Origin of the sequence: Anoxybacillus flavithermus (genome assembly GCF_002742685.1) — a bacterium.
Classification (GTDB): Bacteria; Bacillota; Bacilli; order Bacillales; family Anoxybacillaceae; genus Anoxybacillus; species Anoxybacillus flavithermus_E.
The window spans coordinates 55,591-101,723 of record NZ_PEDM01000005.1 but is presented as its reverse complement, the minus strand read 5'-3'; the positions used below and the strand labels follow the sequence as shown (position 1 = coordinate 101,723).

The 46,133-nt window shown below is 40.2% G+C and carries 56 protein-coding genes, 1 pseudogene and 1 riboswitch (1 of these 58 running past the window's edge); of the genes and pseudogenes, 32 read left to right on the top strand and 25 right to left on the bottom strand.

What is annotated here, in order from left to right; all coding sequences use genetic code 11:
• Window positions 1-257 precede the first annotated feature (257 nt).
• On the bottom strand, window positions 258-1,238 hold the full coding sequence (locus CS060_RS04625; RefSeq protein WP_099668729.1) for a cation diffusion facilitator family transporter: 981 nt from the start codon (window positions 1,236-1,238) through the stop codon (window positions 258-260).
• Between the two features lie 272 nt (window positions 1,239-1,510).
• On the opposite strand from CS060_RS04625, the gene glgB reads away from it, so the two are divergent.
• The 5 genes from glgB to CS060_RS04600 are packed head-to-tail and all read left to right on the top strand — an operon-like array spanning window position 1,511 to window position 9,389.
• Window positions 1,511-3,436, top strand: coding sequence for a 1,4-alpha-glucan branching enzyme (gene glgB / locus CS060_RS04620; protein WP_052025581.1), 1,926 nt, complete (start codon window positions 1,511-1,513; stop codon window positions 3,434-3,436).
• Window positions 3,384-4,535 carry a glucose-1-phosphate adenylyltransferase gene (locus CS060_RS04615; RefSeq protein WP_099668728.1) on the top strand — a complete coding sequence of 384 codons (1,152 nt, stop codon included), beginning with the start codon at window positions 3,384-3,386 and terminating at the stop codon, window positions 4,533-4,535. The genes glgB and CS060_RS04615 overlap by 53 nt, the downstream gene beginning before the upstream one ends.
• 6 nt (window positions 4,536-4,541) lie before the next feature.
• Entirely contained in the window at window positions 4,542-5,564 is a 1,023-nt protein-coding gene (locus CS060_RS04610; RefSeq protein WP_035048649.1) for a GlgC family sugar phosphate nucleotidyltransferase, read from the top strand.
• Window positions 5,561-7,015 (top strand): glycogen synthase GlgA, encoded by a 1,455-nt coding sequence (gene glgA, locus CS060_RS04605; RefSeq protein ID WP_035048652.1) that lies wholly within the window; start codon window positions 5,561-5,563, stop codon window positions 7,013-7,015. Before CS060_RS04610 ends, glgA begins: the two co-directional genes overlap by 4 nt.
• Complete coding sequence (locus tag CS060_RS04600; protein ID WP_035048656.1) at window positions 7,002-9,389, top strand: glycogen/starch/alpha-glucan phosphorylase; 2,388 nt, start codon at window positions 7,002-7,004, stop codon at window positions 9,387-9,389. Before glgA ends, CS060_RS04600 begins: the two co-directional genes overlap by 14 nt.
• A gap of 40 nt (window positions 9,390-9,429) precedes the next feature.
• Here CS060_RS04600 and CS060_RS04595 read toward each other — a convergent pair whose 3' ends face one another.
• Both CS060_RS04595 and CS060_RS04590 read right to left on the bottom strand, forming a co-directional pair.
• Window positions 9,430-10,161 carry a yteA family sporulation protein gene (locus CS060_RS04595; RefSeq protein ID WP_035048658.1) on the bottom strand — a complete coding sequence of 244 codons (732 nt, stop codon included), beginning with the start codon at window positions 10,159-10,161 and terminating at the stop codon, window positions 9,430-9,432.
• Window positions 10,162-10,248: 87 nt separating this feature from the next.
• Window positions 10,249-11,184 carry a 1,4-dihydroxy-2-naphthoate polyprenyltransferase gene (locus CS060_RS04590; protein WP_035048663.1) on the bottom strand — a complete coding sequence of 312 codons (936 nt, stop codon included), beginning with the start codon at window positions 11,182-11,184 and terminating at the stop codon, window positions 10,249-10,251.
• A 157-nt stretch (window positions 11,185-11,341) separates the two neighbouring features.
• Between CS060_RS04590 and CS060_RS04585 the strand changes: the two genes are divergently transcribed.
• Genes CS060_RS04585 through CS060_RS04565 form a run of 5 tightly spaced genes read left to right on the top strand, consistent with a single transcriptional unit; the run spans window position 11,342 to window position 17,549 of the window.
• On the top strand, window positions 11,342-12,697 hold the full coding sequence (locus CS060_RS04585; protein WP_035048665.1) for an isochorismate synthase: 1,356 nt from the start codon (window positions 11,342-11,344) through the stop codon (window positions 12,695-12,697).
• Window positions 12,694-14,427, top strand: coding sequence for a 2-succinyl-5-enolpyruvyl-6-hydroxy-3-cyclohexene-1-carboxylic-acid synthase (gene menD / locus CS060_RS04580; RefSeq protein ID WP_035048668.1), 1,734 nt, complete (start codon window positions 12,694-12,696; stop codon window positions 14,425-14,427). The genes CS060_RS04585 and menD overlap by 4 nt, the downstream gene beginning before the upstream one ends.
• A gap of 2 nt (window positions 14,428-14,429) precedes the next feature.
• On the top strand, window positions 14,430-15,257 hold the full coding sequence (gene menH, locus CS060_RS04575; protein ID WP_035048669.1) for a 2-succinyl-6-hydroxy-2,4-cyclohexadiene-1-carboxylate synthase: 828 nt from the start codon (window positions 14,430-14,432) through the stop codon (window positions 15,255-15,257).
• Window positions 15,247-16,065, top strand: a complete 819-nt coding sequence (gene menB, locus CS060_RS04570; RefSeq protein WP_035048670.1) for a 1,4-dihydroxy-2-naphthoyl-CoA synthase — start codon at window positions 15,247-15,249, stop codon at window positions 16,063-16,065. Before menH ends, menB begins: the two co-directional genes overlap by 11 nt.
• 56 nt (window positions 16,066-16,121) lie before the next feature.
• Window positions 16,122-17,549, top strand: a complete 1,428-nt coding sequence (locus CS060_RS04565; protein WP_035048671.1) for an o-succinylbenzoate--CoA ligase — start codon at window positions 16,122-16,124, stop codon at window positions 17,547-17,549.
• Window positions 17,550-17,572: 23 nt separating this feature from the next.
• Here CS060_RS04565 and cydB read toward each other — a convergent pair whose 3' ends face one another.
• The 3 genes from cydB to CS060_RS04550 all read right to left on the bottom strand — a co-directional run bounded on the left by cydB (window position 17,573) and on the right by CS060_RS04550 (window position 20,274).
• Complete coding sequence (gene cydB / locus CS060_RS04560) at window positions 17,573-18,601, bottom strand: cytochrome d ubiquinol oxidase subunit II (RefSeq protein ID WP_035048673.1); 1,029 nt, start codon at window positions 18,599-18,601, stop codon at window positions 17,573-17,575.
• Window positions 18,591-19,940 carry a cytochrome ubiquinol oxidase subunit I gene (locus CS060_RS04555; RefSeq protein ID WP_099668727.1) on the bottom strand — a complete coding sequence of 450 codons (1,350 nt, stop codon included), beginning with the start codon at window positions 19,938-19,940 and terminating at the stop codon, window positions 18,591-18,593. The genes cydB and CS060_RS04555 overlap by 11 nt, the downstream gene beginning before the upstream one ends.
• Window positions 19,941-20,118: 178 nt before the next feature.
• On the bottom strand, window positions 20,119-20,274 hold the full coding sequence (locus CS060_RS04550) for a DUF1540 domain-containing protein (protein WP_069201719.1): 156 nt from the start codon (window positions 20,272-20,274) through the stop codon (window positions 20,119-20,121).
• A gap of 175 nt (window positions 20,275-20,449) precedes the next feature.
• Here CS060_RS04550 and CS060_RS04545 point away from each other — a divergent pair, with 175 nt between their 5' ends.
• Together CS060_RS04545 and CS060_RS04540 are read left to right on the top strand one after the other, a co-directional pair.
• Complete coding sequence (locus CS060_RS04545) at window positions 20,450-20,749, top strand: DUF2325 domain-containing protein (protein WP_035048676.1); 300 nt, start codon at window positions 20,450-20,452, stop codon at window positions 20,747-20,749.
• A 13-nt stretch (window positions 20,750-20,762) separates the two neighbouring features.
• Window positions 20,763-21,209, top strand: coding sequence for a hypothetical protein (locus CS060_RS04540; protein ID WP_035048677.1), 447 nt, complete (start codon window positions 20,763-20,765; stop codon window positions 21,207-21,209).
• Between the two features lie 13 nt (window positions 21,210-21,222).
• On the opposite strand, the gene CS060_RS04535 is transcribed toward CS060_RS04540, so the two are convergent.
• The 8 genes from CS060_RS04535 to yidD form a co-directional block, all read right to left on the bottom strand.
• Window positions 21,223-22,260 (bottom strand): ribonucleotide-diphosphate reductase subunit beta, encoded by a 1,038-nt coding sequence (locus CS060_RS04535; protein ID WP_099668726.1) that lies wholly within the window; start codon window positions 22,258-22,260, stop codon window positions 21,223-21,225.
• Window positions 22,214-22,705, bottom strand: coding sequence for a flavodoxin domain-containing protein (locus CS060_RS04530; RefSeq protein ID WP_035048678.1), 492 nt, complete (start codon window positions 22,703-22,705; stop codon window positions 22,214-22,216). The genes CS060_RS04535 and CS060_RS04530 overlap by 47 nt, the downstream gene beginning before the upstream one ends.
• 11 nt (window positions 22,706-22,716) lie before the next feature.
• A complete protein-coding gene (locus tag CS060_RS04525; RefSeq protein ID WP_369795731.1) occupies window positions 22,717-24,993 on the bottom strand; it encodes a ribonucleoside-diphosphate reductase subunit alpha in 2,277 nt (758 codons plus the stop codon).
• A gap of 114 nt (window positions 24,994-25,107) precedes the next feature.
• Window positions 25,108-25,308, bottom strand: a riboswitch (cobalamin riboswitch).
• 94 nt (window positions 25,309-25,402) lie between these two features.
• On the bottom strand, window positions 25,403-26,440 hold the full coding sequence (locus CS060_RS04520) for a cytochrome d ubiquinol oxidase subunit II (protein ID WP_035048683.1): 1,038 nt from the start codon (window positions 26,438-26,440) through the stop codon (window positions 25,403-25,405).
• Window positions 26,441-26,454: 14 nt separating this feature from the next.
• Window positions 26,455-27,783 carry a cytochrome ubiquinol oxidase subunit I gene (locus CS060_RS04515; protein ID WP_035048687.1) on the bottom strand — a complete coding sequence of 443 codons (1,329 nt, stop codon included), beginning with the start codon at window positions 27,781-27,783 and terminating at the stop codon, window positions 26,455-26,457.
• Window positions 27,784-27,878: 95 nt separating this feature from the next.
• The gene (locus CS060_RS04510) at window positions 27,879-28,856 is read right to left on the bottom strand and encodes a metal ABC transporter substrate-binding protein (protein WP_099668725.1); all 978 of its coding nucleotides are present in this window, start codon (window positions 28,854-28,856) and stop codon (window positions 27,879-27,881) included.
• A 98-nt stretch (window positions 28,857-28,954) separates the two neighbouring features.
• Window positions 28,955-30,136 carry a GTP-binding protein gene (locus CS060_RS04505; RefSeq protein WP_035048680.1) on the bottom strand — a complete coding sequence of 394 codons (1,182 nt, stop codon included), beginning with the start codon at window positions 30,134-30,136 and terminating at the stop codon, window positions 28,955-28,957.
• Between the two features lie 77 nt (window positions 30,137-30,213).
• The gene (yidD, locus tag CS060_RS04500; RefSeq protein ID WP_006320666.1) at window positions 30,214-30,438 is read right to left on the bottom strand and encodes a membrane protein insertion efficiency factor YidD; all 225 of its coding nucleotides are present in this window, start codon (window positions 30,436-30,438) and stop codon (window positions 30,214-30,216) included.
• Between the two features lie 129 nt (window positions 30,439-30,567).
• Between yidD and CS060_RS04495 the strand changes: the two genes are divergently transcribed.
• Window positions 30,568-31,041 (top strand): S-ribosylhomocysteine lyase, encoded by a 474-nt coding sequence (locus CS060_RS04495; RefSeq protein ID WP_035048681.1) that lies wholly within the window; start codon window positions 30,568-30,570, stop codon window positions 31,039-31,041.
• Window positions 31,042-31,059: 18 nt separating this feature from the next.
• On the opposite strand, the gene ytzI is transcribed toward CS060_RS04495, so the two are convergent.
• Window positions 31,060-31,200: a YtzI protein gene (ytzI, locus tag CS060_RS04490; protein ID WP_021095548.1), complete on the bottom strand. Its 141-nt coding sequence runs from the start codon at window positions 31,198-31,200 to the stop codon at window positions 31,060-31,062.
• A 108-nt stretch (window positions 31,201-31,308) separates the two neighbouring features.
• On the opposite strand from ytzI, the gene CS060_RS04485 reads away from it, so the two are divergent.
• The 3 genes from CS060_RS04485 (at window position 31,309) to ytkD (ending at window position 32,672) form a co-directional block, all read left to right on the top strand.
• The gene (locus CS060_RS04485; protein ID WP_035047911.1) at window positions 31,309-31,746 is read left to right on the top strand and encodes a Dps family protein; all 438 of its coding nucleotides are present in this window, start codon (window positions 31,309-31,311) and stop codon (window positions 31,744-31,746) included.
• A gap of 80 nt (window positions 31,747-31,826) precedes the next feature.
• Window positions 31,827-32,135 (top strand): hypothetical protein, encoded by a 309-nt coding sequence (locus CS060_RS04480; protein ID WP_035047908.1) that lies wholly within the window; start codon window positions 31,827-31,829, stop codon window positions 32,133-32,135.
• 63 nt (window positions 32,136-32,198) lie between these two features.
• Window positions 32,199-32,672 carry an RNA deprotection pyrophosphohydrolase gene (gene ytkD, locus CS060_RS04475; protein WP_035047905.1) on the top strand — a complete coding sequence of 158 codons (474 nt, stop codon included), beginning with the start codon at window positions 32,199-32,201 and terminating at the stop codon, window positions 32,670-32,672.
• A gap of 30 nt (window positions 32,673-32,702) precedes the next feature.
• On the opposite strand, the gene CS060_RS04470 is transcribed toward ytkD, so the two are convergent.
• The 9 genes and pseudogenes from CS060_RS04470 to CS060_RS04430 form a co-directional block, all read right to left on the bottom strand.
• Window positions 32,703-33,509, bottom strand: a complete 807-nt coding sequence (locus tag CS060_RS04470; RefSeq protein ID WP_035047902.1) for an ABC transporter permease — start codon at window positions 33,507-33,509, stop codon at window positions 32,703-32,705.
• Window positions 33,496-34,266: an ABC transporter ATP-binding protein gene (locus CS060_RS04465; RefSeq protein WP_035047919.1), complete on the bottom strand. Its 771-nt coding sequence runs from the start codon at window positions 34,264-34,266 to the stop codon at window positions 33,496-33,498. Before CS060_RS04465 ends, CS060_RS04470 begins: the two co-directional genes overlap by 14 nt.
• Window positions 34,267-34,275: 9 nt before the next feature.
• Window positions 34,276-34,959, bottom strand: a pseudogene (locus tag CS060_RS04460) (ABC transporter substrate-binding protein); the annotation flags it as partial.
• A 17-nt stretch (window positions 34,960-34,976) separates the two neighbouring features.
• Entirely contained in the window at window positions 34,977-36,368 is a 1,392-nt protein-coding gene (locus tag CS060_RS04455) for a recombinase family protein (protein ID WP_099668724.1), read from the bottom strand.
• A gap of 91 nt (window positions 36,369-36,459) precedes the next feature.
• Entirely contained in the window at window positions 36,460-36,702 is a 243-nt protein-coding gene (locus CS060_RS04450) for a DUF2283 domain-containing protein (protein WP_035047899.1), read from the bottom strand.
• On the bottom strand, window positions 36,674-37,057 hold the full coding sequence (locus CS060_RS04445; RefSeq protein WP_035047895.1) for a hypothetical protein: 384 nt from the start codon (window positions 37,055-37,057) through the stop codon (window positions 36,674-36,676). The genes CS060_RS04450 and CS060_RS04445 overlap by 29 nt, the downstream gene beginning before the upstream one ends.
• On the bottom strand, window positions 37,057-37,341 hold the full coding sequence (locus tag CS060_RS04440; RefSeq protein ID WP_035047892.1) for a DUF3467 domain-containing protein: 285 nt from the start codon (window positions 37,339-37,341) through the stop codon (window positions 37,057-37,059). Before CS060_RS04440 ends, CS060_RS04445 begins: the two co-directional genes overlap by 1 nt.
• A gap of 112 nt (window positions 37,342-37,453) precedes the next feature.
• Window positions 37,454-37,897: an ImmA/IrrE family metallo-endopeptidase gene (locus CS060_RS04435; RefSeq protein ID WP_035047889.1), complete on the bottom strand. Its 444-nt coding sequence runs from the start codon at window positions 37,895-37,897 to the stop codon at window positions 37,454-37,456.
• A gap of 21 nt (window positions 37,898-37,918) precedes the next feature.
• Complete coding sequence (locus CS060_RS04430) at window positions 37,919-38,383, bottom strand: helix-turn-helix domain-containing protein (protein WP_035047885.1); 465 nt, start codon at window positions 38,381-38,383, stop codon at window positions 37,919-37,921.
• 164 nt (window positions 38,384-38,547) lie between these two features.
• On the opposite strand from CS060_RS04430, the gene CS060_RS04425 reads away from it, so the two are divergent.
• The 7 genes from CS060_RS04425 (at window position 38,548) to CS060_RS14100 (ending at window position 41,329) form a co-directional block, all read left to right on the top strand.
• A complete protein-coding gene (locus CS060_RS04425) occupies window positions 38,548-38,820 on the top strand; it encodes a helix-turn-helix domain-containing protein (RefSeq protein WP_231563760.1) in 273 nt (90 codons plus the stop codon).
• A complete protein-coding gene (locus tag CS060_RS04420) occupies window positions 38,792-39,547 on the top strand; it encodes a phage antirepressor KilAC domain-containing protein (protein ID WP_099668722.1) in 756 nt (251 codons plus the stop codon). Before CS060_RS04425 ends, CS060_RS04420 begins: the two co-directional genes overlap by 29 nt.
• 12 nt (window positions 39,548-39,559) lie before the next feature.
• Complete coding sequence (locus CS060_RS04415) at window positions 39,560-40,342, top strand: Rha family transcriptional regulator (protein WP_035050452.1); 783 nt, start codon at window positions 39,560-39,562, stop codon at window positions 40,340-40,342.
• A 15-nt stretch (window positions 40,343-40,357) separates the two neighbouring features.
• Window positions 40,358-40,564, top strand: a complete 207-nt coding sequence (locus CS060_RS04410) for a hypothetical protein (protein WP_035050450.1) — start codon at window positions 40,358-40,360, stop codon at window positions 40,562-40,564.
• A gap of 311 nt (window positions 40,565-40,875) precedes the next feature.
• Window positions 40,876-41,004: a hypothetical protein gene (locus tag CS060_RS14285; protein WP_255350590.1), complete on the top strand. Its 129-nt coding sequence runs from the start codon at window positions 40,876-40,878 to the stop codon at window positions 41,002-41,004.
• Window positions 41,005-41,029: 25 nt separating this feature from the next.
• The gene (locus CS060_RS14105) at window positions 41,030-41,185 is read left to right on the top strand and encodes a hypothetical protein (protein WP_180271056.1); all 156 of its coding nucleotides are present in this window, start codon (window positions 41,030-41,032) and stop codon (window positions 41,183-41,185) included.
• Between the two features lie 6 nt (window positions 41,186-41,191).
• A complete protein-coding gene (locus tag CS060_RS14100) occupies window positions 41,192-41,329 on the top strand; it encodes a hypothetical protein (RefSeq protein WP_180271055.1) in 138 nt (45 codons plus the stop codon).
• A gap of 5 nt (window positions 41,330-41,334) precedes the next feature.
• Here CS060_RS14100 and CS060_RS04405 read toward each other — a convergent pair whose 3' ends face one another.
• Complete coding sequence (locus CS060_RS04405; RefSeq protein WP_035050448.1) at window positions 41,335-41,535, bottom strand: hypothetical protein; 201 nt, start codon at window positions 41,533-41,535, stop codon at window positions 41,335-41,337.
• Window positions 41,536-41,610: 75 nt separating this feature from the next.
• On the opposite strand from CS060_RS04405, the gene CS060_RS04400 reads away from it, so the two are divergent.
• The 9 genes from CS060_RS04400 to CS060_RS04365 all read left to right on the top strand — a co-directional run.
• On the top strand, window positions 41,611-41,865 hold the full coding sequence (locus CS060_RS04400; RefSeq protein ID WP_231563744.1) for a hypothetical protein: 255 nt from the start codon (window positions 41,611-41,613) through the stop codon (window positions 41,863-41,865).
• Window positions 41,855-42,151, top strand: a complete 297-nt coding sequence (locus tag CS060_RS04395; protein WP_033018278.1) for a hypothetical protein — start codon at window positions 41,855-41,857, stop codon at window positions 42,149-42,151. The genes CS060_RS04400 and CS060_RS04395 overlap by 11 nt, the downstream gene beginning before the upstream one ends.
• Complete coding sequence (locus tag CS060_RS04390) at window positions 42,148-42,411, top strand: hypothetical protein (protein WP_035050445.1); 264 nt, start codon at window positions 42,148-42,150, stop codon at window positions 42,409-42,411. Before CS060_RS04395 ends, CS060_RS04390 begins: the two co-directional genes overlap by 4 nt.
• Entirely contained in the window at window positions 42,411-42,575 is a 165-nt protein-coding gene (locus CS060_RS14095) for a hypothetical protein (protein ID WP_180271054.1), read from the top strand. The genes CS060_RS04390 and CS060_RS14095 overlap by 1 nt, the downstream gene beginning before the upstream one ends.
• Window positions 42,576-42,739: 164 nt before the next feature.
• Window positions 42,740-43,117, top strand: coding sequence for an SANT/Myb-like DNA-binding domain-containing protein (locus tag CS060_RS04385; protein WP_035050443.1), 378 nt, complete (start codon window positions 42,740-42,742; stop codon window positions 43,115-43,117).
• Complete coding sequence (locus CS060_RS04380; protein ID WP_035050441.1) at window positions 43,099-43,308, top strand: hypothetical protein; 210 nt, start codon at window positions 43,099-43,101, stop codon at window positions 43,306-43,308. The genes CS060_RS04385 and CS060_RS04380 overlap by 19 nt, the downstream gene beginning before the upstream one ends.
• A gap of 119 nt (window positions 43,309-43,427) precedes the next feature.
• Window positions 43,428-44,951, top strand: coding sequence for an SMC family ATPase (locus CS060_RS04375; RefSeq protein ID WP_099668721.1), 1,524 nt, complete (start codon window positions 43,428-43,430; stop codon window positions 44,949-44,951).
• Complete coding sequence (locus CS060_RS04370) at window positions 44,944-45,891, top strand: RecT family recombinase (RefSeq protein ID WP_099668720.1); 948 nt, start codon at window positions 44,944-44,946, stop codon at window positions 45,889-45,891. Before CS060_RS04375 ends, CS060_RS04370 begins: the two co-directional genes overlap by 8 nt.
• 181 nt (window positions 45,892-46,072) lie before the next feature.
• Window positions 46,073-46,133, top strand: the beginning of a protein-coding gene (locus CS060_RS04365; protein ID WP_052025656.1) for a replication protein. Its footprint extends 773 nt past the window's final position; the window shows 61 of its 834 coding nt (coding positions 1-61); the start codon lies at window positions 46,073-46,075; its stop codon lies off the right edge, out of view.

Here is a 46,133-nt window from a genome sequence, read left to right as displayed (position 1 = left end):
GTTAAGACACCGCCCTTTCACGGCGGTAACACGGGTTCGAATCCCGTACGGGTCACTAATAAAAAGGACATCTCATAATTGATATGGGATGTCCTTTTTATTTTTACAAAGTTAAGCAGATGTATTGTTTTGGCTTAAGCATAAAACACAAGTATGAGCATGCCTCTTATCATAGTGACCAAAATTGCTCATTTTAACACATCGATGTATCGTATTCATCTATAGAAGGGGATTAGAGAACACAAAAGAAAAAAACGCTACTCCATATGAGTAACGTTTTTATATCCTTCTTTTCCACTTATGCCTATTTTCTTTTTCCTCTCTAAAAATTTCTTTCCATACTCTCCATGTTGGTGAATAGATGGATGTTCAACTTGAACGGTGACATGAGAGAGATTGTATCGTTCCTTTAACATTTCATTAATTGCTAAAATGATACAAAATGGCTGAATGTGCTCATGAATGAGAACGTGTGCAGTTAAAGAATAATGATCTGTCGAAATGGACCATATGTGCAATTCATGTACATCCTCAACGCCTTCAATAGATAGAATATCGGCTCGGATGCGTTCGATATCAAATTCGTGCGGAACTGCGTCCATTAAAATAAAATACGATTCTCGAACAATTTTTGCTCCACCTATAAAGATAATGCCACCAATGACCATACTAATAAGCGGATCAAATATATATAGTCCTGTAAAGTAAATTAAAATAGCTGAAATAATAACACCGATAGAGCTGAGTAAATCACCAATAAAGTGCCATAAGGCGCTTTTGACATTTAAATTTTCTTCTTCTTTCATACTCCGACTTAAAACGATTGTTAACACAAGATTAACGATAAATCCAATTGTTGCGATGGTTAACATGAAGGAAAATTGAATCGTTTCAGGATGAATGAAACGACGAATCCCTTCTATGAAAATCCAAATAGCAATAATGACAAGCGCAAGGCCATTTAAAAATGAGGCGATAATTTCAAATCGTAAATAACCAAATGTAAATTTTTTATTTGGTGGACGAGAAGCTAAATAGATAGCAATCATACTTAGTCCTAATGCGATCACATCGGAAGCCATATGTGCTGAGTCTGATAATAAAGCAAGAGAGTTAGAGAAAATGCCTCCTACTATCTCTACAATCGTGAAAAAAGTTGTTAATAACAATGTCGTCCAAAGTGCTTTTTTTGATGTTGTCTGCACTTTCATATGCGGTAAATGATGAAAATCGTACATGTTCATTCTCCTTTATTTAAAATTAATATCAAAAAAAATAAATAATAATTACTATAAAACATTTTATATCATTATCATTTGTTACTCAAGCGACGATTTTATGGACGTTCGTATTGATTTTCATTTCGTCATAATTAGCATGTGATTTGTTGAACATTGTCGAAAAATATCTTAATTTTCTTACAGGAATTTTATGTGCCTTAGTGTAATATATTCAGTACGGAATTATTTCTGTACCCCTTTAAGAAAGGAAGGATGAACATTTGCTAACGATGAGTCCAACGGATTTGCAGTTACATTTATTTCACGAAGGAACGTTTTATAAAAGCTACCAGTTATTTGGAGCACATCTTATGAAACAAAATGGGAGAGTAGAAACGCGTTTTTGCGTATGGGCCCCACATGCTAAAAAAGTGCGGGTTGTTGGGACGTTTAACAATTGGAAAGGAGAGGAGCATGAATTAACAAAAATAAACGATCAAGGAGTATGGATGATTATCGTTCCAGAAAATTTAGATGGACATTTATATAAATATGAAATTATAACAAAAGATGGAATAACTCTTCTTAAAGCGGATCCATATGCTTTTTATGCTGAAGAACGCCCCCACACAGCCTCTATTGTATATCAGTTGGATGGATATAAATGGAATGATCAAGCGTGGCAAAGAAAAAAGAAGCGAAAATCTATTTATGAGCAACCGATGTTTATTTATGAAGTTCATCTCGGTACATGGAAAAAGAAAGACGATGGACAATTTTATACATATGCGGAGATGGCGGAAGAGTTAATTCCTTATGTTGTTGAGCATGGATTTACTCACATTGAACTGTTACCGCTTATCGAGCATCCGCTCGACCGTTCATGGGGATATCAAGGAACGGGGTACTATGCTGCGACAAGCCGTTATGGAACGCCGCACGATCTCATGTATTTTATTGATCGCTGCCATCAAGAAGGAATAGGTGTCATTTTAGATTGGGTGCCTGGACATTTTTGTAAAGATGCACATGGATTATATATGTTTGATGGTCAACCCACATATGAATATATGAATATGCAAGATCGGGAAAATATTGTGTGGGGAACAGCCAACTTTGATTTAGGAAAGCCGGAAGTGCATAGCTTTTTAATTTCAAACGCTTTATTTTGGTTAGAGTATTACCATATTGACGGTTTTCGTGTTGATGCGGTAGCAAATATGCTTTATTGGCCGAATAGCGATGTACTGCATCCAAATCCATATGCGATTTCATTTTTAAAAAAATTAAACGAAGTTGTGTTTGCATTTGATTCAAACGTATTAATGATCGCTGAAGACTCAACGGATTGGCCGAAAGTGACTGCACCAACGTACGATGGAGGTTTAGGATTTAACTACAAATGGAATATGGGCTGGATGAACGATGTATTAAGTTATATGGAAACGAGCGTCAATGAACGAAAACATATGCATCATAAAATGACGTTTTCATTGTTATATGCTTATACGGAAAACTTTATTTTGCCTTTATCCCATGATGAAGTGGTGCACGGAAAAAAATCACTACTAAATAAAATGCCGGGCGATTACTGGGATAAATTTGCCCAACTTCGTCTACTTTATGGATATTTTATGACGCATCCAGGAAAAAAACTGTTGTTTATGGGTGGAGAGTTTGGACAATTTGATGAATGGAAAGATTTGGAGCAACTCGATTGGATGTTATTCGATTTTGATATGCATCGAAAAATGGACGCTTACGTGAAATCTCTCACACATTTTTATAGAAAACAAAAAGCATTGTATGAATGTGATCATGATCCAAGTGGTTTTGAATGGATTGATGTGAACAACGCCGAACAAAGTATTTTTTCTTTTATTCGGCGAGGAAAAAAAGAAGAAGATATGTTGATTGTCGTTTGCAATTTTACAAATGTCACATATCACGATTACAAAGTGGGTGTGCCGGTTTTTACAACATATCGGGAAGTGTTCAATAGTGATGATGTTATATACGGTGGTGCAGGTTATATAAACAAAAAACCGCTTGTCGCATATGAGGAACCGTATCACGGAAAGCCGCATCATATTCGGATGACTATTCCACCGTATGCTATAACGATTTTACGACCAATAAGAAAAAGAGAAGGGAAGGAAAGCCATGGTACGAAAAAAGTGCGTCGCTATGCTACTCGCAGGGGGACAAGGGAGTAGATTGAGTTCATTAACAAAAAATTTAGCCAAACCGGCTGTTCCGTTTGGAGGAAAGTACCGCATTATTGATTTTACATTAAGCAACTGCGCTAATTCTGGCATTGATACAGTCGGAGTGCTTACGCAATACCAGCCGCTAGAGTTAAATACGTATATTGGAATTGGAAGCGCATGGGACTTGGATCGGAAAAATGGTGGGGTAACCGTTCTTCCACCGTATGCTGAATCGTCAGAAATGAGATGGTATAAAGGAACAGCAAACGCGATTTATCAAAACTTAAACTATTTAAAGCAGTATGATCCGGAGTATGTGCTCATTCTTTCTGGTGACCATATTTACAAAATGAATTATGCAGATATGTTGCAATATCATATTGAGAAAAAGGCGGATGTGACGATTTCTGTTATTGAAGTACCATGGGAAGAAGCGAGCCGTTTTGGAATTATGAACACAAATGAAGATATGGAAATTATAGAGTTTGAAGAAAAACCAGCACATCCGAAAAACAATTTAGCGTCTATGGGCATTTATATTTTTAAATGGTCTATTTTGAAAGAATATTTAGAAATGGATAATCGAAATGATCGCTCGAGCCATGACTTCGGCAAAGATATTATTCCTCTGCTTATTGATGAAAAAAAACGACTTATTGCCTACCCATTTAAGGGATATTGGAAAGATGTTGGAACAGTAAAAAGCTTATGGGAAGCGAATATGGATTTACTCGCAGATACCCCGGCATTAAATTTATTCGATCATACGTGGCGCATTTATTCTGTAAATCCAAATGAGCCACCACAATATATTGCCCCATATGCGCAAGTAAAAGAGTCTTTAGTAAATGAAGGATGTATCGTTGAAGGAAATGTAGAACATTCTGTATTGTTCCAAGGGGTGTACATTTCACAAGGTACAACAGTAAAAGATTGCGTTGTTATGCCTAATGCAGTGATTGGGAAAAATGTATACATCGAAAAAGCGATCGTCCCACCGAACATGGAAATTCCCGATGGAACGTTTATTTGTGGGGATCAGTCTGACGGAGAAGTCATTCTTGTAACAGAAGAAATTTTGGGACATTTTTCTGAGAGAGGATGAGAAAACGTGGGAAAATTAATGCTTGGGGTCATTGATGCAACGACATATAAGCCAGAAATGAATGATTTGACGCTCCAGCGTTCTATTGCCGCCGTTCCGTTTGCTGGGCGCTATCGATTAATTGATTTCGTTTTATCCAATATGGTCAACTCAGGAATTGAAAGTGTTGCTATCTTCCCGAAGTATCAATATCGCTCATTAATGGATCATTTAGGATCAGGTAAGAATTGGGATTTGAATCGTAAACGTGATGGACTATTCTTTTTTCCTTCACCGGACCTTCCGATTTCTCATATTGGATCGTTTCAACATTTTCAGCAACATATCGACTACTTTTTACGAAGTACACAAAAGTATGCGCTTATTTGCAATAGCTATACGGTGTGCAACATTGACTATGAAGAGGTGTTGCGCCGCCACAACATGAACGAGTGCGATATTACTCGTATATGCCACCGCGGTCAATCACTTGACATGTTTATTTTAGAAACATCGTTGCTACTCGATTTGATCGCTAACCAACAAAGAAATCATTATCAAAGCATTGTTGATGTTGTTAATGATCAAGCGAATGGATTAACAGTATGTGATTATGAATATGATGGATATGTTGCGGTCATCGATAGTATCGAACGTTATTTTCATCATAGTTTAGAGCTTCTTCAACCAGATGTGTGGAAACAATTGTTCTTAAAAGGGAGACCGATTTATACAAAAGTAAAAGATGAGCCACCGACAAAATATACATCGCATGCTTGCGTTCGGAATGCAATGATCGCGAACGGATGCGTCATTGAAGGAGAAATTGAAAATAGCATCATTTCAAGGGCTGTGAAAATCGGCAAAGGGACTGTCGTTCAAAATAGTGTTATTATGCAAAAAAGTCAAATTGGAGAAAATTGTAATCTTTCATATGTAATCGTTGATAAAGATGTTCGGATTGGTGACGGGGTAAAACTAATAGGAACGCCAGAGAAACCGATCGTCATTCGAAAAGGGACAATACAAGGAGCGCTGATGAAATCGTGAGAGTGTTATTTGTTGTATCAGAATGTGTACCATTCGTAAAAACAGGCGGTTTAGCTGATGTGGCTGGCGCATTGCCAAAAGAGTTGAAAAAGCTTGGGACAGATGTGCGTGTTATGTTACCGAAGTATGGATTGATCCCACAACATATGCGCCAAAAAATGAATAAAATTGCTGAACTTGTTGTTCGCGTTGGTTGGAGAAGACAATATTGTGGAATTGAACAATTGGAATATGAAGGAATTACATATTATTTTGTCGACAACGAGTATTACTTTAAGCGAGATTCATTATATGGTCATTATGATGACGGTGAGCGTTTTTCATATTTTTGTCGCGCTGTACTCGATTCCCTCCCCGTCATTAATTTTCAACCGAATGTGATTCACTGCCATGATTGGCATACAGGAATGATCCCATTTTTGTTGCGTGAAGAATATACGAAAAATTCATTTTACGCTCAAATGAAAACGGTATTTACAATTCATAATTTGCAGTTTCAAGGCATTTTTCCACGCGAAATTTTAGGCGACTTACTAAATTTAAGCGACCGCTATTTTTCTATCGAACATTTAGAGTTTTATGGAAACGTCAGCTTTATGAAAGGAGCGCTTGTATCAGCGCATATGATTACAACAGTGAGCCCAACGTATAAAGAGGAAATTCAAACGCCATATTATGGAGAGCGGCTTGACGGGTTATTGCGGGCAAGAAATTCACATTTAGTTGGAATTTTAAACGGAATTGACGATGAAATATACAATCCGAAAAAAGATCCGTATATTGTAGTGCCGTACGATGTAACGACAATTGCGCGTAAAAGCATTAACAAACGAGCTCTCCAACAACATTTTTCATTGCCATCAGAAGAAGATATTCCTGTCATTGCCATTGTGTCGCGGTTAACGAAACAAAAAGGATTAGACTTAGTGAAATGTGTATTTCACGAAATGATAGCAGAAAACGTGCAAATGATTATCCTTGGAACAGGGGAATGGGAGTTTGAACATTTCTTTCATGAGATGGCTGTGACATATCCTGACCGTGTGCGTGTATATATTGGCTTTTCAGAGCAGCTTGCACATCAAATTTATGCGGGGGCGGACATGTTTTTAATGCCATCTAAATTTGAACCGTGTGGTTTAGGTCAAATGATTGCCATGCGTTATGGAGCTGTGCCAATCGTTCGAGAAACGGGTGGATTAAATGATACAGTGCAGTCATTTAACGAATTTACGAAAGAAGGAACAGGATTTACTTTTAAAAACTTTAATGCGCATGATATGTTATATACCATCCAGCGTGCTCGTTCATTTTATGAACAAAAAGAAATATGGGAAGGAATTATGAAACAGGCAATGAGTCGGGATTACAGTTGGGCAAAATCGGCATTCAAATACAACCAATTATACGACGAACTAATGGCTGGGAGTGGCATCTATGTTCACGAATAAGGAAGAGTTTAAGCAAACGTTTTTGAAACGGTTAGAAATGATGTATGGGAAGCGGTTTTGGGAATCGACTGTTCTGGATCAATACAATACGCTAGGGAATATGATTCGCGAGTATATTAGTAAGCATTGGATTCAGACGAACGAACGATACCGTGCCGAACATAAAAAACAAGTGTATTATTTGTCGATTGAATTTTTGTTAGGTCGTTTGCTAGGCAGTAATTTGATGAATCTTGGTATACGAGAGGTTGTGGAAGAAGGCCTGAAAGAGCTAGGCATTGAGTTAGCCCATATTGAAGAAGTAGAAATGGATGCGGGGCTCGGGAACGGAGGACTCGGTCGATTGGCTGCTTGTTTTTTAGACTCCCTTGCTTCTCTTGACTTACCCGGACATGGGCAAGGCATTCGATATAAGCACGGTTTATTTGATCAAAAAATAGTGAATGGTTATCAAGTAGAGCTTCCAGAACAATGGTTGCGTCATGGAAACGTTTGGGAAGTGAAAAAAGAAGATTTAGCGGTAGAAGTCAATTTTTGGGGAAAAGTGGAATGCTACGAACAAGATGGGCGTTTAACGTTTCGCCATTATGATACAGAAAAAGTGATGGCAGTTCCTTATGATATGCCTGTCATCGGGTACGATACGACAACTGTCAACACGCTACGATTGTGGAGCGCTGAACCCGCGAAATTTCCGCTTCATAAGCATGTCATGCAGTATAAGCGAGAAACGGAAGCCATTTCCGAATTTTTATATCCTGACGATACGAACGATGAAGGAAAAATTTTAAGGTTAAAACAGCAATATTTTCTTGTTGCAGCAAGCCTCGGAAGTATTGTACGTGATTATCGGCAACGATACGGTCATTTACAACATTTCCATCGGCATGTAGCTATTCATGTGAATGACACACATCCTGTGTTAGCCATTCCAGAACTGATGCGAATTTTGTTAGATGAGGAAGGAATGGGATGGGACGAAGCGTGGCACATTACGACAAATACGATCTCTTATACAAATCATACCACATTGTCGGAAGCGTTGGAAAAATGGCCAATTTACATTTTTCAACCGTTATTGCCACGAATTTATATGATTGTGCAAGAAATTAATGAACGGTTTTGTCGCGACTTATGGAATCGATATCCTGGTGATTGGAAAAGAATCGAGGAGATGGCCATTATTGCTCATGGCCTTGTGAAAATGGCTCATTTAGCGATTGTAGGAAGCTATAGTGTGAATGGGGTCGCGAAAATACATTCTGAAATTTTAAAGCATCGGGAAATGAAACTATTTTATGAATACTTTCCAGAAAAATTTAATAATAAAACGAACGGCATTACCCATCGTCGTTGGTTGTTGAAAGCGAATCCGGAGCTCTCTTCACTTATTACCGAAGCGATCGGAACGGAATGGATTAAGCAGCCTGAGCGGCTTATTCAATTGAAAAAGTATGCGACTGATCATGCGTTTCAAGAACAACTAGCAAAAGTGAAACATAGCCATAAAAAGAAGTTAGCCAAATATATTTATGAAAAAACAGGAGTGGTCGTAGACGAGTCATCGATTTTTGATGTGCAAGTGAAACGATTACATGCCTATAAAAGACAGTTATTAAATGTACTTCACATTATGTATTTATATAACCGACTAAAAGAAGATGAGCATTTCGATATGCATCCACGAACGTTTATTTTTGGCGCTAAAGCATCACCAGGGTATCATTATGCGAAACGGATTATTAAGTTAATTAATTCCGTTGCACAAAAAGTGAATAGTGACGAACAAATTAACGGAAGGTTAAAAGTTATTTTCTTAGAAAATTATCGTGTCTCATTGGCTGAAAAAATTTTTCCAGCTACTGATGTAAGTGAGCAAATTTCGACAGCCAGTAAAGAAGCATCGGGGACTGGAAACATGAAGTTTATGATGAATGGGGCCGTGACAATTGGGACATTGGATGGAGCGAATATTGAAATTTTGGAGCGTGTCGGTCATGACAATATGTTTATTTTTGGATTGACTGCAGAAGAAGTGTTGCACTATTATGCAAATGGTGGATATCATTCGTATGAATATTATCACCATGATCAACGGATTCATCAAGTTGTAAATCAACTTGTAAATGGCTTTTTTCCAGATGCGTACGATCATTTTGAACCGATTTATGATTCGTTGCTTGCTCACAACGATCAATATTTTGTTTTACGCGATTTTGCATCGTATGCCGACGCCCAACAACGATTGGGAACAGCGTATGAAAATCGGAGAAAATGGTTAGAAATGAGCTTGACGAATATCGCTTGTTCAGGATATTTCTCAAGCGATCGAACGATTGAAGAATACGCTCACGACATTTGGCATATTCGCTAACAAAAAGTCAGTCCTGTAAGCGTATGCTCACAGGACTTTCTTATGAAGTATAAGGATCTTTTTCGTAAGCTGGAAGATCACCAAGCGGAGACATTAATTGTTCGTCATCGAGCATTTGTTCATATTGTTCATGAATAATATTTGGATAAATTGTAATGCCTGTGCCGTAAAGATCTGTTGCTGCAAATGTTTCAAGTGGTTCAACGTAACCAATTTGTTCTCCGGCATCGATATACATTCGATCATAATGTACCGTATCTTGTTGAACATCTGAAGGTGTTTCTGATGTGCCGAAACGAGCTACCTTTTGCCAGCTATCTTCAGCGTCAAATGTTTCTATATCTTCATGAACGACAAATTCGCCAAATGGAGGAGACAAAACGCTTTCTTCGATTGGACGCTGTTGTGAAACAACTTGATCAGCACTATGTTCTTTACAAAACATCGTTGTTGGAATGGCCTCAAGGCGTTCGAGAGGAATCGCTTCTCCGCATATTTCGCAAATTCCGTACGTCCCATTTGCCATGGCTTGTAGCGCACGGTTGATATCATGAAGCTCTTTTTCTGTATGCTCATTTAAGGCCATATCTTTTTCTCGTTCATATAGTTCTGTTCCGCTGTCGGCAGGGTGGTTGTCATAATTTGATAATTCTCCAACCGAATCATGAGCAGATGTTCGTGTGAGACCGAAATGGTCATTTTGTTTTAACCGTTGCATGATTTGTTGCTTTTCTTGTAATAGCTGTTCACGCAAATTGGCTAAGTTTTGCAATATAACCCCTCCTTTATATTTGACTACGCATAGTATGGACTAAAAAGAAAAAACCATAGCGCCAAGACTATGGTTTTTTCTTAACAATTATTGCATCCAATAATGAATAAATAGACCGATAACGAGTAAAAATCCAAACTGCGTATTCGTTTGAGCTGTTGCTTTCATTGCTGGCATCATGTCGATCGGTTTTGTTTTTCCGATGAATCCTTTCGTTGCTTGCCATGCTTTCGGAACACTAAAAAATACGAGCAATGTCCATGGCGAAATCGTATCAGTAAAAACAAGCAATACAATCCATAAAAATGATACGACAAACATGCCACCTAATAACGAAATGGCACGTTTTCTACCGAGTAAAATGGCTAATGTTTTTCGACCGCTTTTTTTGTCCCCCTCTAAGTCGCGAATGTTATTGGCTAATAAAATAGCGCCGACTAGAATAGAGATGGGAACAGAAACAAGAATAGGTGTTGATGTAATTGTGCCTGTTTGAATAAAAAATGAAATTAAAATAATGGTAAGCCCCATGAAAAAGCCGGCTGCCAATTCACCAAACGGGGTATATGCGATCGGAACGGGTCCACCTGTGTAAAAATATCCTGCTGCCATACAAATGGTGCCGATCACAGCGAGCCACCAACTGCTATTGATGCAAATATAAACACCAAGTAGCATAGCAATAGCGAAAAAAGACCAAGCAAGCAGTAAAACTGTTTTTGGAGAGATACCGTCGCGGACAATCGCTCCACCGATTCCGACGGATTCAGGTGTATCTAGCCCGCGTTTATAGTCGTAATATTCATTAAACATATTTGTCGCTGCTTGGATAAATAATGAAGCTACGAGCATGGCAAAAAATAAGGGGAAGTGAATTGGCGTTTCATCTACTGCAAGCACAGTACCAATAGACACAGGAACGAACGCTGCGGTAAGCGTATGTGGACGCAATAATCGCCACCAAACACGCCAGTCTCGTTTATAATGAACCGTTTGAGTATTTGAACGTACTGGTGTCGGCATACTATTCTTCTCCTTTAAGTAAAATGTCGTTCACCATAAGTTTAGGGAAGTGGGGAAAATGTGTCAATGTCTTGACAATATAAATTGTTTCCTATCTCTAAAAAACAATATTATAATGAAAAAGGGACAAAAAGTTTAAGTATAGGCGTGATAAAAGGTGGTTACTTTATATCAAAACAAAGTTATTGACCAATTGCGTGATGTATTGAAGAAAAAACAGCATATGGTTAGTGTCACCATAAAAATGGAGCAAATCGATCCGCTTGATTTTTTCGCTGCAGGTGAAACGTTATTTCATGGACAACGTTTCTATTGGTCGGATTACTTGTGCGAACAAACGTTTGTTGGACTAGGTCATGCGCACGTTATAAAAAGCGAAGAAAAGACGAAAAAGCGGTTCCGTGAAGTTGAACGAGAATGGAGACAAATTGCAGAAGACGCTTTCATTGAAGGTCAAGGGCCACTGATGTTTGGAGGGTTTGCCTTTGACCCGCTAAAACGGTCGGATAAACATTGGAGTCAATTTCCTTCTGCTCAATTTGTTGTGCCTACATTTTTGTTAACAAAGCAGCGAGATGAAACATGGTTAACGGTCAACGTCGTTCATGAATCGCTCGATCAGCTCGAAGAAATGATCGATTCCTTGTTTCACATACGTGGTGACAGTGAATGGCATCGTGCTTACGTTGTCAAAAAAGAAGAAGTCGCTCGTGACCGATGGATTCGTGCTGTTCATTATGCAACGGATCTCATTCAAAATAAAGCAATTGAAAAAGTCGTTTTAGCACGCGAATTATTTCTTTCTTTTTCTCATCGAATTGATCGTTCTCATGTGTTACGTGCTTTACGTGAGCAACAACCGATGAGCTACATTTTTGCTTTTGAAAATGGCTCTACTTGCTTCATTGGGGCTTCTCCAGAGCAACTTGTAAGAAAGGACGGGGGCATGTGTGAAACAGCTTGTCTGGCCGGATCGATTCGTCGTGGACGTACAATCAAAGAAGATGAAGAACTTGGACGTTGGCTGCTTCAAGACGATAAAAATCGTCGCGAGCATGCATTTGTTGTCGATATGATTGAACGAGCGATGAATGAAGTATGTACCGAAGTCGTCGTTCCGAGTGAACCGACTCTTTTAAAAATGAGACATATTCAACATTTATATACACCTGTTCAGGCAAAAACGAAAGAAGGGATCTCGATTTTCTCACTCGTTGAACGGCTTCATCCAACCCCTGCGCTCGGGGGATTTCCGAAAGAAAAGGCGGTACAGACGATTCGGGAGATTGAGCCACTTGATCGTGGATGGTACGCTGCCCCAATTGGTTGGGTTGATGCGAATGGAAATGGAGAGTTTGCGGTAGCGATTCGTTCTGCATTACTTGGAGACAATGAGGCACATTTGTTTGCTGGGTGTGGCATTGTTGCTCATTCTGATCCACATAGTGAGTACGAGGAAACGAATGTAAAGTTCAAGCCGATGTTATTAGCGTTAGAGGGGGAACGAGAATGAATGAAATGACGGCATATGTTGCAGCATTTGTTAATCAATTCGCTCATATGGGCGTTCAACAAGTTGTAATTAGTCCTGGATCTCGCTCTACTCCTCTTGCAATGGCTATGGCTGAACATCCGATGCTAAATACTCACGTTCATATTGACGAACGTTCTGCCGCTTTTTTTGCGTTAGGTATGGCGAAAGCTTCTGGTAATCCGGTTGCTCTTGTTTGTACATCGGGAACAGCAGTAGCAAATTATTATCCGGCAATCGTCGAAGCTTACTATGCACGTGTTCCGCTCGTTGTGATTACGGCCGACCGACCTCATGAACTGCGTGATGTCGGGGCTCCACAAGCAATTGACCAGTTGCATATATACGGTCCGTATGTAAAATGGTTCGTTGATATGGCGCTTCCAGAAGGAAACGAGCGGATGCTTCGTTATGCAGAAATGGTCGCCGCTCGTGCTGTATCTGTTGCATCGTCTGTTCCAAAAGGACCGGTTCATATTAACGTCCCATTGCGTGAACCGCTCGTTCCAACGATCAATGAACCGCTGTTTTCGCTATCTCCTCCAGCTCGCATCGTATATAAAGGAAACAAACATCTTTGTGAAGAAATGATCGATGAGTTATATGCGGAGTTGAGCGGTGTAGAAAAAGGGGTCATTATATGTGGAGATTTGCATATCGAAGGGTTTTCTGACGCAGTTGTGAAGCTAGCAGAAGCATTGCAATACCCTATTTTAGCAGATCCTCTTTCTCCATTACGAACAGGTACACATGAGAAACAATTTATTATTGAATCGTATGATGCGATGCTAAAAAATGAAGCGTTTGCGAATCGATTTGTTCCGGATGTCGTTATTCGCTTCGGAGCGATGCCTGTATCGAAATCGCTTTATATTTGGTTGCAGGAGCATAAACAAATTAAGCAAATGGTTGTCGATGAAGTGGGGCAATGGCGGGATCCAACGTTATCGCTTCAAGTACTGATAGAAGCGAATGAGGTTCAATTTTGTTATGATTTAGCTCGACGTGCGTCTACTATATCTCGTTCGTCGCAATGGATGAGCCAATGGCAACACATGAATGAACGTGCAAAACGAATTTTGTTGAGAGCAGAAGAAGAAACGGATATGTTTGAAGGGAAAGTATTTATTGAACTTGCTCAGTTATTACCAGATGAAGCAACTCTTTTCGTTGGGAATAGTATGCCTATTCGCGATGCGGATACGTTTTTCATGTCATCACATAAGCGAATTCGTTTACTGGCGAATCGTGGGGCAAACGGCATTGATGGAGTTGTATCGAGTGCTCTTGGGGCAAGTTACGTTGCTCAACCACTTGTGTTAGTGATTGGGGATTTGTCATTTTATCATGATTTAAACGGTTTGTTAGCTGCGAAATTACAAAAGCTACATGCGACGATCATCGTACTAAATAATAACGGTGGAGGCATTTTTTCATTCTTGCCACAAGCGAATGAACCAAAGCATTTTGAACGGTTATTTGGCACGCCAACGGATTTATCATTTCAGCATGTTGTCGACATGTATAATGGGCATTATGAAAAAGTAGAAACGTGGGAACATTTTCGACAGGCGGTGACGGATGCCCTTTTGCGCCCGGCATTAAATGTCATTGAAGTTCCGACATCACGTGAATATAATGTCAAAATTCACCGGAAATTGTGGAAAGATGTTTCCCAGGAAATGTCCAACTTGTTGAATAAAGGGGAATGAGCATGAAGTTTGTCGTCCAAGGGCAAACGTATTATGTGGAAATGTACGGAAGCGGACAACCGCTATTGTTACTACATGGATTTACAGGTAGCTGTCAAACGTGGCATCCGTTTATTTCAACTTGGAGTCAACATATGCAATGCATCGCCATCGACATTCTTGGCCACGGACAAACGGATGCTCCTTCGGCTGTAAAGCGATATAACATCGAGATCGTTGCAAAAGATATTGCTATGTTATTTGAACAATTAGAAATAAAAAAAGCGCATATATTAGGATATTCCATGGGGGGGCGACTTGCGCTCACATTTGCGATTCGTTATCCACAGTACGTTCAAACACTCATATTGGAAAGTAGCTCGCCAGGTTTAAAGACGGAAGAAGAACGAGTGAAACGTCGCGAAGAAGATGAACGATTAGCACAGTTCATTGAAAAACATGGCGTTGTTTCATTCGTCGATCGCTGGGAGAGCATCCCTTTATTTTCTTCTCTTCAACGGCTACCAAAAAGTATGCAACAAACGTTGCGGGAAGAACGATTACAACATACAGCGATTGGATTAGCGAACAGTTTGCGTGGGATGGGGACAGGGGTACAACCTTCTTGGTGGGAGACGTTGCATCAATTACATATGCCGATATTGTTGATTTGTGGAGAAGATGATGAAAAGTTTTGTCGAATTGCGTCAGAAATGGTACAATTATTACCAAACGGAACGCTCATTACCGTCCCGCATGCCGGGCACGTTGTGCATATGGAGCAGCGTGAGCGTTTTGGTACGCTTGTTCAACAATTTGTGTTAAGAGGAGGTTTATTGCATGGCAATTGAATGGGTGAAAGAGAGGGAATATGAAGATATTTTGTACGAAACGTACAATGGCATTGCAAAAATTACAATTAATCGTCCCGAAGTACATAATGCATTTCGTCCAAAAACAGTAATGGAATTGATTGATGCGTTTGCGTATGCGCGTGATGATGCAAATATTGGTGTCATTATTTTAACAGGAGCAGGAGGCAAAGCATTTTGTTCGGGTGGCGACCAAAAAGTACGTGGACATGGTGGATATGTGGGTGACGATCAAATCCCACGCTTAAACGTATTAGACTTGCAGCGTTTAATTCGTGTTATTCCGAAGCCGGTTATTGCCATGGTTGCAGGTTATGCGATTGGCGGTGGCCACGTGCTACATGTCGTTTGTGACTTAACGATTGCAGCAGATAATGCGATTTTTGGTCAAACAGGTCCGAAAGTCGGTAGCTTTGATGGAGGATATGGAGCAGGTTATTTGGCGCGCATTGTCGGTCATAAAAAAGCGCGTGAAATTTGGTATTTATGTCGCCAATACAATGCCCAAGAGGCCTTAGAGATGGGATTAGTCAATAAAGTTGTTCCGCTTGAACAGTTAGAGGAAGAAACGGTGAAATGGGCGGAAGAAATTTTAGAAAAGAGCCCGACAGCTATTCGCTTCTTAAAAGCTGCGTTCAACGCTGATACTGATGGATTGGCAGGCATTCAACAACTTGCTGGAGATGCGACACTTCTTTACTATACAACAGACGAAGCGAAAGAAGGACGCGATGCGTTTAAAGAAAAGAGAAAACCGGACTTCAAGCAGTTCCCGCGTTTTCCATAAAAATAAAACAGCTTGATGTGCATACATCAAGCTGTTTTTTTGAAGGTGGTGTGAAGATGATCCCAAATTGGCTACGTCAACGTGCACATTTAACTCCGAATCGTGTAGCGCTATATGATGACACACAAGCGATTTCATTTGCTGAGCTCCATGAGCGGGCGGTAAAGCGGGCAAGGCAATTTGTTTATCTCGGTGTAAAAAAAGGCGATATTGTAGCTATCTTAATGAAAAATAGTATACATATGGTCGAAGCCATTCATGCGCTTCATTATGTTGGAGCGATTGTTTTGTTACAAAACGTACGCTTATCAATAGAAGAAATAAAGTGGCAATTGGATCATAGTGGAGCGCGTTTCGTCATTTGTGATGAGCCATTTCCAGACGAACGAGCAATTGAATGGAATGAATTTATAAAACTCCGTGAACGAGATGGAGAATGGCAAACGATGTACCATCTTGATGATGTGGCAACCATTATGTATACATCGGGGACGACAGGAAAGCCAAAAGGAGTTATGCAAACGTATGGGAATCATTGGTGGAGTGCGATTGGTTCCGTTTTAAATATAGGCTTGTATGAAAAAGATTGTTGGCTTGCGGCTGTTCCATTTTTTCATGTTAGCGGTTTGTCGATTTTAATGCGGAGTGTCATTTATGGAATGAGTGTTTATATTATGTCATCATTTGATGCGAAACAAAGCAATGAACTCATTTTCCAAGGAAAAGTTACGATAATGTCCGCTGTCAGCACCATGGTGCAACAAATGATTCAACAACTAAAACAGCCGTATCCTTCATCATTTCGCTGCATGCTCGTTGGAGGAGGACCTGTTTCACAGCCATTATTGCAATCGTGTGTCGATTGGAATATACCTGTATATCAAACATATGGTATGACAGAAACCGCTTCTCAAGTGGCTACATTACCTCCAGATGCTCTTCATAAACATGGTTCAGCAGGAAAACCGCTGTTTCATATGAGCATTCGCATTGAAAAAGAAGGACATCAACTGAATGCAAATGAAGTGGGAGAGATTGTTGTCAAAGGTCCGAGTGTCATGAAAGGGTATTGGAGAAATGAGGAAGGAACAGTGGCTGTGTTAAAAGATGGTTGGCTACATACTGGGGATATCGGATATATGGATGACGAAGGATTTTTATATGTGCTTGACCGTCGTTCAGATTTAATTATTTCTGGTGGAGAAAATGTATATCCTGCCGAAATTGAGTCGGTACTTTTGGAACATAAGGCAGTAAAAGAAGCAGGGGTCATTGGAGTTGTCGATGAAACATGGGGACAAGTGCCACATGCGTTCGTTGTATTACATGATCAAACAGCAACGGAAGAACAATTAAAGTTGTTTTGTATGAGTAAATTGGCTAAATATAAAGTTCCAAAACGAATTTATATCGTTGATCATTTACCGCGCAATGCCGCAAACAAACTGATGCGCCGTAAGTTGAAAAACTGGATCAATGAATAAGAGGAGGCAGCCGACGCCTCCTCTTATTGATATCCTTTTGCTGTTTCTTTCGTAATTTTTTCTTTAAACAATTTATAACTCCAAAGCTGATAGCCCACTACGATCGGCACCATGACGATAGCGACACCGAGCATAATTTTTAAGTTTAATTCACTTCCTGCGGCTTCAAAAAGCGTTGTACTATATTCATCGTTGATGCGGGAAGGAAGCATATTTGGGAACATGCCGATAAAACCAGTTGCCATAAGTGTAAAAATCGTCAAGCAAATGTTCGTAAATGCAAGTCCAATACGTTTTTGCCAAACGAACAATAACATCAGTAATGCAAATACGAAAGTAAGCGCTGGAATGATCCAAAGAATAGGGAACTTTGTAAAATTGTTCAGTAGTGATGTGCGATTACTTGTTGCGACAAAGAAAATAGATAGTGTAACAACTGCAACAACAGCAGCTGGGCGAACGACTGTATATGCTCGTTCCACTACCTCTCCAACCGTTTTTAGCATCACCCAAAGAGCACCAGAGACAGCAAATAAGCTAATAAATAATAAACCGCCTAATAGACCGTACGGATGAAGTAAGCTAAAAAACGTTCCTTCATATCCAGAAGGACCAATTTTTAAACCGTAAAACAAATTCGCAAACGCAACACCCAATAAAAGGGCTAAAGCAAAACTGCTAATTGTAAATGCCCATTTCCAGCTTTTTTGCCAAAGTGGTGCATCATCTTTATGCATAAATTCCAATCCAGCTGCACGGAAAAAGAGCGCGAATAAAATGAGCATCATCGGCGTATATAAGAAGCTAAATAAGTCAGCGTAAACAGCTGGAAACGCAGCAAATGTGGCTCCGCCAGCTGTAATTAACCAGACTTCATTGCCACCCCAAAACGGTCCAACAGCTTCTTGTAGCTGATTTCGTTCTTGTCGATTTTTCGCTAAAAATGGAAATAACATCCCTGTACCGAGCGTATATCCATCTAAAACGAAGTACATCGTCCAAATGAGCCCCCATAGACCAAACCAAATGATCGCCACTGTTTCATGAGACATGTTGAACTTCCCCACCTTTCGTAGCCGTGGATGTGTACGGTCCTTTTTTCGCATATTTTAACATTAAGTACACGTCTGCAATAAGCAAAATGGTGTAAAACAAAACTAAGCTGACGAGTGAGAATAGGATCTGTGAAAGCGAAATAGGTGATACTGCTTCAGCTGTGCGCATTAATCCATATACCGTCCACGGTTGACGCCCGACTTCCGCAACGACCCAGCCGGCATTGATAGCGACATACGGGAGCAATACAGAATACATGACAAGTTTTAAGAAACGTCGTGATTCAACTAATTTGTTTTTGCGATATAAGTAAAATCCGTACCAAAATAGAGCGACAAAATATAAACCGAGCGCCACCATTAAACGAAATGAATAAAAGACGATGTTAACATTCGGACGTTCATTTTTTGGAATTTGATCGAATCCAACGACTTTCCCATCAAACGAATGTGTGTAAAAATAGCTACCAAGCTTCGGAATCGTTAAAAATTCAACGATATTTCGCTCATTTTCTGGGTCAGGAATTTGAATAATGTGAAATGGTAAACTTTCTTTTGTTTCCCACACGGCTTCGAGAGCTGCCCCTTTGGCAGGTTGCATTTTTGCCGCAAATGATGCTGATTTATGACCAATAAACGGTGTCGCTGTTGCGGCAATCAGTCCTAAAATAAGTCCATATTTAAACGATTTTTTGAAAAATTCAACATGTTGTTTACGCAATAAATGCCAAGCACTAACCGCCATGACAAAAAATGCTCCAACGATATAACAGCCAACGACAGTGTGTACAAACATATGCCAAGCATATGGATTTGTTACCACTTCCCAAAAGTTTTGCAGTTCGATACGTCCATTTTTTTCAATATACCCAACTGGATTTTGCATAAAACCGTTTGCTGTAATAATCCAAAGTGCTGAAATGTTTGTACCGAGCGCAACCATCCAAATCGAAAATGCACGAAGTTTCGGTGAAATTTTATCTTTTCCGAATAGCCAAATGCCCATAAATGTTGATTCTAAAAAGAAAGCAACGAGCGCTTCAATGGCGAGAGGAGAGCCGAAAATATCCCCCATATATTTCGAATACTCAGACCAGTTTGTTCCGAATTGAAATTCCATCGTGATACCTGTAACTACACCGAGAACGAAGTTGATGGCAAACAGTTTCCCCCAAAAGTCTGCCATTTGTCGATAAAGCGGATTTTTCGTTCGCACATGTTGCGCTTCCATCCATGCAATTAAAACAATAAGCCCAATGGTTAACGGAACGAATAAAAAATGATAAAAAACCGTAATGGCAAATTGAAAACGGCTAAGTAAAAGTACGTCGCTCATATATCCCCCTCCGATATACTAAATATTTTTCATATGTATAAGAGTAACCTCAATACGTGAAGAAGAGATGAGAGAAATGTTGCAAAACTGTGGCGATAATTTTAAAAAAATGTGTCTATCCACGATTATTAACATGAAAAAAGAGAAAACCTCTTGCGATGAGCAAGAGGTCGTGCTGTTATTCGGTCGGTTGGAACGTTTTACAGTCTGTTTCTGTGGAGCTTGTTGCCGTTGCGCCGGCGTGACTTACGACGTAGATTGCGTCTGCACTACATCGATTACCTTGTGACCAAAACTGGCAGTTTTGCACTTCACAAAGTACATCTTTTGCCATCATACTCCCCTCCTTTCTTTATACTGATGTTAGTGTAGACAAAACGTTGACAAGACATAACATGAAAAAATGAGCAAAAATAGCGAGAATTTTTATCAACAAATGTTGACATAGATAATCATTCTCAATTAGAATGAAATTGTGCAATATAAGACAAAAAGTTGGAGGGAGTTATATGTCATCGTTATTAGTTGTTGGTGCGGATCATTTAGGAAACATTACAGATAAATTAAAAAGCTCAGGATTTAAGGAAATTATTCATTTAGATGGTCGAAAAGTGAATATGGTGAAACGACAAATACCGGAGCACGTCGATATCGTATTTGTGATGACGGATTATATTAACCATAATTTAGCGAAAGTCATTAAACAAAAAGCAAAAGATCAACACAAGCCGATTTACTTTGTAAAGCGCTCATGGAGTTCCATTCAATCTGTCATTGAGCAAATGGGGGAGCTAAAACGAGTGAACTAAGGAGGAGAGAACATTGTGGCAATCGTTTTTGAATGAAGTGTTAACTTATCATTACAGCATATCTCCACCTCATCGTTCATCGCTTACGTTGCTAAAAGGAATTGAACGGGCAACATCATCGTTTCCGATCGCTTCTTGTGATTCTCCCGTTACATACTATAAAATGATTGCACAAATGACGGATTACTTGCTTCGTTTCGTGGCGAACGACCAGTCGTTTGTTCACATATTAGATGCACACGATGCATTTATTACAGTATCATGTACGTCTGAAACGGGCGTTGTCCCGTCATGTATGAATGTTTTTGTTGTTAATCATATTTCTTCATGGGATGCACTACAACAATTTGAAAAACATTTCGCTCAAAAACCGAAAACAATAAAAATACATCATGTAATAAAAAATCGCTTATCTTATGTTACCTTTACAAGTGAAACATATTGTAAAAAAACCGGGTAGTGCCCCCGGTTTTTTACAATTCATCAAACCCATTAATATCGGTTGTTTTTGTGTATGAACGTGGACGGGCTTCAAAAAAGTCAGTTTTGCCTAAGTTTACGTTTTCATCGCTAAAGACGCGAATCCAAGGCATGCTATTTTCATCCGCGTCATAGCGATCGTCTAAGCCAAGCATGCGCAGCCGCTTATTTCCGAGATATTCGATATATTTCTCCATTTCAATGACATCAATGCCATCGATGTCGCGCAACACAAAGCGCGACCATTCTGTTTCGTAACGAATGGCTTCGTCGATATAGTCATATATCCACGCAGAAAACGCTCCATTTTCATCAATTTGTGGATTTTCCCATAACACCGCGCGTACAAGTTGAGAAATAAAGTAACTATGGCATAGCTCATCTTTATTAATATAACTAATCATCGTTGATGTTTTGAGCATTTTTTGGTTTCTTGCCAAATTATAAAAAAAGGCAAACCCAGAATAAAAATTAATCCCCTCTAAGACGAGCGAAGCGACGAGCGCGCGGCAAAACGTCTCCACCGTTGGTTGCTCGCGAAATGCTTCATATACGCGAATGACGTGTTCATTTCGTTTATAAATGTGCGGATTCGTGCGCGCCATTTCAAACGCGCGATGTTGTTCGGATAATTTTTCGATGGATGCCAGAACGTACGAGTACGACTGATTATGGACGACTTCTTGCTGTTCGATAATCGAAAAAATCGCTTTGACGCTCGGATCGGTAATGTATTCTTTCATCGCTCCGATAAAATTTGGTTGAACAGAATCTAAAATTGAAAGCAAACCGATAATGTGTAAAAATGCATCCCGTTCCCGCTCGCTTAACACATGCCATTGTTTAATATCATCAGACATGTTAATTTCAAATGGCGTCCAAAAGTTTCCTAGCAACATTTTGTATATATCATAAAAATGGCTATATTTAATATCGTTCCAGTTTAAAATGCCGCTTGCTTTTCCGTTAATAATGCTTGTTGCTTTATTTGGATGCGACGGCTCGAGCAATTTTACTTTCGTCAATAACAAAACGGTCAACCTCCTTGAGTAGTTGCTGGACGAAAACAGTCGGTAAATGTTGTTGATGTCCGCGCGGCGATTGTTCAATTTTTAACGTGCCGAGCACCGTCGTCACTTTTTGTAAATGGTACGCCATTTCATCGACAGCGCGGCAATAGTCTGGCCACATTTGATCTCCTGTGCCAAACAGCGCAACAGGAGGCAAAGGAAGATTTCGTTCTTTGATAAGAAAACGAAGTAGCTTTCTCATTTCATCTGGAAGTTGTCCATTTCCCCATGTATATGAACCGAATAAAAGAAGGTGCGCGTTAGAAATGAGCGATTCGATCGCAAACATATGTTCAACATTGATCGTTTTCACCGCATGTCCATACAAATAAAAAGCTTCTTCAATTAACAAGGCGACTTCTTTTGTGTTTCCCGTTTTCGATGTATAGCAAATAAGCACGTTCATTGTTTATCCCCCTACGATGAGCAAACGTCGCATTCTTCAATCGTTACGGCAGTGCTGCGAACGTAATACGTTGATTTTAACCGTTCTTTCCATGCCGTTAAATGTAAATCCAAAAGATCTTTCGCTTTAATCGTGTTGTATACGTAAAGATTAAAACTTAACGACTGATCGACATGTTTTTGTCTAGCGGCATTTTGACGAATGCTCATCTTTTGATCCACTTCATAGGCATTGTCGTAAAACCAAAACGTTTTTGCGTTTAAATCAGGGACGGTCACGGGAATTTTATAATTTTTCTTTTCTTCGAAATATAAACGGTTAAAAACAGGGTCGCACGATGCCGTTCCGTTTGCTAAAACGGATGTGGAAGCGTTTGGCGCAGGGGCCATTAAATAACCGTTACGAATGCCATATTGCATAACTTGTTGTTTTAAACGATCCCAGTCTAAATCACCATGGGAATGATAGCCACGTAACTCAAAGTATGCGCCTGTATGCCAATCGGAGCCTTCAAACGCTGGATATGCCCCTTTTTCTTTTGCAAGCTCCATGCTCGCTTTGATCGTGAGGTAAGCAATTTTCTCGAATAACTCATCAGCCAGTCGTACGCTTTCTTCGCTATTCCATTTGATTCCTTTTAACGCTAATAAATGATGCCAAGAAAAGGCGCCTAGTCCGATCGCGCGATATTTTTTATTTGTGAGGACAGCTTGCAACACTTCAATTCGCTTTTCGTTTAAGTCGATCACGTTATCGAGCATGCGCACTTGAATCGGAATTAATCGCTCTAATACATCATCTTGTACCGCACGCGCTAAATGAATGCTCGATAAGTTGCAAACGACAAAGTCGCCAGGTTTTTTATGAATGATAATTTCACCATCTTGCGTATACTCTTTTGTGACGGTCGTTGGACTCATGTTTTGCATAATTTCTGTACATAAATTGCTAGAATAAATCATGCCTGCGTGTTTGTTCGGATTCATACGATTTGCTTCATCGCGATAAAACATATAAGGCGTTCCTGTTTCTAACTGTGACTTTAATATCCGTTTCATGATTTCAATCGCAGGAACGCGCTCTTTGCTTAACGCTGGATAATTGATGCATTCCTCATACTTTTCACGGAACGAGCCATTTCCTCGTTCTTCATCATAAAAGTCTTCTAGCCCTAATGGATTGCCGTTTTTATCTTTCCAGCCCATCACTTTTTTCACTTCATGTGGGTCAAATAAATACCAATCGCCACGCTTTTCGACTTGTTCCATAAATAAATCAGGGATGCATACGCCATAAAATAAATCATGGCATTTTTGCCGTTCATCGCCGTTGTTTAGCTTCGCGTCTAAAAATGAGAAAATATCTTTATGCCAAACATCTAAATATACAGCGATAGACCCTTGACGTGTACCAAGTTGATCCACCGATACAGCCGTATTGTTTAATTGGCGCATCCATGGAATGACGCCAGAGGAGACGCCTTTAAACCCTTTAATATCGGAATTGCGCGCGCGAATTTTGCCTAAATAGACACCAATCCCACCGCCACCTTTTGATAAACGAGCGATGTCGGTGTTCGATTCATAAATGCCAATTAAACTATCATCGACTGTATCAATAAAGCAACTTGATAATTGACCGTAAGACTTTCCTGCGTTTGCGTACGTTGGTGTAGCCACAGTCATGTATTGGTTCGATAGTGCCCAATACGCTTCTTTCGCTAGTGCCATTCGTTTTGTCGGATGTTCATATGCCATTAATGTTAGAGCAATCGTTAAAAACCGCTCTTGTGGAAGTTCGTAAATTTCGCCGTTATATCCTTTCGCTAAATAGCGATCAACGAGCGTTTTTAACCCGATGTATGTAAATAGCTCGTCTTTTTTCGCGTCAATCCATGTGCCAGCTTCTTGCAGCTCTTTTTTCGTATATCGTTCCAATAAAAACGAGTCGTAAATGCCGAGATCGACGAGCATTGTTTGCAATTCGTAAAAATAACAATATGTGTCGGATACATTATAGCCGCGATTGGTTGCTGCTTCGTCGTATAACTGTTGCAAATAGAGACGAGCTGCAACAAACGTCCAATCCGGCTGTTCTACTGTGATTTCATCAAGCGCATTTAAAATAAGTTTATTCATCATGTCGTTGTATCGCTGTGTATGGGCAAGCGCCCGTACAGTCCGTTCGATGTATCGCTCACTCGCTAAGTGTGGAAAGTCTTTGAAAATATGAAATAACAAAGTTCGAATCGTTTCTTCATTCATTTCCGTTTTTTCTTTTACGTGCATCATGTAACATCCCTTCCCCTAAAAAAATAAAAACATCCGCCCTCATTGAGCGGATGAAACGATGGAAAAAGGCATGCTTTCACCATCGTTTCATCTTCTCAATCCCCGAAGAATATGAAACGATACAAGGAAGGCAGGTCTCCTGACTCGCGCTTCTTCCTACTTTGGATTCCTTCCCATATATGCGCCTGAAAAGCTGACATATACAGTGGTGTTATTTCCATTTCGTCTGCGCACACAGTTGCGGGGACAGTTCTGGATTCTCACCAGATTCCCTATTAAGTCCGCTTGGACACCTTCACTTGTCGGTTTCAATATATAGTTATTATATTGTTTTATTATCACAATATATTGTACAAAAAAGGTTTACGTTTAAAACTATAGCGAAAAATTTCAACATTTGCAATCATTATTTTTCATCATTTGCTACGTAGCGACGATCTTTCATAAACAGCCGCCAAAAATAAATGAATCCTGGAAATAAAATTGCAAAGCCAACGATATACGTAGCAAAAAGGGCACGAAATGTATTCGGATGCGTAAACCCTGATTCAATTGTCATATTCGGATAAATCATATATGGTAAATGAGCTTTTCCATATGCGTAACTTGCACAAAAATATTGTAAGACGATGGCTACAACCGCAAGACGTGGCATTCCGCGTCCGTTTTTTCTTTTCCATGAAGGAAGAAAAAGCGCCCCGCCAGCTAAAAGGAACAATATGACGGAAGCGACAAGCCATGGCCAACGTGCCATCATTCCGTCATATAGCCAACGCGCTTCATTTCGCATCGTGACCATAATGAGAATAGAGGAAAGAAGAGCAAATGGCCCGATAATGAGCGCATCGCGGTGATAAATCGTATACGCTTCTATTTCATTTGCTTCGTTTGAGTAGTCTGCTAATAAAAGCGAAGAAAGAAAAAGTGTGCTTGTAATCGCAAAGGCAATAAACGCATATTCGTGTGGGCTTGTAAACAGCCGATCGAGCCGAAGACGACTGACCCCATTGACTGTTTCAACGAAAGACCCATGTGTAATGGGCAAGACGCTAATTAAAAATGCTGGAATAAGCAAGCCGCTTATACCAGAAATGTAAACAAGCACTTTTTCATATTTAGGAGCAACGTGCGAAAAAACGAGAAATGCACTACGAATAGTAAGCAAAAGTAAAATAATGCTTCCGGGTATAAGTAAAATTGTCCCAAGCATAAACGTTGCTCCTGGAAAAAAGCTGACGATCGCCACGACTATCGCGACGATAAAGACGTTCGTCACTTCCCATGTCGGTGATAAATATCGGTTTGCGATTTTCGTTGCTTTCGTTTGTGGGCGGTTCATATATACCATCGACCAAAACCCTGCTCCAAAGTCCATCGTCGCCATGACGGCGTAAATAAAAATAAATCCCCATAAAATTGAAATGGCAATTAATTCATCTGTCATCATCTTGCTCCTTTCTACATGTGCGTAGGTAAGTGTTGTTCAATCGGATGGCGGCGGAAATAAGAACGCAAGACGAGTACGACTGCGACGAGTAAAAATACGTAAATGGACGTAAACAAAAGAAAAAGTGTTCCTAAATTTGTTGATTGTGTTACAGCTTCTGCAGTTGTCATCATGCGATAAATAACCCACGGTTGTCTGCCTGTGCAAGCAAAAATCCAGCCAAATTCAATGCCGAGAAGAGCGAGCGGTCCAGCAGTAACAACTGTCCACATAAACCAGTTCGGAAATATGTGTTGTTTTCTTATGCGATGCCAAATGAATCCGACGATCGAAAGGAGGAGCAGAAACATGCCAATCCCGACCATTGCGTTAAAAAGTGTATGGACGAATAGCGGAGGCCACCATTCTTCAGGAAAATCATTTAACCCGACAACGATGGTATCGAAGCGATTACCAGCTAAAAAGCTAAGCAGCCACGGGATTTCAATGCCCCATTTTACTGTTTGTGTTTCGCGATCTGTAAAACCACCGATAACGAGTGGGGCGTGTGACTGCGTTTCAAACAATCCTTCAGCAGCAGCTAATTTTTCTGGTTGATATTCATGAAGAAGTTGAGCTGATTCGTGTCCGTTTATGGCCGTGAGTAAAGAAAATACGCCACCAACTGTTAACCCGAGCATCAGTGCTTTTTTATGAAAAAGCTGAATGCGTTCGTTATGTTTATTTTTCAACATCTTATAGGCGGAGATGGAAGCAATCGTAAAAGCTCCGGTCATATAAGCTGATAAAACAACGTGTGTAGCTGTGACAGCAAAGCTCGGATTAAAAAACGCCTTCCACGGATCGACGTCGACAATTTGTCCATTTTCGATACGAAAGCCTGTCGGTGTACCTTCAAAGGCATGTACGTTCGTAATTAAAATGGCAGAAGCGGCCGCTCCAATGGCGACAAACGTCAAGCTGACGATGCGCATCGTTGGAGAAATGCGGTTAGCTGCATATACGTAAATGGATAAAAACAACGCTTCGACGAAAAACGCATAAATTTCAATTTGAAATGGGAGTGCCATCACTTTGCCGATCACTTCCATAAAGCCCGGCCATAAAAGAGAAAGCTGTACGCCCGCAATCGTTCCAGACGGGATTGCTACACCGAGCAAAATGGCGAGCGCTTTCGTCCAACGATTTGCCATGAGCGCATAGTCACTATCTTTTGTTTTTTGATATAGTAGCTCGGCCAATAAAATCATAAACGGAATCCCAACCCCAAGCGTCGCGAAAATAATATGAAATGCCATCGTTGTGCCAAAAAGCGTTCTTGCTGTTAATACGTGATCCATACCGAAATGTTCATCCCTTTCCATACATTGTCGTTTCATAGTTTGATTTGAAAAGGGAAAAAATATGCAAAAAAATAAGCGACCGTCACGATCGCTTATTGTAGTGCTTTTTTTAGTGCAGAGATGTTGTCATTCATAATTGCAAAGTAGTCTTTGTTGTTTTTTATATCATCATTTGTTCGTGCTTCTAAGTTGTGCAGGATAAGTACATCGGCTCCGATTTCATTTTTCACAACTTCAGCAATTTTTGATGTTACGTTTTGCTCAAAAAAGATATAACGCACGTCGTGCCCTTTTGCTTCCTTGATGATTGAAGCAAGTTGCTTTTGTGACGGTTCATTTGTTGGTGACAATCCGGTTACGCTTATTTGTTTTAAGCCGTATCGTTTCTCCCAATAGCCGTATGCGGCATGAGCAACAAGAATATCTTTTCTTTTCGCCTCTTTCATCAGTTGTTGAAATTGTTGATCGAGCTGTTCAAGCTGCTGTTTTAACGAAGCAAAGTTTTGTTCAAAGTCGTCTTTTGCTTCAGGTTTTAGTTCTGTTAACGTTTGTTTAATCGTTTCAGCCATTTGGATAGAATATATCGGATCTAACCAGACGTGAGGATCGACATCTCCGTGAGCATGTTCAACTTCATGAGCATGTTCATCTTCATCTCCGTGGGCATGTTCGTCTCTATGAGTATGGTTGGCTGAAAGCAATTCCATCTCAGCTGTTGCTTCTACGAACTTGACGTGTTCATTTTCTAACGTTTGGACAACGCGATCAACAAATCCTTCCATTCCTTGACCGATGTAAATGAAAGCGTCAGCATCTGCGATTTGTTGCATCGTTTTTGCCGTTGGTTCGTATGTGTGCACATCAACGCCGGGAGGGTATACGCTTTTCACTTGAACGTGCTTGCCACCAATTTTTTCAGTAAAATCTTGAAGAGGGTATACAGTTGTATAAACGATAAGTTGATCGTTTTTTTCCTCATTCTTCGGTTCATTCGTCTGTTCTTGTTGGGAGCATCCGAACAGCAGTAGTGTACTTGCAAGTATAATGGATAAAATGGTTTTTACCTTCATCTTCTTCCTCCTTCCAAATAAAGAAAGATGTTTCTGATCATCAGATAACATCTTTCTCACTCCTGTTTTATTATATCGTAATCGTTACGATTTGAAAACTATGAAACAGAAACAAATGGTGGGAGTGGATCGACAAATGTTGACCAATCTTTGCTCATTTCTTCATCTGTTAATAAGCATGTATCGAGTGAAGAAGAAATGGCTTGTTCATCCATATCGATTCCAATAAACACGAGTTCTGTCATGCGATCACCATACGTATCGTTCCATTTGGCACGTAATTCTGGCTCTTGTCGCAAAATTTGTTCACGTTCATGTGGAGGATATGTGGCAATCCATTCGCCAGCCCCTTGAATCATAATGGATGGTCCAGCTTGTGAAAGAAGTCCGCACATATCGTTGCGTGAAGCGAGCCAGAAAAATCCCTTTGCACGAACGACTTCAACCGGCCAGTTTTCAAGCCAATGCATAAGCCGTTCAGGGTGAAACGGGCGACGGCGGCGATATACGAAGGAAGAAATGCCGTATTCTTCTGTTTCAGGTGTATGTTCTTCGTTTAGTTCTTTTATCCATCCAGCCGATTGACTCGCTTTTTCAAAGTCAAATAAACGTGTGTTTAAAATGTCATGAAGCGCCACTTTTCCGTACGTTGTCCGAATGATTTTTGCTTCTGGGTTTAATTTACGAAGGAGTGCTTCTAATTCGTCCGCATCTTCTTCCGAAATACAATCAATTTTATTTAAAATAAGCACGTTCGCAAATTCAATTTGGTCGATTAATAAATCAACGACTTCACGCACATCTGTTTCATCGACTGCTTGTTTACGATCGAATAACGTTTCACCGGAGGCAAAATCATGCCAAAAACGATTGGCATCTACAACAGTGACCATCGTATCTAATTGACATTTTGACGTTAAGTCGATCCCGAATTCCTCATCAATGTAAGTAAATGTTTGAGCAACAGGAATCGGTTCGCTAATGCCCGATGATTCGATAACGATATAATCGATATTTCCTGAATTAACAAGATTTTCAACTTCTTTCATTAAATCTTCTCGTAACGTACAACAAATACAGCCGTTTTGGATTTGCACAAGCTTTTCTTCTGTGCGTGAAAAACCGCCTTGTTTAATTAATTCAGCGTCAATATTGACTTCACTCATGTCATTGACGATGACAGCGATTTTTAATCCGTCACGATTGTTTAAAATATGATTAAGCAATGTCGTTTTTCCAGAACCTAAATAGCCACTTAATACGGTAACAGGCACTTTCATATACGTTTCTCCTTTCTTAAAACGTAATTATTACGATTTACATTCCTTATCATATCGAAAAAAAAGAGAAAGGGCAATTACTTTTCCTCTTTCTCTGGTACAGGATCAAATCCACCGGGATGAAACGGATGGCACTTTAAAATGCGTTTTATTGTTAAATAGCCTCCTTTGAACGCACCAAACCGACGAATAGCTTCTAATCCATAATGCGAGCAAGTAGGATAAAACCGGCATGTCGGTGGTTTTAAAGGGGAAATAAATCGTTGATAAAAACGAATCAGTAAAATGAATATATGCTTCATATGATACACCTACCCCTATTTTTCCTTATTGTAACATAGTTAGTTGAAATCATACTAACAAAAAAAGATGAAAAAAGTCGGACTTTTGTGTATGATAAAAACGTAACAATTGAGAAAGAGGTGAGAGGTATGCCTTCAGTAGAAAGCTTTGAGCTTGATCATTGTGCGGTCAAAGCACCGTACGTTCGCCATTGCGGCGTTCATAAAGTTGGCAGCGACGGTGTTGTGAATAAATTTGATATTCGCTTTTGCCAGCCAAATAAAGAAGCGATGCAACCAGCAGCCATTCATACGCTTGAACATTTGCTAGCGGTGCACATTCGTAAGCATGCTGAAAAATACAATCATTTCGATATTATCGACATTTCTCCGATGGGATGTCAAACAGGCTATTATTTAGTCGTTAGCGGTACGCCAGCAGTCGAAGAAATTATTGACTTGCTTGAAGCGACAATGAATGAGGCATTGACGGTTACAGAAGTGCCAGCTGCAACGGAAAAAGAATGTGGTCAAGCGAAATTACATGATTTAGAAGGAGCCAAACGGCTTATGCGTTACTGGTTGTCGCAATCAAAAGAAGAATTGAAAAAAGTGTTTGGCTAAACGACAAAGGTTCAGGCGTTACATGTCTGAACCTTTGTTTTTTTCAGTTGGCAATTCATCAATAGTATGTTTGTATTTGTATGCTTTTGAAATCGTTAAAACGCTTAAGATGAGTACGACAAATACAATGATGATAGAGATAATAAAAGTGAGTAACATATACATCCCTCCACATTTTATGTTAATGCAAAAACGTATCATTTTCCAAATGTTTTTTGTTTGTTACAATGAAGAAGGGGAAAGATTATAATCGAGGAGGGAATAATCGTGCAAGAAAAATTAATTGATATTGTCAACAAACAAATTGCAAACTGGAACGTGTTATATGTAAAATTACACAACTACCATTGGTATGTGAAAGGTCCGCAATTCTTTACGTTGCATACAAAATTTGAAGAACTGTACAATGAAGCGGCACTACATATCGATGAGTTAGCAGAACGTTTATTAGCATTAGGTGGAAAACCGCTAGCAACGATGAAAGATTATTTAGCGACAGCTTCTGTACATGAAGCAAAAGGAAATGAAACAGCAGAAGAAATGGTAGCCGAAATTGTTCGTGATTTTGAAACGATGATTCAAGAATTAAAAGATGGCATGAATTACGCTGGACAAATTGATGATGAAACAACAGGCGATATGCTTTTAGGCATTCACCAAAGTTTAGAAAAGCATGTGTGGATGTTAAAATCGTTTCTTGGATAAGGTGGGGGTTCCCACCTTTTTGCATGAAAACAAATGAATCGACTCACACTAACCGTAACAAATGGAAAAGAGGTGGGGAGATGAAAAAAACGTACTATGTTTCAGTGGCTCGTGGCGAAATTTCGCAAGTGAAAACGGCATCACCTTGGGAGTTTCGAATTGAGGCGTCAGATGAAGAAATCATTCAATTACGGGAGTATTTTGATGAAATGTATTCATCTGATTGGCAATCGTTTTGGCGCGCACATGTGCCGTATGTGCAATACCATTATGATCGGCCGAACGACGGGTATGACAACGCAATGAAAAAAGTGTATGAGATGATTTATGAACTTGGAGATAAAGAAGCGAAACAACAAATTGCAGAAATGGGAGTGATAGAGCCATAAAAGCTGTCGACGATTGTACTGTATGGTACAATAAAGAAAACATACAGTTGAGGGTAGACGGTGATGATAGTATTTCAAGATTATTATGGATACGATGTTCGACTTTCTTTTTCTGACCATCCTTTTTCAAGACATCCAAAACATGTTTTCGTTATTTGTCGTTACAATCATGGCTGGTTGTTGACGAATCACGAAATACGGGGTTGGGAGTTTCCGGGTGGAAAAGTGGAAGAAGGAGAAACGGCACAACAAGCAGCCATTCGCGAAGTGAGAGAAGAAACAGGGGGTATTGTTCAGACGATCATGTATATCGGACAGTATGAAGTGAAACGTCCAAATGAAACGATCGTAAAAAATATTTATTTTGCCCATGTGGCTTCTCTTGAACAGAGAGAGTCGTATTTTGAAACAAACGGTCCTGTGCAAATGGAGCGAATTCCCGATGACGTAGCGACAGATGAACGATTTAGTTTTATTATGAAAGATGGCGTATGGGCATATACAAAACAAGAGTTACAGCGGCGGGGAATGATTTAAAACCCCACCGCTTTTTCTTTGAAGGTGGGGCTATGCACGTTTCATTAATTTTTTTTCAAGCCAACCGACAAGCTGATACATGATGCTAGAGAGTAAAGCGATCATAAGCAAACTTAATAAAACGAGCGTAAAGTTAAATACTTGGAACCCGTAAATAATCATATAACCGAGCCCTTGTTTAGAGACGAGAAATTCACCAACGATCACACCGACCCAAGATAAGCCAACGTTCACTTTTAACGTTGAAATAATGGTCGGAAAGGAAGCAGGTAAAATGGCTTCTGTAAACCATTGCCGCTTCGTTGCTCCGAACGTTTGAAGTACCTTGATATAGTTTGCATCTACTTCTTTAAATGAGGTGTAAACGACAATCGTTGTAATAATGATCGAAATGATCGCTCCCATTGCGACAATGGATGTCATATTTGGTCCAAGTGCGACGATTAAAATTGGTCCAAGTGCTACTTTTGGCATTGCATTTAAAATGACTAAATACGGATCAACAATTTTTGAGACGCGAGGAAACCACCAAAGTATTGCAGCAAAACAAACGCCAATCATCGTTCCTACAATAAAGCCAAGTACCGTCTCTGTTAATGTGACAGTTGTATGTGTAAGCAATGTGTGATCGCGTATTTTTGTAATAAACAAATACCAAATCGAAGACGGTGAGCTAAATAAAAGAGGATCGATCCAATGAAATCGGCTTGCGATTTCCCATAAACTAAAAAACGTAATGACAATGATTACTTGAAAAAAACGGACGATTTGTTTTTCCCGTTTTTCATATGCCATATATTGATCATATATACGTTGCAACCACTCATGTTTGTTCAATGCTCTCTAACTCCTTCCAAATCATTTGAAAGAGCGGTGAAAAATCTGGATGTTGGCGAGCTTGAAACGGTGTACAAGCTTTTAATGAATCTGGAACGGTAACGATTTTTTGAATTTTTCCCGGCTTTGCGGTAAATAAAACGATCCGATCGCTCATTGCGATGGCTTCACCAATATCGTGCGTCACGAGAAGCGCTGTTTTTCGATATTGTTTTAACGTCTCCCATACGAGATCTTCTAGTTTCAGTTTTGTTTGATAATCAAGTGCAGAAAAAGGTTCATCCAACAATAATATTTTCGGATCGGTTGCGAGTGTACGCACGAGTGCAGCGCGCTGACGCATTCCTCCTGACAATTCATTAGGATAGCGGTCATCGACATCGCGCAGACCGATTTGATGTAAAAGGGCAAGTGTTTGTCTCCTCGTTTTCTCGCTATATTTACCTGTTAGTTTTAATCCGAGAGTCACGTTTTGTTCGATTGTTTTCCATGGGAACAAGTAATCATGTTGAAGCATATACCCAATCGTTTGGCGCATGGTGTGTATTTCTTTTCCTTCGATCAGCACGCGTCCTTTTGTCGGAGTGATCAATCCCGCAATAATTGAAAGAAGCGTCGTTTTTCCACAGCCGCTTGGGCCGAGAAAGGAGAGAAATTCTCCCCTCTCGACATTGAGCGACAAGTGATCAAGTGCTAATACGGCAGATTGGTTTGTGACGTAGGCGTGCATCACTTGATCAATTGTTAAAATGGGCATGATGTTCACCTACTTTTTCGCTTTTTCAGCGAACGATGTATTCACTAAAATCGAGTGATCAATGTATGATGGCAACTCATTCGCTTCTTTCATTACGTTTTGAAGATGGTTCCATTCTTTTTCATCTAAAATCGGATCAGTTGCGTATGAACCTTGTTGTTTATAGCGATCGACGACTTTTTCAATGAGAGCAATATCTGTATTTTCAAAGTACGGTTGAATGACTGTTGCAATTTCTTTCGCATCATGTGTTTGCACCCATTGTTGTGCTTTATAAAGGGCACGCGTAAATTTTTCGATGACATCTTGATTTTCATCAATGAAGCTTTGTTTTGCCATAAATGTTGTATATGGGAGGTGACCAGATTCCGTTCCGAATGAAGCGACAATATATCCTTTTCCTTCTTGTTCAAAAATGCTAGCAGTCGGTTCAAATAGTTGAACGAAATCGCCTGTGCCGCTTGCAAACGCATTGGCAATATTGGCAAACTCAATATTTTGAATAAGATTTAAGTCTTTGTGTGGGTCAATGCCGTGTTGTTTGAGAACGTATTCTCCGACCATTTGTGGCATACCGCCTTTTCGTTGCCCTAAAAATGTACTTCCTTTCAGTTGATCCCATGTAAAGTTGGCGATTGGTTTACGTGAAACTAAAAATGTGCCATCGGTCTGTGTCAATTGCCCAACGCTAACTTTTAAACAGGTTCGGTTTACTTCAATGTGTAATCGAGCGTTAGCTTTTTCCCTTTCCCTTTCTCCCGATACATTACAATTCTTTCGAAAATGCTAAAGAGAAGTTCTTTTTTCGTGAAATCGTCTGCTTGTTCGAATTGCTGTTTAAAATCGGTCATCTTGCTTATTCGATTATATTTCTCCTCAATGGACTCTTTTTCCTCTAATTCACATTCACTCAATGTTTCGTAAATTTCTTTTTCTTTCTCGTTTAATTCATTAATTTTTGCGAATAGCTCCTCTTTTGGGATCGGGTTCTCATCGTCCATATATAAATCATACCATTTTTCTTTTTGTCGTTTTATCTTTTCCAGCTCTTTTGTTAAAGCGGAAACATCTACTGGTGATGGCTCATCATATTGATTAGAAAACTTCGACATAAAATATTCTTTCGATGTGATGAGCAATTGAACTTCCGTGAGCAATGACTCTAAAATATTCTTCTCGTGTGTAATTCGGTTACACTTTAAACATCGATAATACGTTTTTTGTTCACGCTTATCAAAGAAACCTTGCATCTTATGCCCGTTGCAATTTCCACAATGCAAAAGACCGGTAAAAATAAACTTTCCAACTCTCGTTCGGTCTACCTCTCTTTTTTCTCTTTCTTTTTGTGCTTTTTTAAATAGCGTTTCGCTAATAATCGGCGGATGATTGTTCTGGACGACTTTATTTCCCCATCTATACGTACCAATATAGATGTCGTTCATTAAAATGTCGCGTATAGAATTATGATTCCATTCCTTCGCAATGCGCGGCTTGATTCCTAATTCATTTAGTCGATCGGCAATGCCTCGATATCCATAGCCATCGCAATACAACCGATATATCATTTGAACCGTCTTCGCTTCCTCTTCGACAATCGTACAATTAAAGTCTTTATCGAATTTGTAACCATATGGGGAATGTCCGCCAGGCTTTTTCCCCTCGTCAATCATTTGTTCGATACCAAATTTCACGCGCTCGGCAAGGTTTTCGCGCTCCCATTGCGCAAGCGCAGCCACAAGCGTAATAAATAGCCTTCCCATTGCCGTGGAAGTGTCATATACCTCGGTTGCTGAACGAAACGCCACGTTGTATTTTTCAAACGTCTGGAGCAACAAATATAAGTCCAACACCGACCGTGTTAAGCGGTCTAACCGATAAACTAATATGATGTCGATGTTCCCTTTCTTGATATCTTTAAGCAATTGCCGCATTTGCGGTCGCTCTAAGTCTTTGGCAGACCATCCTTCTTCGATATACTCCTGCACAATCTCCCAGCCTTGGCTTGCACAAAATGCCCGCAGCCGTTCCCGTTGCGCTGGGATGGAAAACCCCTCTTTCGCTTGTTCGTCTGTACTCACTCGAACATAAATGGCGACTTTCATTTCGGTTGAGCCTCCTTGCGAAAAACAAATTACAGAACTATGCTAACAAAAATAGAGCGCCCGTATTGAGCGCTTTATAAGAGAAAAACGATTAGTGAACCACTTCATTTACACTTTCGGTTGGGAATGTAAACGGCCAAGGCATATTTTTAAGTTCATTTTTTCTTTTCGAGAAATCTAAAATAGTTACGCCTGTTAGCGCATCTGTTTCCATGTCATACCGAATGTATACCCCATCTTCAAAATCTTCTGCGTAGGAAGGGCGCGGTTCCCCAAACGAAATATACAAAACATCACATTCTTCATCATAGTGAATTTTCACTGGTTCTTTCATAAATGACCGTTCCCTCCTTTTCCGCGTTAATTTTCTTTTGGAATAGTCCTGTGACTACATATCCATATTCCGTTGAAGTATGGTCAACCACTGTTTTTATATTTAAAAGTGGGTAGGTAGCCATATCGCTTTTCCCAACATACAACCAGCGATTAGGGTTCTGTTTGCTTTGGATGATGAGATGAGGATTTTCAACCGTTTCTTTCATGGCATGCTCGTTCCCCTTCATCTCTGGGTGATGATCCAATATATGCTCTTCGAAACGAGCCTTCTCCAAAAACACTCGTTTACCGTATGGATCCTTAGTATCAAATATATAAATACTCGCTGTTGAAGATGAATGCTTTTCCTGCATTAATTTTTTGCATCCCCTTCTCTAAGATTAATTATCCCTCTTTCTTGGAGTTCTTGCAATTGTTCTGGAGAAGGTGGATTAGGGATAGAACCAAATGTCTCTTCATAAATACGAACATGATCCAATAAAAGATGTGCAAAAACTTTGGCATGTTGTGGACTCATAAAGATTCTGACGGTGTCCTCTTTGGTGTTATCAGGGTTTAAAATAGAAAACTCCATGACCATATCGTATAATTGCAGAGCCATTTGTACATTATTTGCATAGTAAGTTTTCTTTTCCATCATTATTCCCCCTGTTAGTATTACTTATTATAGGTTTTTCTATAAAAAAAGGTGATTTCCTTCAAAAATTTTAACTTAAAAGTGAAAAAGAGCAACCATTTGCGTTGCTCTTTTAAATTTTTAACTCCCTCTTCAAATGAACCACCTCTTTAGGTATTCCATACGTTGTCGCAACTTCATAAATGGTCATATCAGTATTTCGATATGTATAAATACAATCATCTGGGAGAAGCAGTTCCACTGCAAACTCATTTGCTTCCCTTTCCACTTTGTCCATACAAAAGAGAGTGTTTTTTCGCAAAAATGACGTACTTAGTTCGGGATGTAAAACTGCATGCCCTAGCTCGTGCGCGCAAACAAAACGTTGCATGGATTCATCCAACTCTGAATTAATGTGGATAATGTTTATTCGTTTAAAGCTATGATGGTAGCCATATATTCCTCCCAATTGTTCAAACAAAAGCACAATTCCTTTCTGTGATGCAATCTCAAAGGGGTTATTTGTGCCATGCTTTTTGACTAATTTTTCTACTATCTGTTTTATCTGATTAGCCATTAAGCGCTCCCCCTGAAAAACTTATTCTTTTCTATGTTTTTTTGGAGTAAATTTCTCTTTAGCAATTCGTTTCGCAAGTCGAAGGGAATTTTCTAACGAAGCAACCAGCAGTTCCCGATCTTCCTCATCCATCTCATCAATATCCATTCCGCCGAATGCGGCAAAGCCGTTTCCTGTCTTGAGTCCTTTGATGATGTTCTCTAATTCCTTCTGGATGTCACGTTCGTCTTTCTCGGTGAGGGCGGGGAGATCTGTTTTTGTATTGTCATCGATGTAGCCAGCGGCTTGCATTAGATTTTCATAAGAATGACCTAACGCTTCGGATAACTTTTTGATTGTTTCAGGTTTAGGAATCCCTCTTAGTCCATTTTCAATTCGTGATATTTGAGCAGAGCTTACACCTGAATAGAGTGCTAATTGATTGACTGTAAACCCCTTTTTTGTACGTAATGCACGGATGTAGCTACCGAACTGTTTTGCATCCATAATATATCCCCACCTTTACCAATTGGTAATGTTCTAAAACGATATTACCACTAGGTAAAAAAGAAAAGAAAGATTTTTTTGAAATAAGTGTTGCCAAAAGGTAATGTATGTGGTATATTTTAATTACCAAAAGGAAATGTAATGATAGGAGGTGAGATATTGCGGTGCGTATTAAGATTAATTTTAGGAAATTAAGAGAATATATGCGGAATAATAACTGGGATGAAAAAGATCTCGCGGAAAAAATGGGAGTTGCATACGTCACAGTATACAGGGTTCTTAGAAAAAAGAGAGAGCCAGGAAATGAATTTATCGCTAAACTGTTGAACGCTTTTGAAGGAGCCACTTTTGATGAGCTCTTTTATTTAGAAACTAACGTTACCAAAAGGGAACAAAAGGAGGAACGCGATGAATCAGTTACAAGTTTTCAATCATGAAATGTTTGGTGATGTTCGGTTCGTCGAGATTAACAACAATCCACATGCTGTTGGTAATGACGTTGCAAAAGCATTGGGGTACAGCCGGCCGCACGAAGCAATTTCAAGCCACTGCAAGGGGGCGGTAACTTACCGCATCCTTACTAACGGTGGAGAACAAACGGTGAAAGTTATCCCAGAAGGAGATATATACCGTTTGATCATTAAAGCAGCCGATCAAAGTAAAAATTCGGAAATCAGACAAAAGGCGGAGGAATTTGAAAAGTGGATATTTGACGAAGTCCTCCCAACCATCCGTCGAACAGGCGGCTACGTGGCGAACGAGGACATGTTTATCAATACGTATCTTCCGTTTGCCGATGACCAAACGAAGCTAATGTTCCGCGGGGTGCTGGAAACAGTCCGCAAGCAAAACGAACAGATTGCCGCGATGAAACCGAAAGTCGAGTATTTCGACGCGCTGGTTGATCGGAACTTGCTGACGAATTTCCGCGACACGGCAAAAGAGTTGCAGGTTAAAGAACGCTTCTTCATCGACTGGTTGCTGAAAAATAAATTCGTCTATCGTGACCAGAAAAACAAACTCAAGCCATACGCGGCATATGTCCCAGAGCTGTTTGAGTTGAAGGAATGGGAGCGAAATGGACGAGCTGATGTGCAGACGCTTATCACGCCGAAAGGGCGAGAGACGTTTCGGTTGTTGTTGAAGAAAGAACAAACCGCATAAAGGAGGAACGCGATGAATCAGTTAGTTTTCATCGAAAGCAATCGTGTTGTAACAGACAGCCTAACGGTCGCAGAAGTGTTTGGAAAACGCCATGACCATGTTTTGCGTGACATTGAGGTGCAAATTGAAAAACTTAAGGAAGCTGGAGAACATGAATTTTCACTCCTCAACTTTGGGGAGTCAACTTACACGAACGAACGCGGTAGAGAGTACAAGAGATTTCTTCTCACCGAAGAAGCGTTCACGTTGGTAGCGATGTCGTACACGACGCCAGAGGCAATGAAAATGAAGGTGCGGTTCATCGAGGAGTTTAAGCGCATGCGTGCGGAGCTGGAGAAGCAGAAACAGCCGTTCAAGTTGCCGACGACGTACAAAGAGGCGCTGTTGCAGTTAGTTGAGCAAGTGGAGCGAAACGAGCAATTGCAACTGCAAAACGCACAGAAAGACCAAATCATCAAAGAATTGCAGCCGAAAGCGACTTATTACGATTTAATCCTGCAAAACAAATCGCTCATTTCGATTAGTAAAATTGCGAAAGACTACGGCATGAGCGCGATGAAAATGAACCAACTGTTGCATCAGCTCGGCATTCAATACAAACAAGGAGATTGCTGGTTGCTTTACTCCAAGTACCAAGACAAAGGATACACGCAAAGTAAAACGCACACGATTGATTCAGAAACGAGCAAAATGCACACGTATTGGACACAAAAAGGGCGCTTATTCATCTATGAAATGTTGAAAAACAAACTTGGCATTCTTCCTCTTATCGAGAGGGACGAGCAAACGGCGTGAAAGGGGGGGAGGACAATGACAATGGAACAGCTTGAGCAAGCACTTTGTTCAATCAAGCACGCTAAACAAGAATTACAAATTGCGTTGGGGAGAGACCGTTACGAAAAAGTCGTAGAGGAAATCAAAGAAGTGTTATTGCGTAACGATCTCAATAAATATCAAGCGTATGAGTTGTTTAATCATCTAAGCGATATTTATCGATTGGAACGTATACATGTTTGAAATCGACTTGGAACAAGTCGTGAGACCCGTCGCTGTGACGACTTCTAAGCTCTTTGTTTAATTCGTTTACTGTACCTAACGAATGTTTAAGCATTTCTGTAAATTTTTCATTAAAACTAGCAATACAAAAAGGGCAACGGATAGGCAAGTTCTTTTCCCAGTTGTTCCAGTAAACAGGGAAAGAATTTTCACAATTGTAGCATTTTACTTCGGCAAAAGTTATCAACTTATTCACCTCCTTTCATTGTCACCATTCGACAAGGAGGAGGAAAATCCTGAAATAACAAACCGCGTGAAAGGGGGTGAGGGGAATGGAAGTAAAAGTAAAACTATCTTGCTCAAACGTGGAAGAAGCAAAACGGATTGTCGAGCAACTACTCGAAATTGAAAAAGAGCACAGCGCACGCTGCACTCTTTTTGTGGAAGTTGAAATCAGTTAACTCGGAGCAAAAGGAGGGGTGGTTAGTGAGAGTTAACGTTTCGTTACAAAAGAAGCTTGTCGCCCAGTTTGTTGAACATTTAGGCTGGACCGTTGATGAAGCAGAACACTTCATCGAACGGTCTGATCGAAGGGAATTAGCTTTTGTGATTGCGGCGATGCAACTCATATCGGTGAGGTGAGAGGGAATGAAAGACATGATTAAACTACCGAACGAAACGCTCACAAAAGCAAAAGAACTTTTGCAATTCGCCTACGAAAAAGGATGGGACGAAGAAGACCTTTACGTTATCGCAAAGATCATCCTCTCCCATTATGAAGAGTAAAAGTTCTATTTACTGCTGTAAAACTCCTTTAAGGCTTGTCCTTTGTTTTCTGCAATAACCGTTTTGTTGTAATTTACTGCTTCTTCAAACGCAGCAACGTATAGTTTTAGTTTTTCTTTCGCAATAGTTTCTGGAGAGTCGCCATTTGTGGAGACTGAGCTAATAACAGCTAAAGCAAATTTTTCAGGGTCTATGTTTTTTAACACGGTCTCACCTCCCTTCTCCGCCACTATTCGACACGAAGGGAGGGAATTCCTACAAACTGACAGGAGGGAAATAAAATGTCGGAAATTCAGAATGTTGTACACGATGATTCGTCGCATACATCTCCTACAAAGGAGATGGTCAACGTGAAAAAACGAAAAAGAACGATGAAGCCGCCAGAAGTAGTCGTGCGGTGCGTAGGCGAACGGAAAGAACCGTCAAAAGAAGCGCTAGATAACTTTATCGAAATTTATATTCGGATGGTCAAGGAAAATGAAAAGCGCAGAAAGCAGAAAGAGCAAGAAATGAAGGGGGATAACAATGAAAATTAAACGTATCTCGTTCGATGAGCTTCCGGTGTTTGTACGTAACCATGTAAATGCGCTCTATAAACAACCGCAAATCATTCAATCGTCCATTTTGGAATTTGACGCTGTACCACCACTATACGTTGTGAGTGTGTTGGATTTGGATCGCAACATTATTACGGAAGTAACATTCGATGACGATAAAGGGTTACTGCACGAAAACGTTGTGACGTTAGGAACGGTGCTTGAAGCAATCAAGAAGTATCCTGAACGGTTCGGGCTTCGACTCCGAGAGGAGATGAAGCAATGAACGTATTAGAAAAAGACCGTCACTTGGCGAAGAAGCTGGTCAATTTCGGCGCATTGTGTTTATTACAAGCAAGGTTGGAATTGATACACGGTCGCTTTGACGAAGCAGAGAAATGGGCGGAGGAATTCCTTCGCTGCAAGCGAGATTTGGACGAGCTTATCAAACGGAAAGAACGGCACGATGAATTGGTGAAAATCGTGGAAACGCTGCGTGAGAAAGGGATTGATATTGCAGTTGTAGCAAGAAAGGGGAATGAGTGATGAGTGTACGTTTCTTCACTACTCGTTTAATGAAAGTTTCAGAGATTCGGAGAGTTTGTGAGGTGATGCGGAACAATCCGTTCCACATCATGGTGTTTGAGTACCGAATGAAACAAAGGTTGCGTGAGCTACAACAAGAAAAACGGCCAGCGCGGCAACGCTAGCCTAACACGCACATATCTATTGTACAACACGACCATACGGCAGGTCTAGTGCCTGTCGTCAGGTGCAGGAGCGCTGAGAGTCACCCATCCCCCGTTCAGCGTTCTTGCGCTTGACGATGTGCGCTAGCACATCTACTACATACTATGCGAAAGGAGGTGTGGACATGACACGCGAGCAGAAAAAAAGATTGCGGCTACAACTCTCAAAATTGCTGGATCGATGCGACGGGTGCGAGCATATCGGCACGGTGAATATCGGTATTCACGTATGCGGAACGTGCCCACTCGGGCGACAGATTCGAATAATAGGCAAAAAACTTGACGGCGAGAAGCAGCAGCCGAAACGAGTGAAACTACCGCAAGGGCGTGGAGTAAAGCGCAAGTGGACGGACGACGAAGACCGATACTTGCTGGAACACTACGGAAGGAAAACGGCTGATGAGATTGCTGAAGCACTCGGCAGAAGTCGGAAAGCGGTGATGAAAAGGCGTCAAATGCTCAGACAAAAGCGAGGTGAAGCAGAGTGGTTGAAAACTTCATGATATCCGACCGTCATCCGATACGAGATCCACAACATGCGCGTGTGGTTGGCTACTGCGCCGGATGCGGCCATGAGATCTATGAAGGAGACGAAATCATCGAATTGCCAGGCGGCGAGATGCTCCATGAAAGCCGTGATTGCGCATATGATTTTTGCGCGGAAATCGGCTTCGCAAAAACAGCTGGAGAATGAAAAACGCCTCACTTGGCGGAGTGAGACGTTTCGGAAAAAGGTGATTCCTTACTTTGAGCAGTTACTTACATAGTACAGGAATCGCCTTATGAAATCAATAGAGAGGAGATTAATGAGCAATGGTGATTACCTTCAAAAAAATGTCGTTAGCAAATTTTAAAAATCATGCAACGTTGGAAATTGAGTTTGGTGACATTACAAATATTCAAGGCCGAAATGGTGCTGGAAAGTCTTCAATTGGCGATGCTATCACTTGGTTACTTTACGGAACGGACATCATGGGGAACAAATTGGAGCCGAAGCCGATCGGTGAAGACGATGCAGAAACGAAAGTTGAGTTACTCTTGCAAGTTGATGATAAACAAATTCTTCTTGGTCGCTCTCAAAAGAAAACGGCAAAGTATTACATCAACGAAGTTCCGGAGAAAGCAACGAAGTTTAACGAGTTGGTAGTTTCTCTATTTGATAAAGATTTGTTTTTATCTCTTTTCAATCCAATATTTTTTTTCACCCAGCATTGGCAAGAACAGCGTAAACAATTACTTCAATACGTGAGTGAGCCACTGAATAAAGAAGTTCTTGCTGCTATGAGCAAAATTAGAGCAAATGAGTTGGAAACGCAACTTAAAAAACACTCTTTGGATGACATCGAAAAAATTCACCGTGAACGCTATCGGAAACGAGATACCGAATATGTGAGAGCGAGCGAACGCGTCAGAACCCTTACAGAACAATTAGAAAAGTTCAGGGAGAACATTTCCGATATTTCTGCTCTACAAGCTGAACTAAAGTCTCTACAAGAAAAACGTTTCAAAATGGATGAACATTTACTTCCGCAGCGTGAGATTCAACTCAAGCGTGCTGGTTTGGAAAAAGACATTCAAGTGGTAAAACAAAATATTCTTCGCCAGAAAGAGATTGCTGCACAAATTCAAGCAGAGACAATCCAGGAGAATTGCCATACATGCGGTCAACCGTTGAATGATGAAGCAATCGAAAAAGTGAAAGCAAACAAAACAGCCCGTTTGAAAAAGGAAGTGGAAATCGGCAAACTGATGGTTGAGCAATATAACACTTTGATAGAGCAACTAAAACAATTGCCGGTTGTTGAAGTACAGCCGATTGATACGACTGAAATTGATGCACGGATTCTTGAATTGAAGGGACAAATTCAGCAACACTCACAAGTTGAACAGTTAAAACAAGAAATTGAATCATCTAAACAACAACTTGAAATTATTCGCCAGGAACGAAATGATTCTCTCTCGCTAATCGATGCGGTCAAAGAATTCCGTTCTAAACAAGCAGAGCTCATGGTTCAAAAAGTAGACAAGCTGTTTGAGAAAATTTCTGTTCGTCTTTATGAGGAACAGAAGAATGGAGAGCTCAGAGATACATTCGAAATCGAAATGGATGGCAAACCTTACAGCAAACTGTCAACGGCTGAAAAAATCAAATGTGGCCTTGAATTGATTGAGGTTCTTAGTAAACAGTCTGGCGTTATTGCCCCAACGTTTGTAGACAATGCGGAAAGCATTCTTTCTTTCGCTAAACCGTCCGGACAACTTATTGTGGCCCGGGTTGTTGATACAGATTTTGAAATTAAAAACGTTTCTTTGAAGGAGGAAGTTGTAAATGAGTAAACAGACACAATTAGCTCCAGTCAATACTCAAGTTGTAGTCGGCAATTTCACGCAAACAGAATTGGACACGTTAAAAGCTACAATCGCACGCGGAACAACAAATGAACAGTTTGCGCTGTTTGTTCAAACTTGTGTCAACTCAGGACTGAATCCGTTTCTGAATCATATTCATTGCATTGTTTATAACGGTAAAGAAGGTCCGACAATGAGCATTCAAATCGCTGTTGAAGGAATCCTTTACTTAGCACGCCGGACAGAAGGTTATAAAGGCATAGAATGCCAGCTTGTTCATGAAAACGACGAATTCAAATTCAATGCGAAAACAAAAGAAATCACACATGAAATTGGTTTTCCTCGAGGAAAGGTAGTAGGCGGTTACGCAATCGCAAAACGTGAAGGTTTTGACGACGTGATCGTCATTATGGAAGTAAATGAAGTCGAGCATATGTTAAAAGGTCGAAATGCTCATATGTGGAAAGAATGGTTCAATGACATGTTTAAAAAGCATCTCATGAAACGCGCAGCCAAACTTCAATATGGCATTGAAATCGCGGAGGATGAGCCCGTCTCTGGAAACACATTAGATACAACAGCTTCTTATGAACCGCGTCAACGAATTGATATTACTCCTAATACGAACGTTGTTGAAGTAAATGATGATGAATTCATTGACCCGGAAGCTGAAACGAAAAAACGCTGGGATGAAATTCATGCAAAACTGCAGCAATACGGTATGACAAAAGATGATTTGAAACAACTCATTGTGAAGCATTTTAACAAAAAGCCAAATGAGCTAACGCTCCAGCAACTTGTAGCTCTGTCAAAGTTTATTGATATGGAACATCAAACTAGACAGTCCGCTGTACAAAAACAAGAATCGTTCGACCCAGAAAACCTTCAGTTCTCATTCGATGAATTCGAACAAGGGAACTTAGATTGATATGAAACCTGTGGAATATAGAGTAAGCATTCCACACTGCTACAAATGGATGGCTGGGAGCAACAAGAAGCTCTACATCGAGTACATCAAGGGATATGTCAAAAGCAGCCATCCTAATCTAAAGCCCGTTAGGGTTGAGGGTTCATATGTTATTTGTATCAAGAAATAGGAGGTGTTGAGCTTGGCAGACGTACAGCTTGAGAACGGATATACCAAAATTGCAAACGAAATCTTAGAACATC

Bases quoted from the DNA above. Each gene is read 5' to 3' on its own strand.
- CS060_RS04625 (WP_099668729.1), bottom strand. From the start codon at position 1,238: ATGTACGATTTTCATCATTTACCGCATATGAAAGTGCAGACAACATCA.
- glgB (WP_052025581.1), top strand. From the start codon at position 1,511: ATGAGTCCAACGGATTTGCAGTTACATTTATTTCACGAAGGAACGTTT.
- CS060_RS04615 (WP_099668728.1), top strand. From the start codon at position 3,384: ATGGTACGAAAAAAGTGCGTCGCTATGCTACTCGCAGGGGGACAAGGG.
- CS060_RS04600 (WP_035048656.1), top strand. From the start codon at position 7,002: ATGTTCACGAATAAGGAAGAGTTTAAGCAAACGTTTTTGAAACGGTTA.
- CS060_RS04590 (WP_035048663.1), bottom strand. From the start codon at position 11,184: ATGCCGACACCAGTACGTTCAAATACTCAAACGGTTCATTATAAACGA.
- menD (WP_035048668.1), top strand. From the start codon at position 12,694: ATGAATGAAATGACGGCATATGTTGCAGCATTTGTTAATCAATTCGCT.
- menH (WP_035048669.1), top strand. From the start codon at position 14,430: ATGAAGTTTGTCGTCCAAGGGCAAACGTATTATGTGGAAATGTACGGA.
- menB (WP_035048670.1), top strand. From the start codon at position 15,247: ATGGCAATTGAATGGGTGAAAGAGAGGGAATATGAAGATATTTTGTAC.
- CS060_RS04565 (WP_035048671.1), top strand. From the start codon at position 16,122: ATGATCCCAAATTGGCTACGTCAACGTGCACATTTAACTCCGAATCGT.
- cydB (WP_035048673.1), bottom strand. From the start codon at position 18,601: ATGTCTCATGAAACAGTGGCGATCATTTGGTTTGGTCTATGGGGGCTC.
- CS060_RS04555 (WP_099668727.1), bottom strand. From the start codon at position 19,940: ATGAGCGACGTACTTTTACTTAGCCGTTTTCAATTTGCCATTACGGTT.
- CS060_RS04550 (WP_069201719.1), bottom strand. From the start codon at position 20,274: ATGGCAAAAGATGTACTTTGTGAAGTGCAAAACTGCCAGTTTTGGTCA.
- CS060_RS04545 (WP_035048676.1), top strand. From the start codon at position 20,450: ATGTCATCGTTATTAGTTGTTGGTGCGGATCATTTAGGAAACATTACA.
- CS060_RS04530 (WP_035048678.1), bottom strand. From the start codon at position 22,705: ATGAACGTGCTTATTTGCTATACATCGAAAACGGGAAACACAAAAGAA.
- CS060_RS04525 (WP_369795731.1), bottom strand. From the start codon at position 24,993: ATGCACGTAAAAGAAAAAACGGAAATGAATGAAGAAACGATTCGAACT.
- CS060_RS04520 (WP_035048683.1), bottom strand. From the start codon at position 26,440: ATGACAGATGAATTAATTGCCATTTCAATTTTATGGGGATTTATTTTT.
- CS060_RS04515 (WP_035048687.1), bottom strand. From the start codon at position 27,783: ATGGATCACGTATTAACAGCAAGAACGCTTTTTGGCACAACGATGGCA.
- CS060_RS04510 (WP_099668725.1), bottom strand. From the start codon at position 28,856: ATGAAGGTAAAAACCATTTTATCCATTATACTTGCAAGTACACTACTG.
- CS060_RS04505 (WP_035048680.1), bottom strand. From the start codon at position 30,136: ATGAAAGTGCCTGTTACCGTATTAAGTGGCTATTTAGGTTCTGGAAAA.
- yidD (WP_006320666.1), bottom strand. From the start codon at position 30,438: ATGAAGCATATATTCATTTTACTGATTCGTTTTTATCAACGATTTATT.
- CS060_RS04495 (WP_035048681.1), top strand. From the start codon at position 30,568: ATGCCTTCAGTAGAAAGCTTTGAGCTTGATCATTGTGCGGTCAAAGCA.
- ytzI (WP_021095548.1), bottom strand. From the start codon at position 31,200: ATGTTACTCACTTTTATTATCTCTATCATCATTGTATTTGTCGTACTC.
- CS060_RS04480 (WP_035047908.1), top strand. From the start codon at position 31,827: ATGAAAAAAACGTACTATGTTTCAGTGGCTCGTGGCGAAATTTCGCAA.
- ytkD (WP_035047905.1), top strand. From the start codon at position 32,199: ATGATAGTATTTCAAGATTATTATGGATACGATGTTCGACTTTCTTTT.
- CS060_RS04465 (WP_035047919.1), bottom strand. From the start codon at position 34,266: ATGCCCATTTTAACAATTGATCAAGTGATGCACGCCTACGTCACAAAC.
- CS060_RS04455 (WP_099668724.1), bottom strand. From the start codon at position 36,368: ATGAAAGTCGCCATTTATGTTCGAGTGAGTACAGACGAACAAGCGAAA.
- CS060_RS04450 (WP_035047899.1), bottom strand. From the start codon at position 36,702: ATGAAAGAACCAGTGAAAATTCACTATGATGAAGAATGTGATGTTTTG.
- CS060_RS04445 (WP_035047895.1), bottom strand. From the start codon at position 37,057: ATGCAGGAAAAGCATTCATCTTCAACAGCGAGTATTTATATATTTGAT.
- CS060_RS04440 (WP_035047892.1), bottom strand. From the start codon at position 37,341: ATGGAAAAGAAAACTTACTATGCAAATAATGTACAAATGGCTCTGCAA.
- CS060_RS04435 (WP_035047889.1), bottom strand. From the start codon at position 37,897: ATGGCTAATCAGATAAAACAGATAGTAGAAAAATTAGTCAAAAAGCAT.
- CS060_RS04430 (WP_035047885.1), bottom strand. From the start codon at position 38,383: ATGGATGCAAAACAGTTCGGTAGCTACATCCGTGCATTACGTACAAAA.
- CS060_RS04420 (WP_099668722.1), top strand. From the start codon at position 38,792: ATGAATCAGTTACAAGTTTTCAATCATGAAATGTTTGGTGATGTTCGG.
- CS060_RS04415 (WP_035050452.1), top strand. From the start codon at position 39,560: ATGAATCAGTTAGTTTTCATCGAAAGCAATCGTGTTGTAACAGACAGC.
- CS060_RS04410 (WP_035050450.1), top strand. From the start codon at position 40,358: ATGACAATGGAACAGCTTGAGCAAGCACTTTGTTCAATCAAGCACGCT.
- CS060_RS14285 (WP_255350590.1), top strand. From the start codon at position 40,876: ATGGAAGTAAAAGTAAAACTATCTTGCTCAAACGTGGAAGAAGCAAAA.
- CS060_RS14100 (WP_180271055.1), top strand. From the start codon at position 41,192: ATGAAAGACATGATTAAACTACCGAACGAAACGCTCACAAAAGCAAAA.
- CS060_RS04400 (WP_231563744.1), top strand. From the start codon at position 41,611: ATGTCGGAAATTCAGAATGTTGTACACGATGATTCGTCGCATACATCT.
- CS060_RS04395 (WP_033018278.1), top strand. From the start codon at position 41,855: ATGAAAATTAAACGTATCTCGTTCGATGAGCTTCCGGTGTTTGTACGT.
- CS060_RS04390 (WP_035050445.1), top strand. From the start codon at position 42,148: ATGAACGTATTAGAAAAAGACCGTCACTTGGCGAAGAAGCTGGTCAAT.
- CS060_RS14095 (WP_180271054.1), top strand. From the start codon at position 42,411: ATGAGTGTACGTTTCTTCACTACTCGTTTAATGAAAGTTTCAGAGATT.
- CS060_RS04385 (WP_035050443.1), top strand. From the start codon at position 42,740: ATGACACGCGAGCAGAAAAAAAGATTGCGGCTACAACTCTCAAAATTG.
- CS060_RS04375 (WP_099668721.1), top strand. From the start codon at position 43,428: ATGGTGATTACCTTCAAAAAAATGTCGTTAGCAAATTTTAAAAATCAT.
- CS060_RS04370 (WP_099668720.1), top strand. From the start codon at position 44,944: ATGAGTAAACAGACACAATTAGCTCCAGTCAATACTCAAGTTGTAGTC.